This is a genomic window from Bacillus sp. 11B20, from assembly GCF_056098985.1.
This window is the reverse complement of record NZ_JBLZWZ010000007.1, coordinates 921,409-973,288: the sequence shown is the minus strand read 5'-3', so window position 1 is coordinate 973,288 and position 51,880 is coordinate 921,409. Positions and strand designations below refer to the sequence as shown.

The following is a 51,880-nucleotide window of genomic DNA, read 5'->3' as shown; positions in this document are numbered from 1 at the left end:
AGCGCCAGTAGGACCGGTTGATCCAGTAGAACCTGTGGCACCAGTAGGACCAGTATCTCCAGTGCTACCCGTAGCACCGGCAGGTCCGGTAGCTCCAGTAATACCAGTGGCACCGGTAGGACCAGTAGCTCCGGTAATACCAGTGGCACCGGTAGGACCCGTATCTCCAGTGCTACCCGTAGCACCAGTAGGTCCGGTAGCTCCAGTGATACCAGTAGCGCCGGTAGGTCCGGTAGCTCCAGTGCTACCCGTAGCGCCAGTAGGACCGGTTGATCCAGTAGAACCTGTGGCACCAGTAGGACCAGTATCTCCAGTGCTACCCGTAGCACCGGCAGGTCCGGTAGCTCCAGTAATACCAGTGGCACCGGTAGGACCAGTATCTCCAGTGCTACCTGTTACGCCAGTAGGACCCGTTGGTCCAGTAATACCTGTTGCGCCGGTAGGTCCGGTTGATCCAGTAGGACCAGTATCTCCGGTGATGCCCGTAGCGCCAGTAGGACCAGTCGCGCCAGTAATACCCGTAGCACCTGCAGGTCCAGTTTCACCTGGTGCTGCTAAAAGTGTGTAATCTGGCGACGTATCTGGCGTACCTGAAGGTGGTGAAGAATTCACAAGATAAGTACCCCCACCATAAGTGACCACTTGCCCTACTGAATATGTTGGTGCCGTTACAGGATCATAGGATTCAACACCACTTAATCCGATCCCAGTAGGACCCGTAGGCCCAGTTTCTCCAGAAGCAGCCAAAAGGGTATAGTCGGGGGAGAGTCCAGGTATTCCTGATGGAGCGTCAACATTGGCAATGTAAGTACTGCCATCAAACGTGACCACTTGCCCTGCATCGTAATCTTGTGATTGTGAGGGATTAAAAGGAATAGCGCCGGTTAACCCGCCAGCTGGTCCAGTAGGTCCGGTTGGTCCGGGGGGACCTGCTGGGCCTGCCGGGCCTCTTGGTCCAGCTCTTTGATTTGGTTTTGATTGCTTTATTCCTTTTGCAATGTAGCAGGGGTGATTCCCTTGAGATATATTTTGTTTTATATATTCTTGTTTAATGAATGGACAGTCTCTTTTTCGAGGACGGTCATGACGTGATCTTTTGTAATGAGGCTGTTCATGGTATTTACCGCAAAAGGGACATTTGTGTTCGAATTGATTGTACAAATTGCCCATCTCCTAGAATTGATATTTCATTCTATGTGCAAATTTTTAAATTGGAAGTAAAACCTAAAAAATCATCATTTCGAAAATCATCGAATCAAATTATTTAAATCTTTCATGGATTTATGTTATGGTGTTGAAAGTATAAAATAGTATGATATTTGACAGAAATGGGGACATCATTTATGAGTCAATCAGTTTTACAGGGCAAAGCCTATTCCGTTTTAAATTTATCCTCTGTGACAGAAGGAGGCACCATTAAAGAATCTTTTGATCGTAGCATGGATTTAGCAAAAAAGGCGGAGAAGTGGGGCTATCATAGATACTGGCTGGCAGAACACCATAACATGGAAGGGGTTGCGAGCTCTGCAACGTCCGTTTTAATTGGATATATTGCGGGAGGAACAGAAAAAATTCGAGTAGGATCTGGTGGGATTATGCTGCCAAATCACTCTTCACTTGTCATAGCCGAACAATTTGGCACACTTGAGACATTGTATCCGGGGAGAATTGATTTAGGTCTTGGCCGAGCACCAGGGACGGATCAGTTAACAGCAAGAGCGCTTAGACGTAATCTTCATAACGGAGAAGATTTCCCTGAGCAGCTTGAAGAACTGATGCAATATTTCAAGCCGACCGGTCAGGTTAAAAAACATGTAAGAGCTGTTCCAGGAGAAGGCCTGGACATTCCAATTTGGCTCCTTGGTTCAAGTGGTTTTAGCGCCAGACTTGCAGGAGAACTTGGATTGCCATTTGCCTTTGCTGCACATTTCTCACCTAAAAATACAATTCCCGCGTTAGAATTGTACAGACAGTCATTTAGACCTTCTGATGTGTTAAAAGAGCCTTATGCCATGGTTGGTGTGACGGTTTTTGCTGCAGATCAAACTGAGCGTGCTGAATATTTGGCAACCTCTCATTATCAGCGGTTTTTAAGTCTCATTCGCAATACACCAGGAAAACTGAAAGCGCCTGTCGACAGCATGGACGGTCTTTGGAGTCCATATGAAAAGGCGATGGTGGATGAACAATTAAGCTCGACTATCATTGGGGATAAAGAAAAGGTGAAAACAGAATTAGAAGCCTTTATTGAAGCTACTCAAGCAGATGAAGTGATGATTAATTCGGATATGTTTGACCATCAGGAAAGAATGCGTTCGTATGAAATCATCGGAGAGATCTTTCAAGAGGCGCAAGAAAAATAAACAAAAAAAGAACTGCACAGCGCAGTTCTTTTTTATTTATGCTTTTGTAAAAATGCGAAATGGTTGTCCAATTGGCAGAACAATACGGCCAAAATGTGTATTTAGCACAACAGCTGCAGAACCATAAAATGAAAGCAGGGAAATGATCAATTCTGCAATACCAGCCATGGTATGAGTGACATCGTACATCACACCAAAAGTGCTAAGGGAAAGACCAATGAATAAGAAATCAATAAAGACGAAAATCAAAAATAACACTTTATGTGTTTCCATTGCACCAATCGTCATAAACAAGCTGAAAATCAAATAACCAATAAACGCAAAGCCTAGCTGTTTTGGATCTGCTGCTCCCGCAAGCGTTTTCCCAAAAACGCCGGCTTGAATGAGCCAAGTCGTTCCAACGCCCATCCAGAAAAGACCGAATGCGCCAAAAGCAGTGGCTCCAAAAATATTATGATGCTTTGAATCTTGTATGGACGCGATCAACTGCGCGATTCCTCCAAGGAAGATAGCCCAAGGTAAAATAAGGGAAGTGCCATCTGTGATTCCTAGTTTTTGTGAGGACGCAACGAGCGTCACCATTGCTAAACCAAACAAACCAAGTGGTGTTGGGTCTGCAATTGATAATCGAATTGCTTGAACATTCTGTTTTTCCATAATGACCTCCTACAATTTGCACTTACAAAAGATACTCGAATTCGATAGAAACGTCAAGCTCTTTTTTAGTAGACACTTGCATCGTCTTCCAAATAAATCTATATTTAATACATATCAAATGTGATAGAAAAAGAGGGATAATATGAGTAAAGGCTTATCTGGGAAAACGATTGCCATTTGTGGAACGAGAAAAACAGAAGAAATGCGTACACTTGTCGAAAAACAAGGAGGACAAGCCGTCATTCGCTCTCTTCAAGGAACCGTATTTTTAGCCAAAGAGGAATTAAAGCCAGGTATAGAAACCTTTGTGAAACAAGGGGCCGACTGGGTGATCTTGACGACAGGCATCGGTACAGATACATTGATTGAGAGTGCAGAAGAGCTGCAGCTTGGTAAAGAATTTATGAACATTCTATCAAATGCCCATATTGCTTCAAGAGGGTACAAAACCTTTGCTGCGTTGAAAAAACGCGGAATTCAGCCAGAGGTCTCTGATGAAGACGGAACGGTTCGTGACTTGATTTCAAAGCTTGAAAACAAGGAATTTCAAGGAAAACGCGTGATGGTGCAGCTTCATGGTGAAAATGCACCAGCTCTCATTCAGTTTTTACATGACAAGGGGGCAGATGTTTTGCCGCTTTTACCATATCAGCACACACCACCTGAACCAGAGGCTGCTGAAACGCTTCTGCAAGAAATGAAAGATGGACAAGTTCATGCCGTCTGTTTTACAACCGCTGTCCAGGTTCACGCCTTTTTCAAACTGGCCGCAGAATGGGGCAGAAAAGAAGAATTGCAAGCATTATTCGAGCAGGACGTTCTGGCAGTAGCTGTCGGGAAAGTCACTGCTGAAGCTTTAAAAGAAGAGGGAATAGACCGAATTCTTGCCCCATCACTTGAGAGAATGGGTGCAATGATAATAGAGTTATCCCGATATATGGAAAAACAATCAGCACACTCATAAAAAAACGCCTTTCACCAGATCAGTGAAAGGCGTTTTTGTTAGATTGTCCGTTTTCGATTCGTCCGAATTTTTTTGAGTACAAAGTAGAGAACAATCAGGATGATAGCAATGACCATAATAGGGGTTGTATAAGTATGAGCAACACTTTGAATATGATCCCATTTTGTCCCGAGCTGCATGCCAAGATAGATAAATAAGATGGACCAAGGAATGGCAGCTAATCCTGTCAAGAAAACAAATTTCAAAAAAGGCATCTTAGCAATACCCGCTGGAATCGAGATGGCATGGCGGACAACAGGGATAAAGCGTGCGGTAAACACTACACCGGTTCCATACCGGTCAAACCAGCGCTCTGCAGTCGCGATATGATGTTCATGGATGAATAAATACTTTCCATACTTTGTTAAAAAAGGTCTTCCGCCGTACAGACCGATCCAGTAAATAAAACACTGGGCGAGCGTACCACCGATGACGCCGGCAATAACAGCTCCAACAAAACCAATTGTGCCTGTTGACACCATATATCCGCCATAGGCAAGTACAATTTCACTCGGAATGATTTCAATCATCAGCCCTAGTGCTACACCTACATAACCAAGGCTTGTCAGCCAGGTTAAAATTTCATTAAAAAAGGTTCCCATTCATTTCACTCTGCCTTTAAATACGAATTTTCTTCAAGCATCCTTATAAGAGCCTATGCTTGTTTTGCTTTTCTCATGAGTATGCTTTCTATATATGCCAGCATGGCTTGCGGCTCATAGAGTCACCACTGAACCTGGCTTTTTCACCAAATCTATGTTGGCAAGCTCTCATCTAGCAGATTTTATCATACCATATTTGCCGGCATCTAGACGATCTACTTGCTATATGAAGAATGGCCACCAGAAAAGAGAATAGGCTGCATCCGTTTTTTCAGCAGATCATGATATAATTTGATAGATGAAACGAACGGGTGGTGCACAAGCATGTATTTAACAATCGCAGAAACAGCTGAATACTTGGAAGTATCAGAAGCGTATATTGAAAAATTGATCCAGCAAAAAAAGATCCGTTACGTATTTGACGGGGAATCTTATCTTATTTATCAAGGGCAGTTTCAAACGCATTTAAAGCAGCTCGAACAATATAAAGAGCTCGTCCAAGAGATCTTAAATGAACCGATTCCGGAAGACCCCGATGTAAAGGATGAAGATTAGAATATCTTTTCAATTGATTTAACATGGCTCAATGGCCGTGGGTGATAGATAGAATAATCTCTATTTGAAAGAAGCAGAATGACCATTCATTGGCAGTAAGGCTGGCAGCCGTCAGCTACCCAACCTGGGAGAGAATGAAATCTTGGCTAAACAAAGGAAGACCTTTCAGCTTAATTGCACTAGATACAATGGCAACCTGTGCAAAAGGGAATAGACCTGCTCTAGTGGAACAATATTCACCTAAAATCCTTAAAACTGATAAAAATGAAGTAGAAAAGTTTTTAAATGAATATTATCAAAAAGATCATGTTCCACGAGTGAAAATGAAAGTGTGCAAAATCTTGGAGAACAAGCAAGACATATTTGAATAAGCCTTTTTATTGGCTGACTCCCGTTTGAACAATTTTCATGTGGCATTTAACTTGTACATCTGCATCAGGATAAATGTTCTTCCATTTTTCTGGTGTCACTGCTTTGTCTTTTGATCTATACCTAAGGCCCAGCCCAAGAGGATCTATGTTTTGCTTTTTAAAGGATTGAACAAGGTCTTGTCCTTGCTGAGCGACACGTTTTTCTACTTCTTTTTCAACATGGTCCAATATAGAAGGTTTATCAATTTTTTTGGACTTCATGAATTCTTTTAATTCGCCTTTCAGCTTGATATCAATCATGATATGAGGCTTCTTTGTTAGGTTTTTCGTTGGTTTGATTCGGTAAGACACATGAGATTTGATATTTTCAATGACGACATGGGTCTTTGCTTGATCTGCCAATTGAAACTCATAGATGCCATTTTTATGATTTTCAATCATCGCTTTAAATGTGAACGTGTCTTTTCCAGGTATATGACTGACCATTTTTTCATGATCAAACAAAGCGACTCCTGTGATCTTGATGCCACTGTTTGTTTTCTTGATGTAAGGGAGGTATGCATCGACCCCTTTTGCCAGCATCTGATTCATAAAAATATGCTGATTGGTGACAGGTTCATTGCCATTTCGCATATTTTGGGTGAGCAGATCAGAGAGATATACACCTATATTTAAGTTCGTTTGATTCATTTTTGTGTATAATAACTCTTCCACTTCTCCGCCTACAATGGCAAACACTTGGCGTGAACCAATGATAGGATCACGATAAATATAATTCATTAAATCAATCATGCCGACTTCTTTTGCTAACTTTTCACTGACTAAAATAACGAGCACCTGGCCCATGACGACTGGAAAAGGCGATTTTTCTGATACAAGAAATTGAATATTGCTAATGGTGTTTGACCTTGCACTTAATATTTGATAACTTCCTTGCTCTTGACTTTTAAAGACAGGGAAGACAAAGAAGCCCTTCATTTCTCCATCTTCCAATAAATCAAATCCTGCCGCCTGAGAGATATTTAATTCATCTAAAAGGCGGGGCTCTGCACAGCTGGTTAACAAAAGACTACACAACATGAGGCCCGTAAGTATATAACGTTTCATGCTCGTTTTTTCCCCCTCCTTTTTTTCAGCATCAGTCCAATGACCATACAGATAATCAATCCATAGATCAGAATGAATCCGCTAAATTCCACCCATTGATTAAAGGTTTCAAAAGAAGTTGCACTGGCAAAAAACGAAAACATGATCAGAATGAGGATGCTGAGCCCGATGAACGTGACGCGCTGGTTCGTATGAAGCATTTTTTTTGCCATTCGGCTCGCTGCCCATAATGGAATCGTGATATTAGGAATGATCAGAAGTAGCCAAAGAGACACTTCAATAAATTCAAAGCGCTGGATAAACGGAAGCTTCACAATGCTCGTTAACGTTAGCGTCGGCCATTTTGTTAATTTGAGCTGAGCACTTGAGTAATACGCTATAGAGACGAGAAAAGTGAGCAAGTTTAAGCATGTCGTAAATAATACCCCCATGTGAGCAAATTTTTGAGATGTCTGAGCTTGTTTAATAAAGGGATAATAGACAAGCAGGGTGCCAAAACCAAACATGGATAAGGATGCATCTTTGACTCCCACAAGCATTTGCGAAAATGTATGATCAAACATTGGGAACATGAAACGAAGGTGACTATACTTCATGGCATAAAAACAGATAAACGTCATCCAATACGTCAGTACAACACTAAAAAATGCCCATCCAGCAATGGTTCTAAAGCCACCAGTATGTATGTAATACACAAGCAGCAGCAGTACAGACGCAAACAAAAGACCAGGAATTTCTTTAAACAGCCATACATGGATCACATCCATGTAATGGATAAGGACGGTCAGCGACAAAGAAGCAAAATATAAGATATAAAGAATGTTGAATAATTGCCCAATCCATTTGCCAAATACATATTGCGTGATTTCACCAAATTCATCCGAAGGTGCCTTTTTAAACATCAAGTACATGAGAAAGATCATCACATTGACGTTCATGCCAGAAATCAAAATAGCGATCCATCCATCATTATTGATAGAACGAACAAGGTTTGTTTGAAAGTTTAAAATGCTGACACCGACTTGATTGGCATTGACGAGAAAAAACACAAAATAAGGAGATACTTGAAATTTCTCTTTGACAGAAGAAGAACTCATGCCTTCACTTCCTTATTCATAAAAATCATTTTTCCCCTTACGGCCTTGCTTTGGCTTAGAGCGATGGATGGTTTCATTTTGCGGTCGTAAATTTTCCGGCCTTTTGTTCAAAAAACGGAGCTGAGGACGAATCAGACTGCCCTTTAAATCAGCAAGGCGCATTGGAAAAATAGGCTCTAAATATGGGCGGCCAATTGAAGTTAATTTCATTAAATGGGTGAGCAGAAAAGATCCCATCACAGCAATGCCTAATGCGCCCCAAACCTGTGCTGCGAGTAAAAAAGGGAATCTCAGCAGCCGAATGGTACTGCCCATTTTGTAAATAGGCGTGACAAATGAGGCGAGAGCAGACAGGGCAACAATAATGAGTAAAATATTGCTCGTTAAACCTGCTGCTACAGCCGCCTGTCCAATGACAATCCCTCCAACAATCCCGAGCGTCTGCCCGACTTTAGCTGGGAGCCTTGACCCTGCTTCTCTTAGTAATTCAATCGAAGTCTCTAAAAATAGTGCCTCAATGATCGGAGGAAATGGAACAAGATAGCGCGAGGATACAATGGTTTCTAATAAATCCTTTGGAATCAGCTCATAATGAAAGGTTAAAACGGCGACATATAAAGGTGTCGCAAAAATGGAAAATATCACGGCAAATATGCGTAACAGCCTAAAGCAAGAAGCCGCAATCCACGACATATTGTAGTCTTCCATAGTGGAAAAATACTCAAGTAAAATAGTTGGGGCAAGCAAGACATGAGGCGAGCCATCCACTAATATGGCAATTTTCCCTTCTGATAAACCTGAAGACACACGGTCGGGTCTTTCTGTATTCAAAAACAATGGAAAAATCGTATTTGACACATCATAAAGCATTTGAGCGAGGTAATTCGCATCTAAAATCTGATCATAATCAACGTCCTCAATTCGCTGCAGAACCGTTTCGATGTTTTCTGGGTTAGCGATTTCTTCAATATATAACACGGCTACTTTTGTTTGAGAGAGCGTACCAACCGTCTTTTCCTCAACTTTCAGGTTAGGCGTCGGCAGCCGCCGCCTGACCAAATTTAAATTGGTATCTAAAACCTCCACAAATGCTTCCTGTGCACTGATAATGCCAAATTCAATCTCAGGCGGACCAACTTGTCTGCCTTTCTTTTCTTCAATCGGCAAAAGAAGCGTTTTGCCCCAGTCTGTCTCAAGTCTAATAGCAATGCTACCCCGGTGAAGGGCTTCTTCCACTTTTTGAAGATCGTTCGTGATGACAGCCTGCTCAATGGGAATTTGTTCTTTCAGCTCTTCAAGAGTAGGTGTCAGGTGCATTTGTTTGAGAGAGGGGAGAATTTGTTCATGTAGAAGATGTCCATTAATTAAAGATCGAAAAAAGGAAATCCTATATAGAAAATCTCCATTTCGAGACAGCTCATTTGTAAAATCAGCAGAACGTGACAATGCTTCAAATACTGAATTTGGGTCCTTTTGTTGTTTGTTTTTTTTCAGCATTTGAACCAGCTCCTTCGGCAATTTTCCTCTATTATCCAACCAATTGTCTAAAGATATGCATAAAAAAAGCGTTCAGCTTGATGGGCTGGACGCTTTTTTTCCATATTGAACGGCTTCTAATAATAAATCAGCTAGATGGACAGCATGCATGGTCGGCGAGTGCTCCGCGCGTTTGATGCCTGCTGCCATTTGCAGCTGACAGCCTGGATTAGACGTAACAATGGCAGCAGCCTTTGTTTCCCTTGCTTCTGTCATTTTATGATCTAAAATTTGCATGGACATCTTTGGCTGCAAGATGTTGTAAATGCCAGCTGAGCCGCAGCACCGGCCCGAATCCTTCATTTCATTAAATGATACGCCTTGAATGGCCTTCATCAGCACCCTTGGCGCATGCTGTACACCCATTCCGTTCCGCAAATGACAGGAATCTTGATAGGTGATGGCTTGCTCTGGCAAAGCAAGCGGCATGCGGCGGTGAAATTCCAGCTCCACTAGAATGTCTGATATATCGGTGATTTTCTTTGAGAAGACTTCACTTCGTTTTTGAAAGTCCGGATCATCGTGAAGCAAATGATCGTAATCACTTAAAAAAGCACCACAACCGCCCGCATTCATGACTATGGCATCTGCATCTATCTTTTCAAATGCTTCAATATTCCGCTTTGCTAGCTGTTTCGCTTGCTCTTTTTCTCCGCTATGACCATGAAGCGCTCCGCAGCACGTCTGAATAGGAGGGACGATGACGTCACAGCCTGCCAGCTGCAAAAGCTGGATAGTCGCTTCGTTTGTACTGGAAAAAACGGTGTCCATTAAACAGCCAGTAAAAAAGGCGACACGCTTACTTGCTGGGCCGGCGGCTTTGTATTCCGTCAAACGGTTTTTCTGTTGACGCGGCACCTTTGGAAGCGCCTGTTCCATCAGGCGTAAGTGCGGTGGAAGCACCTTCAGCATACCAGTTTTGCGGGCGGCTGTTTGCAGACCAGATGTTTGATAAAATCGAAGAAGTCCTGCCGCTTGCCGCATTCGGCTTTGTGAAGGAAAGAGTCCTTTGAATACTGCACGTCTCACAAGTTTGACAGGGATGGATTGTTTTTTGTGCTGCTGAATGATGTCTCTTGCATCCTCAAGTAACCGGCCATATTTGACGCCGGAAGGGCAGACCGGTTCACATGCACGGCAGCCAAGACAAAGATTCAATGAATGCTCGACATCTTCATCTGGCTCAATGACGCCGTCTCTTACCGCCTTCATTAAAGCAATTCGGCCGCGGGGAGAGTGTGTTTCTTGTTGACCAGATTCAATATAAGTTGGGCAGGAGGGAAGGCAGAAGCCGCAGCGCATGCAATTGAGCAGCTCTTTTTCGTCCATTTGCTGCTGAAATGATTGCTGAATCTCTGTTTGTTTAGAGGAGCTCATGAGACCACCACCCGCTTTCTTGCGGCTTTACCAAACACTTTATCAGGGTTCATCATATTTTCTGGGTCTAGCGCTTGTTTGATCGCTTTCATTGCTGCAATGCCTTCTTTTTTGACCTTTAGTTCCAAGTAAGGGGCTTTCATAAGACCCACACCATGTTCACCCGTAATGGTGCCGCCAAGTGAGACGGCTTTTTCAAAAATGGCCTGAAAGGCTTCCTCCACCCGTTTCATTTCTTCTTCATTTCTTGCATCTGCTGCACAAGTAGGGTGCAAATTGCCATCACCTGCATGACCAAATGTGCAGATTTTCACTTTGTACTCCTTCGCAATATCTTCGATCGCCCGCACCATGCTGGCAATTTCAGACCGGGGGACTGTGGCATCTTCTAAAATGGTCGTTGGGCTTAACCGGGCGAGGGCAGATAAAGCGGATCGTCTCGCTGTTAAAAGGGCATTTGCCTCTTCTTCAGAATGAGCGATATTCACTTCTTTTGCACCGTGCTGCTTACACACTTTTGCGATGCTCTGCATATCACGGGTAACCGCCTCAGGATGGCCGTCCTGTTCGATTAACAGCACCGCTTGAACGTCCGTCGGCAAACCGATTTTTGCAAAGTCTTCAACAACTTCCAGGGTCGGCTGATCCATAAATTCTAATGTGGCGGGGATGATACGCTCTGCAATAATCGCCGACACTGAAGCGGCTGCTTCCTCTAGGCTTTCATATAAGCAAAGCATTGTTTGTTTTGTTTCTGGAAGCGGCAAAAGCTTCAGCGTGGCTTCAGTAACAATCCCGAGCGTTCCTTCTGAACCTACGAACAAACGAGTCATATCATACCCGGCCACGTCCTTTGCAAGTTTGCCGCCTGTTTTAATGATGTCACCGTTTGGCAGAACCACTTCAAGTCCAAGTACATAATCTCTTGTCACGCCATATTTTAAGCCCCGGAGACCACCTGAATTTTCATTAATATTTCCGCCTAATGTAGAGATTTTCATAGAGCTTGGATCAGGTGGATAGAAGAGCCCTTTTGCCTCTACTTTGCGAATGAGTTCCTGTGTGATCAAACCAGGCTGCACCGTTGCTGTCAGGTTTTCTTCATCTATTTCTATTAATTGGTTCATTCTTGTAAACAGCAGCACAAGTCCGCCTTGTGTAGGACATGTACCTGCACAAAGATTCGTTCCTGATCCTCTTGGCACGATCGGTATATGATATGAGGCGCAGAGCCGGACAATTTGCTGGATTTCCTCAGCCGTATGCGGGCTTACGATGACATCTGGCATCTGCTGAAAATTTGGTGTTGCATCATAAGAGTAGGCAAGCCGATCGGCTTTACTGTCCTGTACGTAAGGCGCACCAACAATCTTTTTCAATTGATTTAAAAATTCAGAATTTAACATACGCATTCAACTCCTACTGATTAGACGTATCGTTTCTTTCAGTATAAAAAAAGAATCGCCTCATGCCTATGGACGATTCTACAAAATATCGGGCTGTTCGCTTCGTTTTTTTGGATCATGATCTAAAAGCATGAAGGCTAAATAAAAAAGCATTGCATCTTGCATGCGCTTTGGATCAAGTGTCGTTAAATCTTGGATTCGTTTTAGCCTGTAATGTAGTGTATTGATATGAACATGCATTGCTTCTGCGGTATATTTCAATGAGCAATCTGATGTCATGAGTACCCGCAATGTTTTCACTAATTCAGGATAGGGGAGAAGAGGGGCGATCGTTCGATCAAGAAACACTTCCTTTGTTTCCTGACTCACTTCCTCCATAAAAAGTTCAAGCGTTAAATCTTCATCAAATACAATCGGCGTATCAGCATGTGCCATTTTTAATGCACGAAAGGCTTGTTGAAAGGATTGCTTCATCAAATGAGCAGCTGCTGGTTTTCCCGCCCCAATCAAAACCCCTGGCGTGCTCTGCGCCGTAAGGGAGGCATGGATGTGAAATAGGCGCTGCTGCAGTGTTTTACGATCATCTGCTGTTGTTTGCAGCATAAGCAAAAAGCGGGCATGCCCCCAGCGGACGATGATCTCCTGACTAGTGAGATTCAGCGCTTCCTTTAATTCTTTGTATTGATTTTGTTTCATAAACGATTCATCCTGACAATCGATCAGGACAACCGCACGCTCCTTGTTGATATCAAGCTGAAGCCGCGATGCTTTTTCAGCGAGATCAATCGCTGTCTCTGGCAGATGGAGCCAGTCGAATACAAACGCTTCGAGCTGACGTTCATCCGTTTCGGTTTCTTGAAAAAATTCATGTTCATGAATGAGCAGCTCGGTCATTTTTCTTAATATTTCGCCAAAAGGAGACACATGTACAGGATCTCCTGTCATCCCAATGACTCCGATGACCTCCTGCTTAAAATAAATAGGCAGATTGATGCCAGCTTTGACGCCTTTCATGTGGTGCTGGTCATCCTTTGTGAGAATTCGTTTCTGTCCTTCAAAAGATGTCAGATAAGCTCCTTCATGAAATTGTCCAATGCGCGCTGGATCTGTTGCTGCAATGATGGTGCCGTTCGTTTGTGCGATGATGATTTCCTCAGTCAGCACCTTTTTCACTTCGTCTACGATCTTTTCTGCCAGTGTCATTGTGAGCAAAATGTACCCCTCCGAGATGTTTCTTTTGACACTATCATACCATCATATGCTAGGACATATCTTTCTTTTCCTGAGTTATGCTAAAATAATAAACGCACATGAAGGAGAAGAAAGGAGACATAGCTATGTCACTGCAAAATCGCTTACAAGATTTACTGAAAGAAGGACAAGCGCTGACAGACTTCGAATATGATGAAGCGGCGAGCCGCAATTGGCCTTTAGAAGGGGCGAGAATAAAAGAAGAAGCGCGCTTTGGCGATGTATATATAGAGCGTGTAGACAAGGAATCTGAGGACATGATTCAAACAGAAGACGCCTCATTTCTAAACACGCCGCTTACATATGTGAAAAAACATCAAAAAGAATTTATTTATATCGAATCAAAGTGGTTTGATGTCGTGAAAGTTGATGGCTTGGCCATTGAATGGGACGAAGTGTTTCAAACGTATACCGTGTTATTCGGTTTCAAACGTCCTAAGAAAGACACGAATATTTTAAAGGACTTGCTATCGCCATTAAATGGTGCTCAGCTTCAATTTAATGGACAAGATGGCTTATTTGATGTGAATTTACAGCTTCTTGAGCTTGAGGACATCCACGAAGATATGGCTTTCATTGACGTTATCTCGGCTGTGTACCGATTTTTATTCCGTATGGTCATGCAGCTTGAAATCAATGAATCAAAAAACGGCTCAAATTCCTGAGCCGTTTTTTTTGATCTATTCATTTGATGAAGGCGTGACAAACCGCACATCATGCTCTTTTCCATATTGAAGATAATGTTCATGTGGCTCCTGATTGGTCACGACGACATCAATTTCGTGCAAATCACAAAACGTGGTCAAGGCGTAATGATCGAATTTGCTATCATCCACTAATAAAAACGTTTTGGCACTTTTTTGAACGAGCGTCTTTTTAATATCGGTTTCAAGCGGGGACGAATTCGTGACGCCGTGATCAATGGATAAACCAGTTGACGCGATAAAGGCTTTATTCACATTGTAAGCTTTTAAGCGCTCTACACTTTGATAGCCTACGAAAGAATTTGTTTTCCTTTCAAGCATCCCGCCAGTAGAAAAGATGGTGAGATTTTCATAAGGCATCGCTTGTGTAATGAAATCCACATTATTGGTCACAATGGTCACCTGTTTCTCTGTCAAATAGGGGAGCATCTCAAGCGTTGTCGTACCAGAATCAATAAAAATCATATCCCCGTTTTCCACAAAAGCAGCAGCCGTCTGACCGATCAATTGCTTTTTACTGAGCTGACGGATCTTTCGCTCTTTATACACCACTAACGTTGAGTGGTTCACAGCCACTCCGCCATACACTTTTTTGAGCACGCCAGACTCGACCAATGCCTGTACATCTCGGCGTATCGTGTTTTTTGAGACACCAAAATGCGCCACAAGCTCATCAAGTGAAGCAGATTCCCGGTCAAACACATACTCTTTAATTTGCTGAATCCGTTTTGTTTTTATCATGCTTCATATCTCCAATCAATCCGAATGTCCTTTTTCCATTATACCAATAAATTCTCTTACATGGATTAGGTCAATTGATTCTCTTTTCTCCTTTGATATAAAAGCGTATGATAGAAAAAAGAACGAAACCAGAAAGGACTTTCACTTCTATGAATCAATCAAACAACCCATTTTCAAAGCTTGCGAATTTTAGAGAAGTAGGGGGACTTCAAACAACAGAGGGGATGGTGATCAAAGAGGGAATGATTTATCGATCCGCAGACTTATCTCGATTGACGAAACAAGACATCGAGATATTCTCAACACTCGGGATTCAAACTGTTTGCGACCTCCGTACAACCTCAGAACGTAAATCACATCCACCAAAGATCAAGGAACACGACAAAATCGTCCATATTCCGATGCAGCCTGACAGTAAGATGCCGAGTAAATGGACCATGTTTCGTATGCTGGTAACAGAAGGGAAGTCTCTCTCATTTACACCGATCATGAAAGATTTATATCAAAGCATGCTCACCGAGCGTAAAGAAGAGATTCGGCAGCTGTTCACACTGCTTTCAGATCAAAGCCATTATCCGCTGATGCTTCACTGCACGAGTGGCAAGGACCGTACAGGTTTTTTATCTGCCCTGATTCAGTTAACAGCAGGTGTACCGCTGACTGTCGTTTTAAGTGAATACATGCGGTCCAATGAAGGCGTGCAAATGCTTGTCAGAAGGCAGGAACGATTTGTCCGATTGATGAGTTTATACCGGGTATCAAAAGAACAAATTCAGCCGCTTGTCGGTGTGCAGCAAGATTATCTTGAAGATGTGCTGCACGAAATGCTGGAGACATACGGGAGTGCAGAGCGGTATTTAATTGAAGCCTGCAAAGTCCCTGAAGCTCAGCTCAATGAAATGAAAAACATTCTGCTTACACCATCTGCTGGCATTCCATCACAAAAAGCGGAATAAACTGAATATGAGGTGATGCAAAACATGCTGAAAAAGATCAGTATGACAGTTCTAACACTGATGTTAATGTTTGTATTCTTATTGATTCCTTCTAGCAGTCTAGCAGCTCGTCCAGTGCCAAAAGGGAAGCTTGAGAGCACTAGAGAGATGCGCGCGGTATGGATTGCATCGGTTTATAACTTAGATTGGCCCTCAAAGAAAGGGCTGCCCGTAGCAGAGCAGAAAAAAGAGTTCATTCGTTTGTTAGACGAGATCAAAGCGATGAATATGAATGCCGTCATTATGCAAATTAAACCAACAGCAGATGCCTTTTATCCTTCAGCATACGGACCGTGGTCAGAGTATTTGACTGGAACGCAAGGGAAAGATCCTGGGTATGATCCGCTTGAGTTTATGATAGAAGAAGCTCATAAACGCGGCCTTGAATTTCATGCTTGGTTTAATCCTTACCGAATCACGATGAATCATACTGATCTCAGCCGTTTATCAGCTGATCACCCTGCAAGACAACATCCTGAATGGACCATTGCCTACGGTAATCAGCTTTATTACAACCCTGGCATCCCTGAGGTTCAGGACTTCATTGCCCTCGGCATAGAAGAGGTTGTGAAAAACTACGATATTGATGCAGTGCATATGGATGATTATTTTTACCCGAATAAAATAGCCGGTGTGCCGTTTCCAGATCAAGAAACGTATGAAACATATGGGAAAAAAGCTTTTACACATATAGAAGATTGGCGAAGAGATAATGTGAATCAGCTGGTGAAACAAATCAATGACACCATTAAGAAAGAAAAGCCGTATGTGAAATTTGGTATTAGTCCATTCGGGGTTTGGCGCAACATAAAAGATGACCCGACTGGTTCAAACACCACTGCAGGAATGACCAACTACGATGATTTGTATGCTGATACAAGAGAGTGGATTCAGCAGCACGATATTGATTATGTCACTCCGCAAATTTACTGGAGCATCGGTTTTCAAGCTGCCGCTTATGACGTGCTGACGAAATGGTGGTCAAATGAGGTGAAAGGGGAGCCGGTTCACCTGTATATTGGTCAGGCGGCGTATAAAATTAATCAAAACAGTGATCCTGCTTGGTCTGACCCGGAAGAATATTTTAGGCAGATTGAGCTGAACAGGCAGTCACAGCTCGTGCAGGGAAGCATGCATTTCAGCTTAAAGGATCTCAATCGCAACCCTTTGAATGTAAAGGATCGATTGATAGAAGAGTCATACCGCAAACCAGCTCTCATTCCAGAAATGCCTTGGCTTCATCAGAAAGCGCCTAAAAAACCAATCATTCAATCTGTGAAAAAGACAGCGGATGGTGCGGCTTTGCAAATCAAAAATGATCCACATTCTACCGTATCCTATTATGCAGTCTATCGATTGACAAATAAAGGAACATATGAATTGCTGCAAACAGTTAGAAAAGAAAAAGGCGCCATCACAACGATTAAAGACCTACCAATCAATCAAAAGACGATTGATACTTATAAGATTACGGCTCTTAATCGCCTTCATCACGAAAGCAAGCCTTCTACAAAAATAGTGAAATAACGGAAAAGCATGAATGAGGATTTTCTTCGTTCATGCTTTTTTTCTATTATTCTTGTTTTAATTTTCTGAATTCAATCAAGCTTGGCATGAAGCCGCTGCTTGATTAATAAATATGATAGAAAAGAGCCAAAGGGGGAAACAAGATGGATTTTGAATTAACGAAAGAACAACAAATGATCCGCCAGATGGTCAAAGATTTTGCCAAAGCAGAAATTGCACCACACGCTCAAACGATTGATGAACAGGCCGTATTCCCAGCCAAAACGTTTCAAAAAATGGGGGAGCTCGGCTTTATGGGCATCCCCTTTCCAGAGAAATACGGAGGCTCAGGAGGAGATACGATATCGTATGCACTCGCTGTAGAAGAAATCGGAAAACAGTGTGCCAGTACAGGTCTTAGCTATGCCGCAGCCGTATCCTTAGGCGCAAGCCCGCTTTATTACTTCGGTACAGAGGACCAAAAGATGGACCACCTTGTCCCGCTGGCTTCTGGGACAGCACTTGGTTCCTTCGGTTTAACAGAACCAAACGCAGGATCAGATGCAAAAGGGACGAAAACAAAAGCAGTCAAAGACGGACAAGAATATGTCATCAACGGGGAGAAGTGCTGGATCACAAACGCCAATTTTGCCAGAACCATTATTGTCACCGCTGTCACGGATCATGATGAACACGGCCGCCCGATCATCTCCGCCTTCATTGTGGAGAAAGGGCAAAAAGGGCTGTCCATTACAAATCCATATGACAAAATGGGCGTGCGTGGGTCAGATACAGCAGAAATCATTTTAGACGGTGTACGTGTACCAGCCCAGAATATTTTAGGAGACCCAGCGAAAGGCTTTAAGCAATTTTTATATACATTAGACGGAGGACGTATTTCAATTGCTGCGTTATCAGTTGGCATTGCACAAGCTGCACTCGATGCTTCGCTCTCGCATGCAAAGGAAAGAAAGCAATTTGGGCAAACCCTTTCTTCCTTCCAAGCCATTCAGTTTAAGCTGGCAGATATGGCGATGCAAATAGAACTCGCGAGACAAATGGTTTGGAAAGCCGCTTGGCTGAAAGATCACGGCAAGCCGTTTACAAAAGAAGCTGCTTATGCCAAACTTTTCGCTTCTGAAATGGCGACAAAAGCAAGTCTTGATGCTGTCCAAATTCATGGAGGAACAGGCTATATGAAAGAATGTGGTGTAGAACGGCTAGTGAGAGATGCAAAGCTCATGGAAATTGGAGAAGGGACCTCTGAAATTCAGCGTCTAGTCATCGCAAGACAACTGTTAGCGTAATCCGATAATGAAAACGCTTACTATCAATGGAGGAGGAAAGCCATCATGTCGATTCATCCGCAGACAATCTGCTCCCTTTTAAAAGAGAAAAGGGAGCAGCATCCAGCACATGAAGCCATTGTGTATCCAGAACGTTCATTACGTTATTCATATGAAGCGTTTTATCGAGAAGTCAAGGAAACAGGAAAAGGTCTTATGGCATTAGGGGTTCAAAAAGGGGATCATATCGCCATCATGGCGCCTAATGTACCTGAATGGCTCATGCTGCAATTCGCCTGCGCGTCGATTGGAGCCGTTCTTGTCACTGTAAATACGAATTTTCAAGCACAGGAACTCGCCTATTTACTCAAGCATTCTGATAGCAGCATGCTGTTTATCGTAGACGGCTTTAAAGAGACATCCTATGTCAAAATGCTGGAAGAACTCATACCAGAGCTTCAAAACGCTCATCAAGGCGAGATCACCTCCTCATCTTTTCCTTATTTAAAAAGTGTCGTCTATATTGGCGAGCACACGCCAAAAGGCATGCGCAGCTGGAACAGTATTCAAGCTGCTGCTAAAAGAACTGAGGATCACGAGTGGGAGAAACGAATGGATGAGCTTGCGCCAGATGACGTCATTAATATGCAATATACTTCAGGCACAACCGGCTATCCAAAAGGAGTCATGCTCAGCCATACAAACATCGTCTGCAATGCCAGCCAAATCGCAGATTGTATGAAGCTCACCCAAAAGGATCGAATGTGTATCCCCGTTCCTTTCTTTCATTGCTTTGGATCCGTTCTTGGCGTGCTTGCTTGCCTCACAAAAGGAGGAACGATTATTCCGGTTGAATCCTTCCACCCAGAGCGAGTCCTTCAAACCGTGGAAAAAGAGAAGTGCACCGTACTTCACGGCGTCCCGACAATGTTCATTGCAGAGCTCGACCATCCGAATTTTCACCAATACGATCTGTCCACATTACGAACGGGCATTATGGCAGGATCTCTTTGTCCATCCCATGTGATGAAAGCTGTCATTGAACAAATGGGACTGAAGGAGCTCACAATTGCCTACGGACAGACTGAAAGCTCTCCTGTCATTACCCAAACAAGAACGGATGATTCATTTGAAAGACGGGTTCAAACCGTCGGCCGGGCGCTTCCTCACATCGAAGTGAAAATCACCGTTCCAGGCACGCCGGAGGAAGTACCAAGAGGAGAACAAGGCGAGCTGTGTACAAGAGGCTATCATGTGATGAAAGGCTACTATAAAAATGAAGAAGCCACAAATGAAGTGATTGATGAGGACGGCTGGCTTCATACGGGAGATTTAGCAGAGATGGATGAGGACGGCTATGTGAAAATCACAGGACGGCTGAAAGATATGATCATTAGAGGCGGGGAGAATGTATACCCAAAAGAGATTGAGGACGTTCTTTATACTCATCCGGACATTCTTGATGCACAGGTTGTTGGTATACCTGACGAGACATATGGAGAAGAAGCCGCCGCATTCATTCGGCTTAAGCAAGGTAGAGCGGTGACGATTGAGACACTCACCAGCTATTGTCAGTCGCAAATGGCGCGCTACAAAATCCCTAAATATTTTTTCATCACTGATGAGTATCCGATGACCGCATCAGGGAAGATTCAAAAATTTCGTCTGAAAAAACAGGCGCTTGATCTAATAAAGGAGTGAAGGCAGCGATGTTTCAAAAAGTACTGATTGCCAATCGAGGCGAAATTGCTAGGCGAATTATTCGAACATGTAAAAGGCTCGGGATCCACACCGTTGCCGTTTATTCAGAAGCAGATCAACATGCCCTTCATGTGCAAGAAGCAGACAGCGCCTATCTGATTGGAGGCGCGAAAGTATCTGAAAGTTATTTAAACATGGAAGCCATCATTAGGGTAGCCAAGCAGACAAATACAGATGCTATTCACCCAGGATATGGCCTCTTATCAGAAAATGCGGCCTTTGCAGAACGCTGCCGCAGCGAAGGTATTGCCTTTATTGGACCATCTGCACAAGTCATTCAGCGAATGGGGAATAAAATTGAAGCAAGAAAAACGATGGCTCAAGCAGGTATCCCCATTGTACCAGGCGTTTCAGCTCCGCTGCATGATGCAGAAGAAGGAGTGAGTCAAGCGCAGTCACTCGGTTATCCGATCATGCTCAAGGCATCAAGCGGGGGCGGCGGAATTGGTATGCAGCTCGTGCAAAATGACGATGAGCTGTACAGGGCTTTTGAAGGGAATCAAAAAAGAGCACAAAGCTTTTTCAACGATGGGACGCTGTATATGGAAAAGGTCATTGAAAACGCGCGGCACATTGAAATTCAAGTTCTCTTTGATTCCTTCGGCCATGGGGTTCACTTATTTGAGCGCGACTGTTCACTCCAAAGAAGACATCAAAAAATCATTGAAGAAGCACCAGCCGCCTGTCTCGATGAACCGGTGAGACGTCAGATGGGGGAGATGGCCGTCAAAGCAGCCAAAGCGATTGGGTATGAAAATGCAGGGACGATTGAATGCTTAGTCGATCAGCATCAACAATTTTATTTCCTAGAAATGAACACAAGATTACAAGTAGAGCACCCTGTCACAGAAGAAATTACAGGTATTGACCTTGTTGAGGAGCAGCTGAAAATCGCTGCATGTGAGCCGCTTTCCTTTAATCAGGAGGATATTCATCAAATCGGGCATGCCATCGAGGTTAGAATTTATGCGGAAGATCCCGTCACCTTTTATCCTTCACCAGGAACGATCACTCAGCTTTCTACGCCTGAAGCTCCGTATATCCGTCATGAGTCAAGTGTGACAAAGGGAAGCATTATAACCCCTTTTTACGATCCAATGATTGCGAAAATGATCGTTTACGGTGATACACGAAAACTTGCAATAGAACGATTAAAAGGGGCATTACAAGCATATGAAATAGAAGGGATCAAAACCAACTTACCGCTTTTAAGGGAAATGGCCGGATCTTCTGCTTTCTTACAAGGCAGCATCACAACCGATTTTCTCATGAAAAAAAGGGAGGGAAACCGTTCATGAAAACTGTCACGATTCAAATGGCCGGAAACTTGTGGAAGCTTCTTGTGAAACAAGGCGATGAAGTGCAAAAAGGACAGGAGGTTGCCATCTTAGAATCAATGAAAATGGAAATTCCGATCGTTGCTGAAGAGGCCGGGATCATCCGCAAAGTGCATAAAGCAGAGGGGGAATTTGTCGATGAAGGAGAGGTTCTTTTAGAACTAACAGAATAGGAGGGAGCCAGATGGCATTACCAAAGAGTGTGCTTATCAGGGAGGTCGGCCCGCGGGACGGACTGCAAAATGAATCAGTCTGGCTGGACACAAGCGAGAAGCGAACGTGGATAGATCTGCTCGCAGCAGCCCAGCTCCCTTATATTGAAGTCACATCATTTGTTCATCCTAAATGGGTTCCAGCCTTAAAAGATGCCAAAGAACTCACCCAATCCTTAAACAAAAAAGACGACACCACCTATGCAGCACTCATTCCCAATGAAAAAGGCTTAGCTCACTTTTTTGAAGCCAATCTTGACACAGGCGCTATGTTTATCTCTTCGAGTGAAACACATAACAAGAAAAATATGAATCAATCCATTCACGAAACACTTCCTGTCATCAAACAAATGACAGCTGATTTAAAAGCAGCAGGAAAACACACACGCGCGTATATTTCCACCGTGTTTGGCTGCCCGTATGAAAAACAAGTGCCAATGGATCAAGTCCTGCGGTTAACGGATATTTTGCTTTCTTATGGCATTGATGAAATATCGCTCGGTGACACCATCGGTGAAGCCCATCCGCTACAAGTAGAAAGGCGCTTAGACATTTTACTTGAACGTTTTCCTGCTGATAAAATCGCTTTTCATTTTCATGATACAAAGGGGATGGCTCTTGCCAATATTTATACGGCATTAAAAGCCGGAATCACGATATTTGACTCCTCCAGCGGGGGGCTTGGCGGATGTCCCTATGCACCTGGCTCCAGCGGAAACGTGGCGACAGAAGATGTGGTGCATATGCTTCAAAAACTAGGAATTGAGACAAATATTCACCTTCCTGCATTAATTCAAGCGGCAGAATGGATTGAAGCAAAAGTAGATCGAACCCTGCCTAGTCACTGTTTACGCGCTTTTCACTCTCAGACTACTTCATAAAGGATGAATAACATGACATCATTGGTCCATTTTTCAATACAAGATGAACAGATCGGCATCATGACCTTAAACAGGCCAGAACAAGCGAATTCCCTATCCTCTACAATGCTCGAGGAGGTCAATCAAATCATTAAAGAAATCAAACACGATGAAAGCATCCGCTGTCTGCTCATTACAGGAGCCGGTTCAAAAGTCTTTTGCGCTGGTGCAGATTTAAAAGAACGACGATTGATGACAGAAACAGAAGCAAAAGGCGCTGTTCGTTTAATTCAGCAAACCTTTATCGAGATTGAATCCATTCCTGTACCTGTCATTGCAGTGATGAACGGACACGCACTTGGCGGAGGACTTGAGCTCGCGCTCGCTTGTGATCTCCGCATCGCACGAGCCGGAGCCAGACTCGGCCTGCCAGAAACAGGACTAGCTATCATACCAGGAGCCGGAGGGACGCAGCGGCTTCCGCGTCTCATTGGACTCGGTAAAGCAAAAGAACTTATTTTCACCGGCGCATCATTACAAGCAGAAGAAGCCATTCAAATCGGGCTGATTGAGCATATTTCTGTAGCAGATTCCCTTATGAACGATGCCATCTCTCTTGCAAAACAAATCATCAAAAATGGTCCGCTTGCCTTAAAAGAAGCGAAACAAGCGATTCAATCAAGCCTTGATCACGATTTGCATACAGGTCTAAAGAAGGAATACGAAGCCTATCTACGGCTCATTGATACAGAAGATCGAACGGAAGGTCTTCAAGCCTTCCAAGAAAAACGCACGCCTCAATACAGAGGCAGGTAGCAAGAAAGGGGAATGGGTATGATTGAAGAATATGAAAAGAAAAAACAGCAGATTCTGAAAGGCGGGGCCGAGCGATACCATCAAAAAAACAAAGAAAAAGGAAAATTATTCGTCCGTGACCGCCTCCAGTTGTTATTAGATGAGGATTCTTTCATTGAGGATGCCATGTTTGCCGAGTGTCAAGATGAACATTTACCAGCAGATGGTGTTGTCACAGGGACGGGGCGGATGAATGGGCAGACGGTTTGCGTCATGGCAAATGATTCTACCGTCAAAGCAGGATCATGGGGCGTCAAAACGGTAGAAAAAATCATTAGAATCCAAGAAACAGTCGAAAAACTCAACTGTCCGATGCTGTATTTAGTCGACTCTGCGGGTGCTAGAATCACCGATCAAATCGCCATGTTTCCAGGCAGAAGAGGTGCAGGCCGCATTTTTTATAACCAGGTAAAGCTGTCTGGACGTATTCCGCAAATTTGTTTACTATTTGGTCCTTCTGCAGCCGGAGGTGCTTACATTCCTGCTTTTTGTGACATCGTCGTCATGGTCGAAGGGAATGCCTCAATGTATTTAGGCTCACCGCGAATGGCCGAAATGGTGATTGGAGAGAAAGTATCACTTGAAGAAATGGGCGGGGCGAAAATGCATTGCAGCATTTCTGGGTGCGGCGATATTTTAGCAAAAACAGAAGAAGAAGCCATTCAAATCGCTCGCACCTATTTAACTTACATGCCTGCCAATTATACAGAAAAACCAAAACGGGCAGCCGCAAAAGCACCTAAACCATCAGAGATTACCATTCAAGATCTCATCCCTAAAGGGCAGAATACCCCTTTTGATATGTATCAGCTTATTGATTTACTCATTGATGAAGGCTCATTTTTTGAAATCAAAAAGCTATTTGCCGCAGAGCTGATCACAGGATTTGGCCGTATGAATGGTCAGCCTGTCGGTCTTATTGCCAACCAGCCGAGGGTAAAAGGCGGCGTATTATTCCATGACTCGGCCGACAAAGCCGCCAAGTTTATTCAGCTATGTGACGCCTTTCATATTCCGCTCCTTTTTCTTGCGGATATACCGGGGTTTATGATCGGAACAAAAGTGGAACAAGCAGGCATTATTAGGCATGGGGCGAAAATGATCTCCGCCATGTCAGAGGCAACCGTTCCGAAAATATCCGTCATTGTTCGTAAAGCATATGGTGCAGGTTTATATGCAATGGCAGGACCAGCCTTTGAACCGGACTGCTGTCTCGCACTTCCATCAGCACAAATTGCTGTCATGGGGCCAGAAGCCGCTGTAAATGCTGTCTATGCGAATAAAATTGCCGAACTGCCTGTAGAAGAGAGGGCGGCATTTATACAAGAAAAACGCAAGGAATACCAGGAAGATATGAATATATATGAGCTTGCCTCAGAAATGATTGTCGATGGTGTCATCCCATTTGACCATTTGCGAGATGAGCTTTGTCATAGATTACAAGCCTATACCTCAAAAGAGATGACATTTACAAGACGAAAACACCCGGTTTATCCGGTCTAAAGGGGGCGGCCTCATGATGAACCAAAAACCAGCGTGGATCCCCGAAGAGCAGATGATGAAACAAACACGTCTTTACAAATGGATGCATTCACTTGGTTTTTCTACTTACGATGCGTTCTATCAAGCTAGTATCGAGCGTACCGATTGGTTTTGGAGAGAAGCTGAAAAGGTGGTCGGCATCGTGTGGAAGGAGCCGTATGAAACCGCATTAGGCCATGATTCATTCATGTGGCCCAATTGGTTTAAAGGCGGCCGGCTCAACGTGGTCGAAACGGCTGTTGACAAATGGGCAGAGAATGAAGAAACCCAGCATCAACCAGCCGTGATTTGGAGAAATGAAGCGGGAGAAGAAAGAAGATGGACGTTTCTCGAACTTCAGGAAAAGGTCAATCGTCTCGCTGCTGGTTTTTTGAAGAAGGGAATTCAAAAAGGGGATGTGGCGGTCATTTATATGCCGATGCTTCCGGAAACGGCTGCCGTCATGCTTGCCTTTGCAAAGATTGGTGTCATCTTTAGCCCAGTTTTTTCTGGCTATGGAATCGAGCCTCTTGCCGTACGTATTCGTGCATCGGGGGCAAGCATTGTCGTCACAGGCTCAACCGTGACGCGCCGGGGAAAAACGATCAACATGCGGGAATGTGCGGCAGAAGCAATCGACAAAACCAAGACCGTCAAAACAGTCATTGTACACGCTTCCTCTCCTACTGGATATAAAGAGGATATCAAGCTAAACGATTTGTTAAAAGAAGAACCAATGAGTGAAACGAGTTATCTTTCAAATCAAGATCCTCTTATGATCTTATACACGTCTGGAACAACCGGTACACCAAAAGGGGCTGTTCATACCCACGCAGGCTTTCCTGTAAAAGCGGCTTTTGATGCTGGTCTTTGTATGGATGTTGCAAAAGGAGACCGCTTGTTTTGGCTCACAGACATGGGATGGATGATGGGGCCATTTCTCGTCTTTGGCGGCTTGATCAATGGAGCTGCAATTGTTTTATATGACGGCGCCCCCGATTATCCAGATGAACAGCACCTTTGGTCATTCATCCACGAGCAAAAAGTCACCCATTTTGGACTTTCACCAACTTTTGTTCGATCTGCAATGCAGCAAAACCTTGCAGACATTGAGCTGCCGCATGTCAAAGCCATCATTTCTACAGGTGAACCTTGGAATGAAGCACCATGGCAATGGCTTTTTGACACAATTGGTCAAAAGCATATTCCGATCTTAAATTACTCAGGGGGAACAGAGGTTTCTGGCGGTATTGTAGGAAGTACGCTGCTTCGTCCAATCAAACCGATCCTTTTTAATGCGGCAATCTTAGGAATGGCGGCAGATGTTTTTAATGAGGCAGGACAGAGCGTGATGAATGAGGTAGGGGAGCTTGTTGTGAAAAAGCCATGGGTCGGTATGACATGTGGATTTTGGAAAGATCCAGAGCGATATGAAGACACATATTTCAAACGATTTGATGGGGTGTGGACACACGGTGATTGGGTGATGCAATCAGAGGATGGCGCCTTCCATATCACGGGCAGATCGGATGATGTCATTAATACAGCAGGAAAACGTGTCGGTCCAGCTGAAATTGAATCCATTCTTGTCGGGCATCCAGCCGTACATGAGGCTGCTGTGATTGGAGTCAAGGATGAGGTGAAGGGAGAAGCACTTGTTTGTTTCGTCGTAGCCAGATTACAGTCTTTCGAAGAAGCAGCACTCATTTCAGAGCTTAAAACTCATGTTGGTTCATATGCGGGGAAAGCGCTCACTCCAAAGGAAATTCATCTCATTTCAGCTTTACCGAAAACAAGAAACGGAAAAATCGTCCGTCGTTTATTAAAAGGCGCGTATGAGCAGCAGCCTTCACCAGATCTATCTTCTTTAGATAATCCGAATGTCTACAAATGCATTTTCGAATACTTGAAAAGGAAACAAAGTATATAAAAAAAGACAGGAGAGATCCCTGTCTTTTTTATTGCACATGAAAATTCGTGCCATCTGTTGTTGCTTTTACAATTCCTGCCCGAATCACAAAATCACCGAAATGTTCATCCTCTTCACGTTCTTTTGCATAGCGGGGGAGAAGAGAGCCAAGCTCGTTTAAAATGTCTTCTTCTCCAACATTTTCTCGGTACAGTTTACTTAATCTGCTGCCATCGAAAGCAGCGCCTAGATACATATTGTATTTGCCAGGTGATTTCCCGATAAAGCCAATTTCACCTAGTGCATGACGGGCGCATCCATTTGGACATCCAGTCATACGAATCGTGATTTCTTTATCACTTAAGCCGTTTTCTTCGACAATCTCTTCAATTTTGTCAATTAAGCGCGGGAGGTAGCGTTCTGCTTCTGCCATCGCTAAACCACATGTTGGAAGAGAAACACAAGCCATTGAACTGCGGCGCAGTGCCGAGTGCTGCTGGCCAGCTGATAAACCGAACTCCTGAATGAGCTGCTCGATTTGTTTCTTTTTATGCGTTGTGACATTTCCAATCATTAAATTTTGATTCGCTGTTAAGCGGAAGTCACCTGTATGAATCTTTGCGATTTCACGGATGCCTGTCATCAGCGGGTAGTCATCGTAATCCGTGATGCGGCCGCCTTCTACAAACATCGTATAATGCCATCTGCCATTGATGCCTTTTACCCAGCCATAGCGGTCACCGTTATGATCAAAGTGGTAATCTCTTGCGTCTAAAAGGGTAAACCCTAGGCGGCGTTCAAGCTCTTCTTTTACATTCTCAAGACCGAGACGGTCCACTGTATATTTAAAGCGGGCATTTTTTCTCACCGAACGGTTTCCGTAGTCACGTTGAATAGTGATCACTTGTTTGGCAATCTCTACAACTTGTTCCGGTGTACAAAAGCCAATCACTTTTGCAAGCTGAGGATAGGTCGCTGTATCACCATGCGTCATGCCCATTCCGCCGCCAATCGCGACATTAAAGCCGACTAATTGATCATTTTCAATAATCGCAATGAAGCCTAAATCCTGCGAAAAGACATCTATATCGTTAGCAGGAGGGACCGCCACACCAATCTTGAATTTTCTTGGCAGATAAAGCGGACCATACATCGGCTCAACCTCTGTATCAGGCGTAGCCGCTACTTTTTCCTCATCAAGCCAAATTTCATGATATGCTCTTGTTTGCGGAAGCAGGTCATCACTTAATTTTTTGGCGAGCTCGTATACGTCATGGTGTACTTCTGATTGATAGGGATTTGACGTACACATGACATTACGGTTCACATCGCCGCAAGCAGCGATTGTATCAAGCATAGTAGAGTGGATGTCTTGAATGGTCTTTTTCATGTTCCATTTTAAAATACCGTGAAGCTGAAAGGTTTCACGAGTTGTCAGCTTTAACGTACCGTTTCCATATTTATGAGCAAGCTCATCCATGACAAGCCACTGCTTGGATGTAGCAATTCCGCCAGGCAGGCGGACGCGCAGCATAAATTGATAGGCAGGCTCAAGCTTTTGTTTTTGCCGTTCATTTCTCAGGTCACGATCATCCTGTAAATAACTGCCATGATGCTTCATCAGGCGGTTATCATCATCAGGAATACCCGCTGAAATCGGATCAAGCATCACTTCTTTTAATGTACCCCGTAAATAATCACTTTTTTCTTTGATTTCCTCTACGTCGCTCGGAGGTCCATCCGGCGCTGTTAATGCTGTCTTCACCATGTAAGTAAAAGCTCCTTTCTCTCAAGCATTCAATCAATATACGTCACGCTGATAGCGTTTTTGCTGCTGCAAGTTGGCTAGATAGCTTTCTGCTTTCTCTTTGCTCATCGCACCTTCTTCTTGGATGATTGATAGAAGGGTATCATGAACATCATGCGCCATATGTTTTTCATCTCCGCAGACATATACATAGGCACCTTGTTCCAGCCATTCGAATAATTCTTTACTTTGTTTCTTCATTTGGTGCTGGACATATACTTTTTCCTCTGAATCTCTTGAAAAAGCCACATCCATTTTCGTTAACACACCATCTTTTAACCACTTTTGCCATTCGGTTTGATATAAGAAATCCGTCACAAAGTGCTGATCACCGAAGAACAACCATGACTTTCCATCTGCACCAACTTCCTCACGCTCCTGCATAAATGAACGGAAAGGGGCGATACCTGTGCCTGGTCCCACCATAATGATCGGTGCATCATGGTTTTCAGGAAGCTTAAAGTTTTGATTGTGCTGGATATAAACAGGTAGCTTATCACCTGGCTCTAAGCGCTCCGCACATAAGATTGAGCAGACACCTTGACGTTCTCTTCCGTGAGCATCATATCTCACAGCACCGATCGTCAAATGAACTTCTTCTTCATTTGCTTTAAGGCTGCTTGCAATGGAATAAAGGCGTGCAGGAATTTTTCTTAAAATCGCAGCGAAGTCTGCCGCTGTTCCTTCAAAAGGACCGAAATCACGAGCAGCATCTACTAAATCTCTTCCTGCTATATACGCTTTTAATTTTTCTTCGCTTCCTTCTTCTAAAAGGGCCTGCAAGGCTTCGCTTTTTGTAAAGGACGCCATCTTTTGAAGAAGAGGTTTTGTTAATACGGTAATCTCAAAATGAGAGGTGAGTGCTTCTTTTAAAGGAAGCGTGCCGCCGTTTTTATGAACGGTGACGGTTTCCTCTGCATTCCATCCGCATGTTGTGATCAGTTCATCAACAAGCGCAGGATCATTTGTTGGATAAATACCAAGGCTGTCACCTGGCTCATAAACAAGTCCTGATCCTTCAAGAGAAAGCTCCAAATGACGGGTTTCTTTGTTAGAGCCGCGGCCATTTAGGTTGAGATTTTCAAGCACTTCAGCATAAAAAGGATTTGTTCTTGAGTATTCAGATGCAGCGGTTTGAGTGTTTACTCCTGCTGATTCCTGCTGGGTTGCTGCGGCTCCGCCTTCACTAAGTGAAGATGCCACCCCTTGAAGCCATTCAGAAAACGGCTCATCATAATCAAGGTCACAGTCCACTCGATCGAAAAGACGCGTTCCGCCAAGCTCTTTTAAACGCTCATCAAATTCTTTACCTGTTTGACAGAAGAATTCGTAAGAGCTGTCACCAAGTGAAAGGACAGAAAAGCTTAAATGATCAAGCTTTGGTGCACGTCTGCCGTGAACATATTCATGGAAAGAAAGGGCATTATCAGGCGGATCTCCCTCACCATGTGTGCTGACAATGATCAGTAAATTGTTTATTTTTTTCAGACTATTTGGTTTAAAATCTGACATAGAAGAGAGCGTCACTTGAAAACCTTTCTCTTCAAGATGCTGCGCTGTCTTTTTTGCTAACCCTTCAGAATTGCCTGTTTGCGAGCCATAAAGCACGGTCACATCTTTGCTGACAGGCTGCGCTGGTGCTGCAGCAGAAGGAGAAGGGGTTTGGGCAGTATTTTCTAATCCGGTTAAAGCTGCCTGTGCTGATAAATAACCGGTAAGCCAAATTTTTTGCTGATCTGTTAAAGTCGGAAGCAGCTGATTAAGCAGTTCTGCCTGCTGCTGACTAAACGGACTGTTCAATACATGAAGTTGCAACGATATCCACCTCACAAGGAATATAAACATAGATTAATTCGATAGGAATTATATATATAGGTTCAATTTGAACTTTACCGAAAGTTTGCCATTAAGTAAAATATATAATATTGATTGTCATGATTAAGATTTCTAATACCTTTGCAAGGTGAAGGAACTTGAAGATGAATCGCTTATCTGTATAAAGCACCTTAAGAAAAATGGGGCCGTTTTGAATGAAGAAGCAATCGTAAGGAATTGAAAAGGGGTGTATGAAAATTGATGCAGCTAAAATTTAAAAACAGAAAATGTTTTCGGCTTGTCTTCTTGATTGTTCTCATTTTATTAGCAGCGTGCAATTCTCCAAAGGGCAATATAAAGGATTCATACAATAAGAATAAAACAACAGCATCTTTTTCAAAAAAAGGCGTACTGCTAAGTAAAGGGGAAACAAATTTACTTCTTATAAATAATAGAACGCCTCTAAAAAGCGATGATTCATTGAATACACAACTATTTATTGATAAGTATAAAGACGATCTCATCATAATCGACTTAACGAAAGTAGATTCTAAAAAGCTGTCACAGGGTCAAACGATTGAGGTTTGGTTCGATGAGTTACAAGAATCGGCTCCTCCTAAAGCAACGGTCAAAAAATATCACATCATGATGGATAAGTAGGGGAGCAGGGGCAGATTCTTTCTATCATGAAAAAGGAGAAAAACCCTAAGGTTTTTCTCCTTTTTCAAATTATGCTGTTGGAAGTCCCATCACAGCTTTCACTTCTAAATATTCCTCGATTCCGAAGTCTCCCCATTCTCTTCCGATACCAGATTGCTTAAAGCCGCCAAACGGGGCAAAGTAATCTGTTTCGGCATTGTTAATGGTAATTTGACCGGCACGAATATGTTCAGCTACATATTTTAATGTTTTTTCATCTTTTCCAACCACATATCCAGCAAGACCGTACACTGTATCATTGGCAATCTCAAGGGCATGATCCAGGTCTTGATATGTGATCACACTCATGACGGGTCCGAATATTTCCTCTTGCGCAATGGTCATATCATTTTTCACATTTGTGAAAATAGTATGCTTGGCAAAATATCCTTTGTCTAGTCCGTCCGGCTTCCCAGTTCCCCCAGCAAGCAGATTGGCACCTTCTTGAATTCCTTTTTCAATATAAGACTGCACGGTATCCCACTGCTTTTTGGAGACAAGCGGGCCAGTGGCGTGATCTTCTCGCGGATCACCAACTGTAAACTTCGGCAGGGCATTCAGCAGCGCTTTTTCAAATGCGTCTTTCATTGATTCAGGAATCAGCACACGTGTAGCTGCGGAACATACTTGACCTGTATTCATCGCAATATGATGAACGGCTGTTTCGGCTGCCTCATCCACATCTGCATCATCTAAGACGATAAGAGGGGATTTACCGCCGAGCTCAAGAGCCACTTTCTTAATATTGTCTGCAGCGTTCTCCATTATTTTAGAGCCGACAGCACCTGATCCAGTAAATGAAACAAAGTCAATATCAGGGTGTGAGCTAATGCCGTCACCAATGACGTCACCAGTTCCGTTAACTAGGTTGAAGACTCCTTTTGGTACGCCTGCTTCATCAATGATGTCTGCAAGAATCATTGCGGCAAAAGGTGTAATTTCCGCAGGCTTTAAGACAACTGGTGAACCTGCTGCAATGGCACCTGCGATTTTAAGTGATGTTTGATTCGTTGGGAAATTCCAAGGTGTAATCAATCCGCTGACACCAATCGCTTCTTTTATAATGGTATGCCCGCCGCGGTCCTCAGTAAATGTATAAGATTTAAGTGCTTCCGCTGCTTTAGAAAAATGTTCATGTCCCATTTTGTAATGAACCTCTTCTGATACTTTCAGCGGTGCACCGAGCTCTTGTGTCATGATCTCAATCAGTTCATCCTTACGTTTTTCGTAGCCGCGCACAATGTTTTCCAGCATCTTTACGCGTTCATTTCGAGATGTTTTTGAGAAAGAAGGGAAGGCGGCACGAGCAGCTTTGACTGCCTTATCTAAATCTTCTTTTGTACCTAAACTAATGGTGCCAATGACTTCCTCTGTAGCAGGATTGATAACCTCTGTCGTTTCGTTTCCTGTTGATGCGATCCATTCTCCGTTAATAAAATGTTTCTCTTGATTTCTCATTCTAACATGTCTCCTTTTTATATGTGATTCCATTCAATATTCTGTTTTCAGGTGATATAAAACTCTACCCACTGTGAAAAATCTAAAACGATGAAACTGTAAAAGAAAAGTTTCTGATATAATACGCAAAGTGGGACATATGTCCTTTTCAACATCAGGGCATCTATCATTTAATGGAACTAGACTGAAAAAAGAAGGAGCATTTGAACGAATGAAAGGTGTTATTTTCGCTTTATTAGGAGGCGCTTGTATTACACTGCAAGGCGTAGCAAACGCAAGAATCAGCCAGGATATCGGGACATGGCAGGCGGCAACCATCACGCAGCTGACCGGTTTTGTTATCGCACTTATCATTTTACTAATCGTACGTGACGGACACGTTCGAGAATATCGAAAGGTGCAGCCGCTTTATTTAGTAGGCGGCGCATTTGCAGCCATTATTATTTTTAATGAAGTCACTGCGATTCAAATGATCGGTGTCACACTGACCATCGCTGCTTTACTCATTGCACAGCTGGCATTTACCTTTGCAATCGATGCAAAAGGATGGTTTGGTGTACAGAAGAAGAAAATGAAATGGCCGCATTATGCAGGAATTCTATTGATGATCGCGGGTGTAATCATTTTAAAGCTATAAAGGAGGGCGTCAGATGGAAGAGATTCATGATGAATGTCTATTTTCTTCTTATCTCAAGGCACATCAATTAGAAAACGTCTTTCATCAGAAACTCATATCACATGTCAGCTTATGGCGCTATGAGCAAGGTGAGCTGATTTGTTCAAAGGGAGATCAGAGGGAGCACTTGTACTTGTTAGTAAAAGGGAAATTAAAGATTTTCACCACCACAAAGGAAGGGAAGACCTTTATTCTTTGTTTTAAACATCCTCTTGAAGCCATTGGAGATATTGAATACGTTCAGCAGACAGATATGGTCAATACAGTGGAGGCTGTCACAGAAGTACATATGCTAAGGATTTCTCATCAAGCACTCATGCGATATGCAAAGGATGACCCCCGCATATTAACCTTTTTATTAAAAGGGATTACAAACAAATTTTATACGAAATCAAACGATTTGAGCTTCCACCTTTTATATCCTGTAGAGGTCAGGCTCGCAAGCTACTTATTGTCTGTATTAACAGGTGATAACAGCGCGAGCGCACTTCGTCTTACTGATGCGGCGAGCTTAATTGGTACAAGCTATCGTCATATTAACCGGGTGATTCAGCAATTCTGTGAAAAAGGGCTGATAGAGAGGCAAAGGGGCGAGATTACGATTCTTGACCGGAAAGGGCTCTTAGAAATAGCAGAGCACAACATTTATGAATAGAAGAAATGAAGGGATTCAGACATGATCATAGGAATAGGATTAGCCATCGCGGCTGGCGCACTCGTCAGCTTACAAACCATTTTTAACAGTAAGGTCAATGAGCAGACAGGCTCTTGGTCAACAACCACTCTCGTTCTAGGTATGGGCTTTATTGCTTCACTTTTGATGGGTCTTTTGCTAGAAGGAACCGGCATGTTTCAATTAAGACATATGGAAGCGTGGTACTGGATTAGCGGAGCCATTGGAGTAGGGGTGGTCATCTGCCTCGTTCAAGCAATCAAACGTCTTGGTCCGACTTATGGAATCTCAATTGTCCTGATTTCACAGCTTGGCTGCGCGCTTTTGTTCGATTCGCTTGGCTGGCTTGGGTTAGAGAAAGTGGAATTTTCGCCCGCAAAACTATTAGGTGTCATTGTGATTATTGCAGGAATCTTGGTGTTTAAATTGACCAAATTGGAACCAGCAGAAGAAGAGCAATCAGAAGAAAAAGGGCTGCCACAAGAGTAGCTGCCCTTTAGATCAACCGCCGCCATAAAACGGTTATCGCGGATAAACCATTTAAAAGGAGCCTTTTCATCAAAGGCTTTTTTTTCTGCCCATAGCCGTCCGCTTTATAGGCTGCTTTGTCCTTCGCGACGAGAATACTATAGGCGATTTTACGTTCGATTGCCTGAGTAAGTGATAGCGCAAACGGGGCACTATCAATGACCAAAATCGACTCTGTATTTAAAAAACTAGACCTCGCATCTAAATTATATGTTCCAATAATACTTAAATAATCATCAATGACCATCGATTTCGCATGAATGGAATACGGACCTTCATATTCGTACAAATGAACGCCTGTTTTCATCAGTTCCTTTTTCGTGCTTAAGTAGCCTGCAAAAGCTAAAGGATTTGGCGTGGCTGTCAGAGAATTCGTGACAACTGTTGTTTGAATCTCGCTAGCTAATGGAGTGAGGCCTTCCTTCATGGGTCGTGTCGGGATAATATAAGGTGTCTGTATGAGCACAGATCGCTTTGCCCGGTGAGCAAGATCGTTTAATTTTTTCAGTACAAGAGGACGCTTATTGAAGCGCTCCACTGGATTTGTAAAGAATGCAATCTGTTTTACTGAGGTGGTATCTGCTGCCCAATTAAAGGACGACATCACAAAAGGTTCTTTCGTACGCACTGCCTCCTGATAGGACCTAAGCAGTTTCTTTCTTAGTTTTAAGCCATTTTTTGCTTTTTGCTTGGAGAACACGGCTTTTGTTTTTTTCGTAAAGTTATGATTCCATAAATAAACGAAATATTGCTCCATTTCATCTAATACTTTTCCTTTTTTGTCGTTATAAAGCAGCACATCGCGGTCAAATGCAAAGTCTTTCGGCGGCTGATCTGCAAAGTATTTATCACCGATATTTCTTCCGCCCATGACAGCTACTCGGCCATCTGCCAGCAGCAGCTTATCATGAAGGCGGTTATGCCACGTCCATGGCTTAAATAACCGAAAGGGCTCATAAAAACGAATGGCCATGTTCGGATGATTTGCCACGGCATACCGTAAATGCTTCAGCGGTCCACGCAAACTGTGGCAAATGCCGTCTAAAAGCAGCTGAACCTTTACCCCTCGATCAGCTGCTTCAATTAAAGCACCTAGTACCCATTCGGCTGTTTTTCCCTTTTGAATGGAATAATAACTAAGACGGATCATCCTCTTTGCCTCACGAATCATTTGAATTCTGGCCTGGCCAGACTCAAATCCATCGTCAAGAAGCATCACTTGATTTGTGCCCTGATCGTCTCCTGAGATGGAAGAGGCTTTATAGATACAATGTTCTTTGCATGTTTTTTGAATCGGTAAATAAAACAAAACAAATGCGGTCAAAAAGACATAAACGACATAGAGAAGGATCAGATAAAACAAAAGATGAAGCATACGGATCAGCTCCTTTCACATAGACACAACTTTTCCTTAGTTTATGTCAAAAATAAAATTTCACTCATTTTCGCCTTTCACCTAAATACATGACAAAAGAATCATCTTGTTTTTATTGGGTATTTAATTATAGTATGAAATGAGTAAGGGGGAATCGAATTGAACGAATCATTATTTAACATCCCAAGCGATGTATATCAAACGTTAAGTGAAACAGAACGTTATTTACTCAATTATATTCACCAGCATTTAGAGGATATCTCCACCTTATCCATTGTCACTTTAAGCGAAAGAGCCAATGTATCGACAGCCACAATTGTCAGACTGATGAAAAAAATTGGTTATAATGGCTATACATCCTTTAAATATCGATTGAAACAAGAAAAGAAAATGACAGATGCAAGCGACCAGCTCAAAAATATTGATGAAGACATCAAACTAGCGATTCGGAAAAATGAAGAAGAGGTTTTAAAGACGATCCAGCTGCAAAGTATTGGACAAATTGAAGATGCCGTTCAAAAAATACATAATGCAGACAAAATTTATATTTTCGGCAGAGGCTTCTCAGAGATGATCGCCAAAGAGATGACCATCAAGTTACAGCTCATCGGGAAAACATGTGAAGTACACGACGATCCGAATATCATTCGGCTGAAATCGCGAGACATTGAAAAAAGTGAGCTTGCCATCTTTGTTTCATTAAATGGCGAAACGTCTGAGCTCGTTGAAGCGTGTCAAAATCTCAGCATGAAGCAAGTGACAACTATTACAGTCACGACAAGAATAGATTCTACATTAAGCAAAATATCAGATATGACACTAGTCGGATATAAAGGGGAACAATCTTTCTTCCCAGATTATGAAGTCAGATCCCGCCTGTCTCTCCATGTCATTGCCCGCATTTTACTCGATGCCTATGTGATCCGAATGAAATAACCAATAAGAAAGCCTTCGAGACTTTGATCTGGAAGGCTTTTTCTCATGAAAACCTTTACACATTCTGAAAACATTTTCACTGAATCGTATGAGATACTTTCTTTAGAGAAAAGAAAGAAGGTGAAACCAATTGATTTATACCTGCACCTTAAATCCTGCTATTGACCTATATATTGCATTAAAAGAAATGCGGGCAAATGCAGTCAACCGTACGGAAGATGAAGATTATCAGCCGAATGGAAAAGGCGTGAACGTGTCGATTATGCTAAAGAAATATGGCTTCACCAGCACTGCATTAGGGTTTATCGCTGGGTTTTCAGGCTCTTATATTGAACAATCCTTAAAGGATCTCTCTATTCAGACCGATTTTATCTCGGTTGAGGGAATTACACGCATTAATGTTTTTATTAATACGACAGAAGAATACAAGCTCGTGAACCAGGGCCCTGCGATTGAAGAAAAAGCGCTTCACGCCTTTCGTGAGAAAATTGCAGCTATCCCGCAGGGGGGCATCCTCATCATGTCAGGCAGTTTGCCAAAGGGCGTTCCTGCCAGCATTTTTTCAGAAGTAGCAGCTATTTGCCATCAACAAAGCGTCAAGTTCATTTTAGACACAAGCTCTGCAGCGGTTCTTGAGACGCTTCAATACAAGCCGTACTTATTAAAACCGAATGAAGAAGAAATGGCTGCTTTTTTCGGCAAAACACATCCTCTGTCAGAAAAAGAACTCATTCAATCAGGAGAAAAGCTTATTGAGATGGGTGCAGAGCAAGTGCTTATTTCCCGCGGGGGAGAAGGGGCTTTGTTCATTACGAAAAACGCCGTCTTAAAAGGAAACGCACCGACAGGCATTGTAGTAAACACAGCTTGTTCAGGAGATGCGATGCTTGCAGCTTTTCTTAGTAAACAGCTTGAAGGACATTCACCTGAAGAATGCTTACGCTACAGCATTGCAACAGGAGCCTCTACCGCATTTTCGAAAGGCTTAAGTGATTTACATGACATTGATTCATTGATTGAGCAAGTACACATACAGAAAATATAAGGGGGAATACACATGAGCCGTAAAAAAATTGTCGCTGCAACCGGCTGTCCAACAGGCATTGCACACACATTTATGGCAGCTGAAGCATTAAAAATCGCTGCTGAGCAACTAGGGGTCGACATCAAAGTCGAAACGCATGGTCAAGTAGGAATTGAAAACGCTTTAACTGATCAAGACATTATGGAAGCAGATGGAGTCATTGTGGCAGCCGACAAAGATGTGCATACAGACCGTTTTCACGGCAAGCCACTGATTGAAGTGCCTGTAGCCAAAGGCATTCGCACGCCGACTGAGCTGATTCAGAGCATTATCAATGGAGATGCTCCCGTTCATCAAGTGAAAGGAAGAGCTTCTGGAACAGAGAAACCATCTGCTCCTTCATCCTCTCAACAAAAGTCGGCAAATAAATGGATACACACTATTTATAAGCACTTAATGAACGGTGTATCACACATGCTGCCATTTGTTGTTGGAGGCGGGGTCTTAATAGCTATTTCCTTCCTATTCGGAATCTACTCTGCTGATCCTCAGCACGAAACGTATCATCCGTTTGCCGCCTATTTGAAAAGCATTGGCGGACTTGGCTTCAGCTTAATGGTACCAATTTTAGCAGCATTTATCGCTGATTCGATCGCAAGACGCCCAGGGATGGTCGTCGGTTTTATAGGAGGGCTCCTTGCAAATGATGGAGGTGCTGGCTTCTTAGGCGGTATTATCGCAGGTTTTGCAGCAGGATATATCATTTTATTGCTTCAATTCTTGCTTCAAAAATTACCAGCATCACTTGATGGATTAAAATCGATCTTCATCTATCCTGTCATCGGTATTTTCTTAATTGGGGCTGTCATGACCCCGCTATTGGTTCCCATCACAGGGTTAAATAATTCCTTAATGGATTTTCTCTCATCTGTACAATCCACAAATCCGCTGCTTTTAGGCTTAATTGTGGGAGCAATGTGTGGATTTGATATGGGCGGACCATTTAACAAAGCAGCCTATGTTACAGGAACGGCTTTACTTGCACAAGGCAACCTTTACTTTATGGCAGGTGTGTCTGCAGCATGTATCACACCACCACTTATCATTGCGATTGCTACAACCATTTTCCGAAAACATTTCACGCCACAAGAACGAAATGCTGGGGCAATCAACTATATTCTGGGGGCGACACATATTACAGAAGGAGCCATCCCATTTGCGGCAAAAAACCCAGTCGTTGTCCTGCCAATTATCATGTTTGGTTCCGCCATCTCTGCTATATTGACATATTTGTTTGGCGTGCAGGTTCCAGCTCCGCATGGTGGATTCCTTGTCCTTCCAGTTGTCACAGGTGCATTCCAATGGGTGCTTTCCATACTAATCGGATCAATTGTAGGTGCGATTCTATACGGACTTTACCGTAAAAAAATAGACAAACCCGCAGTTTAAGAGGGAGGAAGAGAAATAATGGAACATATCTATATGAATCTTCACGAAACAGCTTCTTCACAGGCTGGCGTGTTCGCAGCCATTGCTGACATTGCCTACAAAGCAGGTATTTGCACCTCACCAGAGGAAGTCAAAAAAGGCTTAGCGGAAAGAGAAGCTCTGAGTACAACCGGTTTTCAAGATGGATTTGCCATTCCGCATACACAAACAGAAGCCATCACGAAACCAGCACTTGTGATCGTCCGCACGGAAACAGGCATTGAATGGGACGCTTTTGATGGGAAGCCTTGCTTTTTCTTCTTATCCTTATTGATTCCTAAAAGTGAAGCAGGTACGACTCATTTAAAGGCTCTTTCTGCCCTTTCACGAGGCTTAATGGATGAAACGAAACGTCAAAAACTGCTGGAAACAAGAACAAATGAAGACATGCTGGCTGTATTAGAAACGGATATTTTAACGAGAGAGGATGTTTGATCATGCCTTTACTTTCAACAACACCAATGCTTGAGGCTGCGAAAAAAGAAAAATACGGAATTGTGGCATTCAATGTACACTCCTTTGACAGTATCTATTGGGTACTCGAAACGGCAGCAGAATTAAAGTCACCTGTGATATTGCAAACAACGGTTGGAACGGTTCAATCTCTTGGAGCAAAAGCGATTGCAGATACAGTGAAGGCGGCGGCTGATCAATATCAAATCCCAATTGGTCTTCACCTCGATCATTGCACAGACTTTGATGTGATTCTCACCTGTATCAGGGCCGGATATACATCCGTTATGATCGATGCATCTATGCACTCATATGAAGAAAATGTTCGCCGTACAAAAGAAGTTGTGGACCTCGCATTAAAAGTAGGGGTGAACGTTGAAGCAGAATTAGGCAAGGTAGGTGGTGTCGAAGATGATATCGTCGTTGATGAAAAGGATGCTGAAAAAGCCGTTCCATCAGAATGCCGCCAATTTGTAGAAGAAACTGGGGTGCCCACTTTAGCACCTGCGATTGGTACTGCCCATGGCATTTATAAAGGGGTGCCGGATATAGACTTTGCCCGCATTGAACAAATTGCGGACCTGGTCGATGTACCACTTGTTCTCCACGGTGGTTCTGCTGTACCGGATGAGGATGTGAAGCGATGCGTTGCACTTGGTATGGCAAAGGTGAATGTCTCAACTGAATTGAAAAATGCATACTCCGAGGCCATACGTGATCATTTCTCAAATGAACCTGAAAGCTTAGATCCGCGTATGTATTTACAAAAAGCAAAACAAGCAGCAAAAGACATGGTCCAATCGAAAATACGAATCGTTGGCAGTGAGGGCAAAGCCCATCCGCTATATCAATAATGTAAAAAAGCAGAGCTGCAATTGCTCTGCTTTTTTACATTATTCGTTTTCTTTCATTTCATTTGATGTACGTACTCGTGCATTTCCCATAAATATGACTGTAATCGCCGCAAGTGCAATCGGGAATAAAGCAAGCAAAAATACATACGTAATACTTTGTGACATTGCATCGATGACTTTATTTAAAATATCAGTCGGAATTTGTGAGCGGGCACCTTCTTGGAAAATAGCCTGTGGATCGCCTATTTGAGAAGGGGCTCCTTTCATTCCACTAAAGGCATCAGCTAAACGATTTGTCAGCACATTGGTTTGAATTGTCCCGAAAATCGTGACACCGAGTGTCATCCCAAGTGATCTCATAAAAGAATTGGTCGAGTTTGCACTGCCTCGGTAGCGCGGCTCAAGATCATTCATTGAAGCTGACGGCAGAAGGGAGAAGCTGAACCCTACCCCAAAGCCTGATATCATCATAAAGAGTGTGAGCCACAGTCTTGCTGTATCTGGTGACATATTGGCAAGCAACAGCATCCCAGCGAAAAATGAAATGACAGAGATGGTCATAAGACGTCTGAAAGGCACTTTCGTCTGCATCGTTCCGCCAATCATACTGCCAATGACTGATCCAATCATCATCGGTGTTAAAATAAACCCTGCACTTGTCGCAGATTCACCGTACACCGCCTGCACGAAAATAGGAATAAAGACAGCAAGAATAATGAATGTCCCACCATATAAAAACGCCAAAATTTGAGATGTCGCAAATAATCGATTTTTAAACATCCAAAATGAGATAATCGGTTCCTCAGCTTTACGCTCAACAATAAAGAAGATCGTACCGAACACAAGAAACACAGCAAAAAGTGTGAGGATTTGCACCGAATCCCAAGCATAAGATTTACCGCCAAGCTCAAGGGCGAACATTAAGCTGACAACCGCAACGACAAGCGTAATAGCACCTGACCAGTCGATTTTCTGCTTACGATGTTCAAGCGATTCCTGATAGTATCTGGCGATCAAGAAGACACTGACAATACCGATTGGCACGTTAATATAAAAAACCCAATGCCAGCCGATCGAATCCGTAATAATAGCACCTAAGAGCGGTCCGAGTACACTTGATAAACCAAAGACTGCGCCAAACATACCAGACATTTTTCCGCGCTTTTCAGGGGGGAAGATGTCAAAGATAATCGTAAATGCGATCGGAAGAAGTGCACCGCCTCCAAGCCCTTGAATGGCTCGGTAAATAATGAGCTGATCCATCGTTTGTGCGATACCGCACAGCGCTGATCCAATTAAAAAGAAAATAAGTCCAAACAGAAAAAAACGCTTTCGACCATACATATCAGAAAGCTTTCCGTAAATCGGCATTCCAGCCATTACTGCCACCATATAAGAAGCCGTCACCCAAGCAAATTTATCAAAACTGCCCAAATCTGCTACGATACTTCCCATCGCTGTTGCAACAATGGTATTGTCCATCGCTGCCATAAAAATCCCTAACAGCAAACCGATGACAACAAAGCGAGTGGATGCCTTGCCTTTATCCACATGATTCATTTCATTTACCTCCTGCTTACGTTCTCTCATTATTTTTGCTATGATCAACTTAACCATAAAGTAAGAGAACATTTATCTTGATGATCAAGATAAATTGATTTTAAAGGGAGGAGAACAAGTTGTCAATAAAGAACGAGGCTGAAGACAGAGCAACCCAGATCATCCATACAATGAGGCGCCTCGCCACACGAACCGTTTTATTCCACCAAGCGGCCGCCCAATCACTAGGCCTTTTTCCAACAGATCTCAAATCAGCTGATTTATTAAATGAACTCGGCCCCCTTACAGCAGGAGAACTAAGTGAAAAAACAGGTCTTAGCTCTGGTGCAGTCACAGCTCTCATTGACCGGCTTGAAAAAGCGGGCTACGCCAAAAGAGCAAAGGACCCAAAAGACAAACGAAGAGTTATCATCGTTCCATTAACGGCAGGGAAATCACAGGTGAAAGAACTCTTTCGATCCTTATCAACATCAACGAAGGAACTCACAAATGAATACAAACCAGAAGAATTAGACTTAATTATTCAATTTATAACTGAAGCAGCAGATATCATGGAGCAAGAACTTCAATTGCTTAAGTCTAAATCGTAAAAAGTACACTAATGCGGGTGTGCTTTTTCTAAGTGCATTCCTAATTCATGTAGGGATTGCCTCGACTAGTGACATCTTCCTTACCATAAAAGTGCTCTATAACTCTTTTTTATAATGGAGTAGCTCAAAAAAATGTTCTATTTAAAAGATTGTTCTAAAAACTACATTATAATTGTTATGACAAAAGTGGAGCTAATGAATTCTATAGTTTGCTTTTCAATTGAAACAATGTTCATTTACATAATCAGTATTGTTTTTGTATCTTAATGCCTATTTAATGATAAACTTTGTATTGGTAAAATTGGCCTTGTCAAAGAATGGGAGGGAGTGAATTCTTCTGGGCAAGATACTTGATGCAAAAGCACTAACAAGTGCCATGGACACAAGGGCAAAACACTATCAGGAACTCCGTGAACAAATGGTAGATTTAAAAAAGGCATTACAAGGTGTTGCTAACCTCGGTGATGATTTTACTGGGAAAGGTGCCGATAACATTAAAAGCTTTTATAAAGAGCTCTCCGGAAATGTAGACATGTTTATCAGCTTCATTGATAAGCAAAAAGCCTTTCATGACGGTGTTTCTGGGACACTTGATGATACGAGCTTTGGCGGCGATACCTTTGTAGAGGAACACTTTTTAGACAACGCAGTACATATGGGCATCAAGAATGCCAAAAGCATTGTAAAGGATCAAAAAAAGGCACTCAAAACGATTTTTCAAGACATTGATGATCTCATTTCTCTAGAAGTATTTGATAGTCAAACCTTTGATGAAAAAATAGAAGATGCGGAAGATGAACGAAAAAAGACAGTCAAAGATTTAAGAGAGCTTGATCAAAATTTAAAAGATGAATATGCTTTGTCAGAGACAGAGCAGCAAGCTACAATGGCATTGTACGCTGAAATGATGAATGCGACAAATGATGGAAAAGCGATTTCGCCTATGAATTTTGACAAGAAAGCGTATCACAATAGCGAAATCTACAAGGCAAAAAGCGATATTGAAAAGCAAACTTCTGAATATCTGAAAATCAAAAAAGAACAAGAAGAAGCCCGAGAGATTGCAAAGGAACAAGAAGCCCTCGCCAACCGTCCTTGGTATGAAAAAGCGCTCGATTACGGTGGAAATATCGTCAATGAACTGACTGGTGTGAACGATGCAAAACGTGCCGCAACAGGTGTTGATCCGATCACAGGCGAGGAACTCACCGCAGGTCAGCGAGTCGCGGCAGGAGGCATGGCAGCAGCCGGTTACATCCCAATCGTTGGCTGGACAGGACGCATTTTTAAAGGCGGAAAGGCGGTCTATAAAACCACCCAAGCCACATCGGCCGCAGTCAGAGCAGTCGACATCTACAAGACATCACAAAAATCCTTTGACGCCCTGAAAACATCTCAAAAAGGTTTATATGGCCTCACCGCCACCAACGGTTTCAGCGAAGCAATCACAGGCCGAGATATGTTTGGAAATAAGATCTCGAAAGAACAGCAGGAAGCAAGTATGAATGCGGCGCTTGGAATGCTTTTGCCGTTTGGGGCGAAAGGGTTTCATGGTAAAATGGGGGTTAAGGGTACGGGTGAAATTGGTTGGAATATGTCAAAAGGCGGAGGGAAAATAAATGGAAGAATGTATTCTCACCATGCTTTGGAAAGAATGGCACCTGATACTCCTGAAGTAAAAGCTACTTTAACAAGTAGAGCAATTAAAAAAGCTGAAGAATTAGGATTTAAACCACAAACAAAAGAATTTAGTGATTTCATCAAAAAATATGTTGATCCAAGAAATATTCCACCTTCAGTTATTGAAGACGCTATAATGAATACGAAAAAGATACCTGGTAATAGAAGTGGAACGTTTGTTCATGAAACTCGGGATGTCAAAGTAATTATAAATGAAGCAGGCGATGTTATCACAGTTATACCAAAATAATTAATAAAAGGATGAATACGAATGTTTATCAAGTATGATGAATATGATCTATTAGAACTTTTTCAAAGTGAGCCGGTGAGTATAACAGGCAATATAGATGATGGAGAATTAATTTATACTTACAAAGATGACCAAAATTTCAAGGTGATTTTAACTTTAGATGTATATAAGCAAACGAGTAGTCTAAGTATTACATTTAATGATTCTATAGTATTTACAGGTGATTTTAATAATGTAACAAGTATAAAAAAAGATGACAAAGCTATGGTAATGAACGTGGGCGAAGAAGAGAGGCTAAAAGTTAAATTTTATAAACAAGTTGGAGTGGAGTTACTTTAAAATAGCCTTATTGTATTAGAAAGAAATATAAAACAAATATGATATTCTCTCAGATAAATCAGTAGGTGAAGTAGTTGATACTTCTAAATATAATGTTATTGTTATCATACCTTGACTGGCTATATGCCTTTCAAGGTTTTTGTGTTTATTGGCCTTCATACCGATAAAATGGGGATCTTTTTTCCTGAGTGGGTCATCGTATGATAGAGACAAGCAAAACTAGGCACTCACAGCTTTTATGGTGAGTGTTTTTTAATGAGGGATACTTCACCTCATTTTCTTTGAATATAGATCTGAAAAAAGTATAGATGTTAAACAGTGAAATAGCAGACTAATCGCTTTGACGGCGAACTTCTTCATAAGAAAATAAGGTTGGTACAATAAACAGAAAAACATCCTCTAATAATGCATAGAGAATGCTGCTCTGTTTAGAAGGTGGAAATTATTTTAATTTATTTGTTCAATCAGTTTCACAAATTCGAGTGAAGAAAGGGTTTCTCAACTCAATATTCCCCTTTAATTTTAAAAAATGACCCACGAATCGTTCCAGCTAGTTTAGACTTCTGCCTAGCAAATTTAAATTTTCCTTCTAATTCCTTTGGTACGTCCATCCCTTCAGAAAGCTTAAAACCAACAGCGCGTTTTTTCGGGTCATCCACTGTATAAAGGACGTTAATTGCAAGACCATCCTCATAAAAGACGTAGGTCCATTTGATATTTTCCACTTGAAAACTTGCCGTTTCTAAAGGTTTGGCTGCAAACTCTAGTTCACGTTCTTCTTTTAACACTCGGTTCACATAATCAAGGGTCTCCTGACTTTCGCTGGCAGGTAATACTGTAAATTCATGCTTATATTTGTTCATAAAGTAACGAGCCTCATTCGCTCGTAAGCCAGCAAGTGCTTCTGCTACAGGTGAAGACTCTAAACCAATCGTAGACACATGTTTAAAATCAACGATATAAGCCATTTCTATCCCTCCATATCCTTCTTATTTCCGTACAACAGGAATCCGCATCTCACCAAGTAATAAGTCGTTTCGCTGTCCCATTTCTACCACTGCATTTGGTCCACCAACATAGGCGAAATTCTTTGCTTCAGGCAAGACTTGACCAAATGCAATGCCAGTAAGCGTTTGATGCAATTCATCAGCGGTTTTAGCTTCCCCTTTAACGATTAGATATTCCCCTTTAGGAAATTGAATCACTCTGTCCGCTTCTGGTAACGATTCCTCTGTCATGACCCCGACATAATGCATCAGCTTATTATTTACCGCTTCGTTTACGATAAAAATATAGTCATTTGTGGCAATGGCTTTTAAGGTGTCAAGCTGACCTTCTTGGTTGACTGCTTGCCAAAAGTCTGCTTTTTCCTTCGTTATGCCGGAATAGTCTGTGTAATGACTCTTAAGTTCAGTTCCAATACCTAACACGTGAAAGCTGTCTTTTTCTTCTAGTATATACTCTGCCATATTCAACACTTCCTTTTGGTGAATTGATCAAATGTTTTTTTCACTTGATAAATATATAATAGGCTTAAACCATGTCAAAAAATGATACTGTTTAGGAGGACCAGATGAAAAAAGTTGAACGGATTAATACCATCATGCGGTATATTAACAACCGCTCCAACTTTACAATTACTGAAATCATGAGAGAATTTCATATCTCTCGTTCGACAGCAATTAGAGACATCAGAGAAATTGAAGCTATGGGGATGCCACTTGTCGCAGAAGTAGGAAGGGACGGAGGATATTTATTCTGTCCTGCCAACTGTCCGTTTTACCGATAATGAGATTAAAGCTCTTTTTATTGCCTTTATGGCCACGAGAAACCAACAACTCCCTTATTTAAAGAGTCGCCAGTCTTTAGCTGAAAAATTACTAGGACTCATCTCTGAAACCCAGCAAGATGACCTTGTTCTGTTAAATCGCCTCATGCTATTTGAAGGGGCCAACCCGAATAATCCTGATCTGCTTGATTTGTCCGATCTCCCTCACCCCATGTTAGAAAAATTAATCCAATTGCTTATTTTGGATCGATATTTACTGATTACCATGAGAGAGGAGAAAGTGATCAAGTCCTATCCCATTTACCTTTTGAACCTTTATCGTGAAAAAAGCCTGTGGTTGATTGAAGGCTTTGATGTAAAGGAAGAGAAGAAACGGATTTTGCCTGTCGACAATCTCACAGATGTAAAACCATACTCTACAAAAAATAGATTTAGCAGGAAAAAGATATTAGAAAAACTAAGTAAGCAGGAGGAGGTAATCAACCTTGTCCTTGAACTTGGTCCAAAGGCAATTGCACAGTTCAAAAAATACCATCCTTTCAAAATGTCAATTTCTTATACGAATCCTTACCAAACTACAGCCATTTTAAAGACTTTTATCAATGTTAATTATTCAGAAGAAATAACCGAAATAACAAATTGGCTATTTTTCCTAGGTGAGGATATCAAGGTCAGGGAAATGCCTGTAGAAATCTTGGAAAGTTTACAAGAAAGACTACTACTATATTGTCCATAATCAATGCTGGTTAGACCTCGTATTAGATACATGAAGCTGAGTCGTATTTCGAACAAATCTCAATGAACCACCAATCTTACTTCCATCTTCTGTAGATCTCAGCTGCGGAAGAAAACGGTTAAAGATTTAATAAAACTCGATCAAAATTTAAAAGGTGAATATTCTTTGTTAGAGACAGAGCAGCAAACTACAATGGCATTGTAAGCCGAAATGATGAATGCGACAAATGATGGAACAGCGATTCCTATGAATTTTGACAAGAAGGCAGTTAAATACATTTTAGATAAAGGGGTTAATTTTATTGATTTCTTATGATGAAGAACTAATAAAGGATTTGGAATTAAAAGACCTTCTTAAAAGTGTCAAAGTACATAAAAATCCCGAAATTTATTTAGATTTAATAGAACAAAAATTTGATTTTGCTGGTTCAAAAATAGATTGGTTACAAACCAATAAACATTATAGTAAGAGCTCAAATAATGAATCGTTACTTCCTGATGCTCTTCTATTTATAACTGAATTAAAAGGCAAATATTTAGATAATCACTTACAAGTAATTTACATAGGGGATAACCTTACAGAGTTTGGGTATCAGTTTGAATTAAAACAATTAGAAGAGCTACTAGTCTATTTTTTAAATATCCCTCAGCACCACTACTTTATATCATTAAAAGGTGATTGGTGTATTTGTATTTCATTTGAAAACGATTTGGATTTCGGATTTAGTTTAAACAAAAAATAATTTTAAACGTCACGTATAGGAAAAATAAAAGATGATAAGAAGTGAAAAAACCTTGACTGGCTTTATATCATTCAAGGTTTTTTGTGTTTATTGGTCCTCAAACACTTAAAAAAAGACAAAGGACTCTTTGCCTGAAAGCACACTCAAATTGTGTGTTTTTCTTATGAAAAGAACACACAATCGCTGCACAGCACGTGCTGAAGACATTTGGACTTCTTTGATGCATGTGAGTTGATTAGACTTATAAGCAAAGAGAAGAAAGGAGGAATTCCAACTGTACTTAACCAAAAGGGGCACGACTTTACTATCTATGCTGCTTCACACGACATCTTATCTATCAATAGAAGATTTACAGAATCGGATGAAAGTCTCGACTCGAACCGTTTACGCTGAAATCAAGCGAATGAACAGCTGGCTGGAAACTCATCAGCTTAGTGGTGTGCAGCGAAAAGGTCAACTTGGCTATTATTTAAATCCTCTGGAAAAAGAAATCATTATTCAAAAAGCTGACGCCATTCTTGTTGGTCACGATTATGAACCATGTAAAAAGGAACGAAGGGCCATCTTGCTTTTATCCATAGCATGCAGCGAGCATTGCCTAAGAATTGATGATTTTATGAAGATGACAAAGGTGAGCCGAAATACATTGCTTGAGGATATGAAACAGCTAAAAGAGGCGCTTTCAAAGCAGGAGATCACACTCCGCTATCAGGCAGCAAGCGGCTATGTGATTTCAGGAGACGAAAGGTCCATTCGATTGGCACTCAAACCTTATATACATTTCATTCGCACAATGATAAAAAACGAAAAAACGTTTCCGTCATTTTGGTTAAAGGGACCTATTTCGTCCAAACGGGTACACCATCTCCTCCAGCAGTCAGAACAAGAACTTAAGCTTGAATTTGCAGATGAGATGCTGGATCAGCTCTCTTTGGATCTCTTTTTCTACTTCAAGCGGATGAAGCTAGGGCATGCTGTACACATTTCAAACGAAGAAAAGCGAACATTGCAGGAAACAGAGGAATGCTTGGCGGCTATTCGTTTCATGGCGCAGATTCAAAAAGAGGCCAGTCTCATTGTTCATGATGATGAGATCTATTTTCTTAGCACCCTATGGCTCAGTGCAAAAAAGCAAAAACTTCCATCAATTAAAAAACCAGAAGAACATCTCATTCGCACCATCGCCAGACAAATGATATTTGACTTTCAGCGATATGCTTGTATTTCCTTTCAAGAACCAAAAGCATTGGAGCAAAACTTAACCATGCATTTAATTCCAGCTTATTACAGGCTCATCTATCACATTGGTATAATCAACGAACTGACGGAGTCTATAAAAAAAGCACAGCCAGAAGTATTTGAAATCACTCAAAAAGTTGCCTGCCATTTAGAAAAGGCGGCCTGTTCAAAGTTGAGTGACCATGAAGTTGCATATCTCGCCATGCATTTTGGCAGCTGGATGAGAAGAGAAGGAATTTCATCAATTGTTAAGCGTTCTGTATACATTGTCTGCGGAGAAGGAATCGGCACAAGTAACATGCTGAAAACTCAGCTCCTCGAATTAATCGGCTACATCGAAGTACGCGGGCTGTTATCAAAGCGTGCATATGAAGAATTAGCAGCCGTTAATGCAGATTTCGTTGTGTCCACAACACCTATTACGTTTAAAGGAAAACCAGTTCATCTCGTTCATCCTATTTTAACTGCCTATGAGAAAAAAACATTACTTCAATACGGGAAAGGCTTAGAAACGATGGTTGACGAGCAGCATGTAAACGCTTTATTCAACATCATTCAACAGCATACCATCGTACAAAATAAACAAGCACTGCTTCGTGACATTCAGGAGCTGCTTCATCCCACATATGTATCCTATCAGAAAGGGTGGAACCCAGTGTTAAACGATTTATTAACAGAACAAACCATTAAGCTCCACCAAACAGCAGACACATGGCAAGAGGCGATTACAAAAGCGGCGCAGCCTTTACTTGACCAAAATGCCATTGAAACAAGTTATGTAGAAGCCATGATTCAGTCTGTTCATCAAAATGGTCCTTATATTGTGATTGCACCACAAGTGGCCATTCCACATGCAAGGCCCGAGGATGGCGTGAACAAATTGAGCATGACACTCATGTCATTCAAACAGCCCATTTCGTTTTCAAAGGATGGCAAAAAGCAGGTGAGGCTCGTCATTGTGTTAGCCGCTATTGACAGCATGAGCCACTTGAAAGCACTCAAACAGCTGACCATGCTGTTAAGTGAAGAGAAACGGACGAAACAATTGATTGAAGCAGAAGATTTAGCATCGGTTCAAGAATTAATTGATCAATTTTCACAAGTATAAAGGGGGAAAAAGAGAATGAAAAAAATTCTAGTTGTATGTGGAAACGGGTTAGGAAGCAGCTTTATTGTAGAAATGAATGTCAAAAAAGCATTAGAAGAATTAGGTCTTATAGCTGAAGTGGATCATACCGATCTCAGTACAAGTAAAAATGAACAAGCAGATCTTTATATCGGCGCAGCTGATATTATTGACCAGCTGAATGACGGCACAAGAAATGTGGCTGGCTTAAATAATTTGTTAGACCAGAAAGCCATTAAGGACGTCCTTCGTCAACACATTTAAGTCATGAAAAAGGGGGATTCACATCATGATAGAACTGATCATGAACGATATATTGGGCACACCTGCCATTCTCATCGGTTTATTTGCTCTAGCCGGTTTACTTTTGCAGAAAAAATCAGCCGCAGATACTGTGTCAGGCACCTTGAAAACAACCATGGGCTTTTTAATATTAGGGGCGGGCGCTACAGTCGTCTCTGATTCACTCGGGGTTTTTCGAAAGATGTTTGAAGCAGCCTTTCACATTCAAGGGGTTGTGCCAAATACAGATGCTATGGCCGCCATTGCTCAAAAAGAATTCGGTACACAGACAGCACTCATTATGATTTTTGGCATGCTGGTCAATTTGTTACTTGCAAGATTCACACCCTTTAAATACGTCTTTTTGACTGGGCATCATACGTTGTATATGGCGGCTATGCTCGCCGTCGTTCTCTCAACAGCCGGTATGCACGGGTGGCTGCTCATCTCAACTGGTTCAATGATATTAGGGGCAGCTATGGTCATTGCACCCGCAATCCTTCAGCCGTTTACGAGGAAAGTCACCGGAAGCAATGATCTCGCGCTCGGACACTTCAGTACTTTCGGTTATTTTACTGCGGGAATGATCGGCAAATGGGTTGGTTCTCCTGAAAAATCAACGGAAACCATTCAAGTGCCTAAATCACTCGGTTTTCTAAGAGATACATCTGTTGCCATTTCGATTACGATGGCTTTGCTGTTCTTTGCGATTGCACCGTTTGCAGGAATTCCTTTTATAGAACAAATTA

48 protein-coding genes and 2 pseudogenes (1 of these 50 cut by a window edge) are annotated in these 51,880 nt (G+C 42.3%); 33 read left to right on the top strand and 17 right to left on the bottom strand.

The window, feature by feature from the left end:
* Positions 1 to 1,170: collagen-like domain-containing protein (locus ACN6NB_RS09170; RefSeq protein WP_474253323.1), on the bottom strand; the 1,170-nt coding region annotated here is incomplete at its 3' end.
* Positions 1,171 to 1,343: 173 nt separating this feature from the next.
* On the opposite strand from ACN6NB_RS09170, the gene ACN6NB_RS09165 reads away from it, so the two are divergent.
* Positions 1,344 to 2,363 (top strand): LLM class flavin-dependent oxidoreductase, encoded by a 1,020-nt coding sequence (locus ACN6NB_RS09165; protein WP_058838608.1) that lies wholly within the window; start codon positions 1,344 to 1,346, stop codon positions 2,361 to 2,363.
* A 36-nt stretch (positions 2,364 to 2,399) separates the two neighbouring features.
* Here the strand turns inward: ACN6NB_RS09165 and ACN6NB_RS09160 are convergent, their stop codons facing one another.
* The gene (locus ACN6NB_RS09160) at positions 2,400 to 3,020 is read right to left on the bottom strand and encodes an acetate uptake transporter (RefSeq protein WP_024425703.1); all 621 of its coding nucleotides are present in this window, start codon (positions 3,018 to 3,020) and stop codon (positions 2,400 to 2,402) included.
* 142 nt (positions 3,021 to 3,162) lie between these two features.
* Between ACN6NB_RS09160 and ACN6NB_RS09155 the strand changes: the two genes are divergently transcribed.
* Positions 3,163 to 3,984, top strand: coding sequence for a uroporphyrinogen-III synthase (locus ACN6NB_RS09155; protein ID WP_064498564.1), 822 nt, complete (start codon positions 3,163 to 3,165; stop codon positions 3,982 to 3,984).
* Positions 3,985 to 4,022: 38 nt separating this feature from the next.
* Here ACN6NB_RS09155 and uptA read toward each other — a convergent pair whose 3' ends face one another.
* The gene (gene uptA / locus ACN6NB_RS09150) at positions 4,023 to 4,625 is read right to left on the bottom strand and encodes an undecaprenyl phosphate transporter UptA (RefSeq protein WP_064498563.1); all 603 of its coding nucleotides are present in this window, start codon (positions 4,623 to 4,625) and stop codon (positions 4,023 to 4,025) included.
* A 324-nt stretch (positions 4,626 to 4,949) separates the two neighbouring features.
* On the opposite strand from uptA, the gene ACN6NB_RS09145 reads away from it, so the two are divergent.
* Positions 4,950 to 5,180: an excisionase family DNA-binding protein gene (locus tag ACN6NB_RS09145; protein WP_039179160.1), complete on the top strand. Its 231-nt coding sequence runs from the start codon at positions 4,950 to 4,952 to the stop codon at positions 5,178 to 5,180.
* Between the two features lie 89 nt (positions 5,181 to 5,269).
* Entirely contained in the window at positions 5,270 to 5,551 is a 282-nt protein-coding gene (locus ACN6NB_RS09140) for a hypothetical protein (protein WP_228279896.1), read from the top strand.
* 6 nt (positions 5,552 to 5,557) lie between these two features.
* Here the strand turns inward: ACN6NB_RS09140 and ACN6NB_RS09135 are convergent, their stop codons facing one another.
* The 6 genes from ACN6NB_RS09135 to ACN6NB_RS09110 all read right to left on the bottom strand — a co-directional run bounded on the left by ACN6NB_RS09135 (position 5,558) and on the right by ACN6NB_RS09110 (position 13,286).
* On the bottom strand, positions 5,558 to 6,658 hold the full coding sequence (locus ACN6NB_RS09135; protein WP_058838609.1) for a Ger(x)C family spore germination protein: 1,101 nt from the start codon (positions 6,656 to 6,658) through the stop codon (positions 5,558 to 5,560).
* Positions 6,655 to 7,755, bottom strand: coding sequence for a GerAB/ArcD/ProY family transporter (locus tag ACN6NB_RS09130; protein WP_144495914.1), 1,101 nt, complete (start codon positions 7,753 to 7,755; stop codon positions 6,655 to 6,657). Before ACN6NB_RS09130 ends, ACN6NB_RS09135 begins: the two co-directional genes overlap by 4 nt.
* A 12-nt stretch (positions 7,756 to 7,767) precedes the next feature.
* Positions 7,768 to 9,252: a spore germination protein gene (locus ACN6NB_RS09125; RefSeq protein WP_059377401.1), complete on the bottom strand. Its 1,485-nt coding sequence runs from the start codon at positions 9,250 to 9,252 to the stop codon at positions 7,768 to 7,770.
* A 72-nt stretch (positions 9,253 to 9,324) separates the two neighbouring features.
* Complete coding sequence (locus ACN6NB_RS09120) at positions 9,325 to 10,668, bottom strand: (Fe-S)-binding protein (RefSeq protein ID WP_327842517.1); 1,344 nt, start codon at positions 10,666 to 10,668, stop codon at positions 9,325 to 9,327.
* Positions 10,665 to 12,074: a glycolate oxidase subunit GlcD gene (gene glcD / locus ACN6NB_RS09115; protein WP_327842516.1), complete on the bottom strand. Its 1,410-nt coding sequence runs from the start codon at positions 12,072 to 12,074 to the stop codon at positions 10,665 to 10,667. The genes ACN6NB_RS09120 and glcD overlap by 4 nt, the downstream gene beginning before the upstream one ends.
* Positions 12,075 to 12,152: 78 nt before the next feature.
* Positions 12,153 to 13,286, bottom strand: coding sequence for a CdaR family transcriptional regulator (locus tag ACN6NB_RS09110; RefSeq protein ID WP_039179144.1), 1,134 nt, complete (start codon positions 13,284 to 13,286; stop codon positions 12,153 to 12,155).
* A 125-nt stretch (positions 13,287 to 13,411) separates the two neighbouring features.
* Here ACN6NB_RS09110 and ACN6NB_RS09105 point away from each other — a divergent pair, with 125 nt between their 5' ends.
* Positions 13,412 to 13,990 carry a hypothetical protein gene (locus ACN6NB_RS09105; RefSeq protein WP_039179141.1) on the top strand — a complete coding sequence of 193 codons (579 nt, stop codon included), beginning with the start codon at positions 13,412 to 13,414 and terminating at the stop codon, positions 13,988 to 13,990.
* Between the two features lie 15 nt (positions 13,991 to 14,005).
* Here ACN6NB_RS09105 and ACN6NB_RS09100 read toward each other — a convergent pair whose 3' ends face one another.
* A complete protein-coding gene (locus ACN6NB_RS09100; RefSeq protein ID WP_144464604.1) occupies positions 14,006 to 14,770 on the bottom strand; it encodes a DeoR/GlpR family DNA-binding transcription regulator in 765 nt (254 codons plus the stop codon).
* 149 nt (positions 14,771 to 14,919) lie between these two features.
* Between ACN6NB_RS09100 and ACN6NB_RS09095 the strand changes: the two genes are divergently transcribed.
* From ACN6NB_RS09095 to ACN6NB_RS09050, 10 genes are all read left to right on the top strand, one after another.
* Positions 14,920 to 15,726, top strand: coding sequence for a tyrosine-protein phosphatase (locus ACN6NB_RS09095; protein WP_341040568.1), 807 nt, complete (start codon positions 14,920 to 14,922; stop codon positions 15,724 to 15,726).
* A 24-nt stretch (positions 15,727 to 15,750) separates the two neighbouring features.
* On the top strand, positions 15,751 to 17,292 hold the full coding sequence (locus ACN6NB_RS09090) for a glycoside hydrolase family 10-like protein (protein ID WP_338595063.1): 1,542 nt from the start codon (positions 15,751 to 15,753) through the stop codon (positions 17,290 to 17,292).
* A gap of 143 nt (positions 17,293 to 17,435) precedes the next feature.
* Positions 17,436 to 18,578 carry an acyl-CoA dehydrogenase family protein gene (locus ACN6NB_RS09085; RefSeq protein WP_064498554.1) on the top strand — a complete coding sequence of 381 codons (1,143 nt, stop codon included), beginning with the start codon at positions 17,436 to 17,438 and terminating at the stop codon, positions 18,576 to 18,578.
* 45 nt (positions 18,579 to 18,623) lie between these two features.
* The gene (locus ACN6NB_RS09080; protein ID WP_338595060.1) at positions 18,624 to 20,258 is read left to right on the top strand and encodes an AMP-binding protein; all 1,635 of its coding nucleotides are present in this window, start codon (positions 18,624 to 18,626) and stop codon (positions 20,256 to 20,258) included.
* Positions 20,259 to 20,266: 8 nt separating this feature from the next.
* The gene (locus ACN6NB_RS09075; protein WP_059377385.1) at positions 20,267 to 21,616 is read left to right on the top strand and encodes an acetyl-CoA carboxylase biotin carboxylase subunit; all 1,350 of its coding nucleotides are present in this window, start codon (positions 20,267 to 20,269) and stop codon (positions 21,614 to 21,616) included.
* On the top strand, positions 21,613 to 21,828 hold the full coding sequence (locus ACN6NB_RS09070) for an acetyl-CoA carboxylase biotin carboxyl carrier protein subunit (RefSeq protein ID WP_039179120.1): 216 nt from the start codon (positions 21,613 to 21,615) through the stop codon (positions 21,826 to 21,828). Before ACN6NB_RS09075 ends, ACN6NB_RS09070 begins: the two co-directional genes overlap by 4 nt.
* A gap of 11 nt (positions 21,829 to 21,839) precedes the next feature.
* Positions 21,840 to 22,748: a hydroxymethylglutaryl-CoA lyase gene (locus tag ACN6NB_RS09065; protein WP_474253322.1), complete on the top strand. Its 909-nt coding sequence runs from the start codon at positions 21,840 to 21,842 to the stop codon at positions 22,746 to 22,748.
* A 12-nt stretch (positions 22,749 to 22,760) separates the two neighbouring features.
* Entirely contained in the window at positions 22,761 to 23,543 is a 783-nt protein-coding gene (locus ACN6NB_RS09060) for an enoyl-CoA hydratase (protein ID WP_106025083.1), read from the top strand.
* An 18-nt stretch (positions 23,544 to 23,561) separates the two neighbouring features.
* The gene (locus ACN6NB_RS09055) at positions 23,562 to 25,085 is read left to right on the top strand and encodes an acyl-CoA carboxylase subunit beta (RefSeq protein WP_106025084.1); all 1,524 of its coding nucleotides are present in this window, start codon (positions 23,562 to 23,564) and stop codon (positions 25,083 to 25,085) included.
* A 13-nt stretch (positions 25,086 to 25,098) separates the two neighbouring features.
* A complete protein-coding gene (locus ACN6NB_RS09050) occupies positions 25,099 to 27,033 on the top strand; it encodes an AMP-binding protein (protein WP_144491286.1) in 1,935 nt (644 codons plus the stop codon).
* Between the two features lie 28 nt (positions 27,034 to 27,061).
* Here the strand turns inward: ACN6NB_RS09050 and cysI are convergent, their stop codons facing one another.
* Entirely contained in the window at positions 27,062 to 28,780 is a 1,719-nt protein-coding gene (gene cysI / locus ACN6NB_RS09045; RefSeq protein ID WP_059377376.1) for an assimilatory sulfite reductase (NADPH) hemoprotein subunit, read from the bottom strand.
* Positions 28,781 to 28,813: 33 nt separating this feature from the next.
* Positions 28,814 to 30,634 carry an assimilatory sulfite reductase (NADPH) flavoprotein subunit gene (locus ACN6NB_RS09040; protein ID WP_144491285.1) on the bottom strand — a complete coding sequence of 607 codons (1,821 nt, stop codon included), beginning with the start codon at positions 30,632 to 30,634 and terminating at the stop codon, positions 28,814 to 28,816.
* A gap of 261 nt (positions 30,635 to 30,895) precedes the next feature.
* On the opposite strand from ACN6NB_RS09040, the gene ACN6NB_RS09035 reads away from it, so the two are divergent.
* A complete protein-coding gene (locus ACN6NB_RS09035) occupies positions 30,896 to 31,294 on the top strand; it encodes a YobA family protein (RefSeq protein ID WP_260982312.1) in 399 nt (132 codons plus the stop codon).
* Between the two features lie 69 nt (positions 31,295 to 31,363).
* On the opposite strand, the gene ACN6NB_RS09030 is transcribed toward ACN6NB_RS09035, so the two are convergent.
* Positions 31,364 to 32,791 (bottom strand): aldehyde dehydrogenase family protein, encoded by a 1,428-nt coding sequence (locus ACN6NB_RS09030; protein WP_144491283.1) that lies wholly within the window; start codon positions 32,789 to 32,791, stop codon positions 31,364 to 31,366.
* A gap of 211 nt (positions 32,792 to 33,002) precedes the next feature.
* Here ACN6NB_RS09030 and ACN6NB_RS09025 point away from each other — a divergent pair, with 211 nt between their 5' ends.
* The 3 genes from ACN6NB_RS09025 to ACN6NB_RS09015 are packed head-to-tail and all read left to right on the top strand — an operon-like array spanning position 33,003 to position 34,629.
* A complete protein-coding gene (locus ACN6NB_RS09025) occupies positions 33,003 to 33,428 on the top strand; it encodes a DMT family transporter (protein WP_039183136.1) in 426 nt (141 codons plus the stop codon).
* A gap of 13 nt (positions 33,429 to 33,441) precedes the next feature.
* Entirely contained in the window at positions 33,442 to 34,122 is a 681-nt protein-coding gene (locus ACN6NB_RS09020; RefSeq protein ID WP_126681939.1) for a Crp/Fnr family transcriptional regulator, read from the top strand.
* A gap of 21 nt (positions 34,123 to 34,143) precedes the next feature.
* Positions 34,144 to 34,629, top strand: coding sequence for a DMT family transporter (locus ACN6NB_RS09015; protein WP_144491282.1), 486 nt, complete (start codon positions 34,144 to 34,146; stop codon positions 34,627 to 34,629).
* A gap of 7 nt (positions 34,630 to 34,636) precedes the next feature.
* On the opposite strand, the gene ACN6NB_RS09010 is transcribed toward ACN6NB_RS09015, so the two are convergent.
* Positions 34,637 to 36,043: a phospholipase D-like domain-containing protein gene (locus ACN6NB_RS09010; protein WP_144491281.1), complete on the bottom strand. Its 1,407-nt coding sequence runs from the start codon at positions 36,041 to 36,043 to the stop codon at positions 34,637 to 34,639.
* A 159-nt stretch (positions 36,044 to 36,202) separates the two neighbouring features.
* Between ACN6NB_RS09010 and ACN6NB_RS09005 the strand changes: the two genes are divergently transcribed.
* The 5 genes from ACN6NB_RS09005 to ACN6NB_RS08985 all read left to right on the top strand — a co-directional run bounded on the left by ACN6NB_RS09005 (position 36,203) and on the right by ACN6NB_RS08985 (position 40,798).
* Positions 36,203 to 36,979 (top strand): MurR/RpiR family transcriptional regulator, encoded by a 777-nt coding sequence (locus tag ACN6NB_RS09005; RefSeq protein WP_059377363.1) that lies wholly within the window; start codon positions 36,203 to 36,205, stop codon positions 36,977 to 36,979.
* Between the two features lie 130 nt (positions 36,980 to 37,109).
* Complete coding sequence (gene pfkB / locus ACN6NB_RS09000; protein WP_151284336.1) at positions 37,110 to 38,024, top strand: 1-phosphofructokinase; 915 nt, start codon at positions 37,110 to 37,112, stop codon at positions 38,022 to 38,024.
* A 12-nt stretch (positions 38,025 to 38,036) separates the two neighbouring features.
* Positions 38,037 to 39,452 (top strand): PTS fructose transporter subunit IIC, encoded by a 1,416-nt coding sequence (locus ACN6NB_RS08995; protein WP_039179080.1) that lies wholly within the window; start codon positions 38,037 to 38,039, stop codon positions 39,450 to 39,452.
* Between the two features lie 15 nt (positions 39,453 to 39,467).
* A complete protein-coding gene (locus ACN6NB_RS08990; protein WP_039179076.1) occupies positions 39,468 to 39,926 on the top strand; it encodes a PTS sugar transporter subunit IIA in 459 nt (152 codons plus the stop codon).
* Between the two features lie 2 nt (positions 39,927 to 39,928).
* Positions 39,929 to 40,798 carry a class II fructose-bisphosphate aldolase gene (locus ACN6NB_RS08985; protein ID WP_047203423.1) on the top strand — a complete coding sequence of 290 codons (870 nt, stop codon included), beginning with the start codon at positions 39,929 to 39,931 and terminating at the stop codon, positions 40,796 to 40,798.
* Positions 40,799 to 40,837: 39 nt separating this feature from the next.
* Here the strand turns inward: ACN6NB_RS08985 and ACN6NB_RS08980 are convergent, their stop codons facing one another.
* Complete coding sequence (locus tag ACN6NB_RS08980; RefSeq protein WP_059377354.1) at positions 40,838 to 42,358, bottom strand: MDR family MFS transporter; 1,521 nt, start codon at positions 42,356 to 42,358, stop codon at positions 40,838 to 40,840.
* A 170-nt stretch (positions 42,359 to 42,528) separates the two neighbouring features.
* On the opposite strand from ACN6NB_RS08980, the gene ACN6NB_RS08975 reads away from it, so the two are divergent.
* The 3 genes from ACN6NB_RS08975 (at position 42,529) to ACN6NB_RS08965 (ending at position 45,217) form a co-directional block, all read left to right on the top strand.
* A complete protein-coding gene (locus ACN6NB_RS08975; protein WP_059377412.1) occupies positions 42,529 to 42,948 on the top strand; it encodes a MarR family winged helix-turn-helix transcriptional regulator in 420 nt (139 codons plus the stop codon).
* Positions 42,949 to 43,324: 376 nt separating this feature from the next.
* A complete protein-coding gene (locus ACN6NB_RS08970; protein WP_474253321.1) occupies positions 43,325 to 44,878 on the top strand; it encodes a ribonuclease YeeF family protein in 1,554 nt (517 codons plus the stop codon).
* 21 nt (positions 44,879 to 44,899) lie between these two features.
* The gene (locus ACN6NB_RS08965; protein ID WP_039179063.1) at positions 44,900 to 45,217 is read left to right on the top strand and encodes a hypothetical protein; all 318 of its coding nucleotides are present in this window, start codon (positions 44,900 to 44,902) and stop codon (positions 45,215 to 45,217) included.
* Positions 45,218 to 45,720: 503 nt separating this feature from the next.
* Here ACN6NB_RS08965 and ACN6NB_RS08960 read toward each other — a convergent pair.
* The gene (locus tag ACN6NB_RS08960) at positions 45,721 to 46,185 is read right to left on the bottom strand and encodes a phage tail protein (protein ID WP_474253320.1); all 465 of its coding nucleotides are present in this window, start codon (positions 46,183 to 46,185) and stop codon (positions 45,721 to 45,723) included.
* Positions 46,186 to 46,206: 21 nt separating this feature from the next.
* On the bottom strand, positions 46,207 to 46,686 hold the full coding sequence (locus tag ACN6NB_RS08955; protein ID WP_474253319.1) for a GyrI-like domain-containing protein: 480 nt from the start codon (positions 46,684 to 46,686) through the stop codon (positions 46,207 to 46,209).
* A 104-nt stretch (positions 46,687 to 46,790) separates the two neighbouring features.
* Here ACN6NB_RS08955 and ACN6NB_RS08950 point away from each other — a divergent pair.
* The 6 genes and pseudogenes from ACN6NB_RS08950 to ACN6NB_RS08925 form a co-directional block, all read left to right on the top strand.
* Positions 46,791 to 47,742 (top strand): annotated as a pseudogene (locus ACN6NB_RS08950) (helix-turn-helix transcriptional regulator).
* A gap of 105 nt (positions 47,743 to 47,847) precedes the next feature.
* Positions 47,848 to 48,009: pseudogene (locus ACN6NB_RS08945) on the top strand (T7SS effector LXG polymorphic toxin); the annotation flags it as partial.
* A gap of 34 nt (positions 48,010 to 48,043) precedes the next feature.
* A complete protein-coding gene (locus ACN6NB_RS08940; RefSeq protein WP_144494745.1) occupies positions 48,044 to 48,484 on the top strand; it encodes a rhs-associated protein in 441 nt (146 codons plus the stop codon).
* A gap of 274 nt (positions 48,485 to 48,758) precedes the next feature.
* Positions 48,759 to 50,831: a BglG family transcription antiterminator gene (locus ACN6NB_RS08935; protein ID WP_222117338.1), complete on the top strand. Its 2,073-nt coding sequence runs from the start codon at positions 48,759 to 48,761 to the stop codon at positions 50,829 to 50,831.
* A 15-nt stretch (positions 50,832 to 50,846) separates the two neighbouring features.
* On the top strand, positions 50,847 to 51,113 hold the full coding sequence (locus tag ACN6NB_RS08930; RefSeq protein WP_047203175.1) for a PTS sugar transporter subunit IIB: 267 nt from the start codon (positions 50,847 to 50,849) through the stop codon (positions 51,111 to 51,113).
* Between the two features lie 25 nt (positions 51,114 to 51,138).
* Positions 51,139 to 51,880, top strand: the 5' portion of a protein-coding gene (locus tag ACN6NB_RS08925; protein ID WP_039179039.1) for a PTS ascorbate transporter subunit IIC. 521 nt of this gene lie beyond the right edge of the window; the window shows 742 of its 1,263 coding nt (coding positions 1–742); the start codon lies at positions 51,139 to 51,141; its stop codon lies off the right edge, out of view.

Bases quoted from the DNA above. Each gene is read 5' to 3' on its own strand.
- ACN6NB_RS09165 (WP_058838608.1), top strand. From the start codon at position 1,344: ATGAGTCAATCAGTTTTACAGGGCAAAGCCTATTCCGTTTTAAATTTA.
- ACN6NB_RS09160 (WP_024425703.1), bottom strand. From the start codon at position 3,020: ATGGAAAAACAGAATGTTCAAGCAATTCGATTATCAATTGCAGACCCA.
- ACN6NB_RS09155 (WP_064498564.1), top strand. From the start codon at position 3,163: ATGAGTAAAGGCTTATCTGGGAAAACGATTGCCATTTGTGGAACGAGA.
- uptA (WP_064498563.1), bottom strand. From the start codon at position 4,625: ATGGGAACCTTTTTTAATGAAATTTTAACCTGGCTGACAAGCCTTGGT.
- ACN6NB_RS09145 (WP_039179160.1), top strand. From the start codon at position 4,950: ATGTATTTAACAATCGCAGAAACAGCTGAATACTTGGAAGTATCAGAA.
- ACN6NB_RS09135 (WP_058838609.1), bottom strand. From the start codon at position 6,658: ATGAAACGTTATATACTTACGGGCCTCATGTTGTGTAGTCTTTTGTTA.
- ACN6NB_RS09130 (WP_144495914.1), bottom strand. From the start codon at position 7,755: ATGAGTTCTTCTTCTGTCAAAGAGAAATTTCAAGTATCTCCTTATTTT.
- ACN6NB_RS09125 (WP_059377401.1), bottom strand. From the start codon at position 9,252: ATGCTGAAAAAAAACAAACAACAAAAGGACCCAAATTCAGTATTTGAA.
- ACN6NB_RS09120 (WP_327842517.1), bottom strand. From the start codon at position 10,668: ATGAGCTCCTCTAAACAAACAGAGATTCAGCAATCATTTCAGCAGCAA.
- glcD (WP_327842516.1), bottom strand. From the start codon at position 12,074: ATGTTAAATTCTGAATTTTTAAATCAATTGAAAAAGATTGTTGGTGCG.
- ACN6NB_RS09105 (WP_039179141.1), top strand. From the start codon at position 13,412: ATGTCACTGCAAAATCGCTTACAAGATTTACTGAAAGAAGGACAAGCG.
- ACN6NB_RS09100 (WP_144464604.1), bottom strand. From the start codon at position 14,770: ATGATAAAAACAAAACGGATTCAGCAAATTAAAGAGTATGTGTTTGAC.
- ACN6NB_RS09095 (WP_341040568.1), top strand. From the start codon at position 14,920: ATGAATCAATCAAACAACCCATTTTCAAAGCTTGCGAATTTTAGAGAA.
- ACN6NB_RS09090 (WP_338595063.1), top strand. From the start codon at position 15,751: ATGCTGAAAAAGATCAGTATGACAGTTCTAACACTGATGTTAATGTTT.
- ACN6NB_RS09085 (WP_064498554.1), top strand. From the start codon at position 17,436: ATGGATTTTGAATTAACGAAAGAACAACAAATGATCCGCCAGATGGTC.
- ACN6NB_RS09080 (WP_338595060.1), top strand. From the start codon at position 18,624: ATGTCGATTCATCCGCAGACAATCTGCTCCCTTTTAAAAGAGAAAAGG.
- ACN6NB_RS09075 (WP_059377385.1), top strand. From the start codon at position 20,267: ATGTTTCAAAAAGTACTGATTGCCAATCGAGGCGAAATTGCTAGGCGA.
- ACN6NB_RS09070 (WP_039179120.1), top strand. From the start codon at position 21,613: ATGAAAACTGTCACGATTCAAATGGCCGGAAACTTGTGGAAGCTTCTT.
- ACN6NB_RS09065 (WP_474253322.1), top strand. From the start codon at position 21,840: ATGGCATTACCAAAGAGTGTGCTTATCAGGGAGGTCGGCCCGCGGGAC.
- ACN6NB_RS09060 (WP_106025083.1), top strand. From the start codon at position 22,761: ATGACATCATTGGTCCATTTTTCAATACAAGATGAACAGATCGGCATC.
- ACN6NB_RS09055 (WP_106025084.1), top strand. From the start codon at position 23,562: ATGATTGAAGAATATGAAAAGAAAAAACAGCAGATTCTGAAAGGCGGG.
- ACN6NB_RS09050 (WP_144491286.1), top strand. From the start codon at position 25,099: ATGATGAACCAAAAACCAGCGTGGATCCCCGAAGAGCAGATGATGAAA.
- cysI (WP_059377376.1), bottom strand. From the start codon at position 28,780: ATGGTGAAGACAGCATTAACAGCGCCGGATGGACCTCCGAGCGACGTA.
- ACN6NB_RS09035 (WP_260982312.1), top strand. From the start codon at position 30,896: ATGCAGCTAAAATTTAAAAACAGAAAATGTTTTCGGCTTGTCTTCTTG.
- ACN6NB_RS09030 (WP_144491283.1), bottom strand. From the start codon at position 32,791: ATGAGAAATCAAGAGAAACATTTTATTAACGGAGAATGGATCGCATCA.
- ACN6NB_RS09025 (WP_039183136.1), top strand. From the start codon at position 33,003: ATGAAAGGTGTTATTTTCGCTTTATTAGGAGGCGCTTGTATTACACTG.
- ACN6NB_RS09020 (WP_126681939.1), top strand. From the start codon at position 33,442: ATGGAAGAGATTCATGATGAATGTCTATTTTCTTCTTATCTCAAGGCA.
- ACN6NB_RS09015 (WP_144491282.1), top strand. From the start codon at position 34,144: ATGATCATAGGAATAGGATTAGCCATCGCGGCTGGCGCACTCGTCAGC.
- ACN6NB_RS09010 (WP_144491281.1), bottom strand. From the start codon at position 36,043: ATGCTTCATCTTTTGTTTTATCTGATCCTTCTCTATGTCGTTTATGTC.
- ACN6NB_RS08995 (WP_039179080.1), top strand. From the start codon at position 38,037: ATGAGCCGTAAAAAAATTGTCGCTGCAACCGGCTGTCCAACAGGCATT.
- ACN6NB_RS08985 (WP_047203423.1), top strand. From the start codon at position 39,929: ATGCCTTTACTTTCAACAACACCAATGCTTGAGGCTGCGAAAAAAGAA.
- ACN6NB_RS08980 (WP_059377354.1), bottom strand. From the start codon at position 42,358: ATGAATCATGTGGATAAAGGCAAGGCATCCACTCGCTTTGTTGTCATC.
- ACN6NB_RS08975 (WP_059377412.1), top strand. From the start codon at position 42,529: ATGAGGCGCCTCGCCACACGAACCGTTTTATTCCACCAAGCGGCCGCC.
- ACN6NB_RS08970 (WP_474253321.1), top strand. From the start codon at position 43,325: ATGGACACAAGGGCAAAACACTATCAGGAACTCCGTGAACAAATGGTA.
- ACN6NB_RS08965 (WP_039179063.1), top strand. From the start codon at position 44,900: ATGTTTATCAAGTATGATGAATATGATCTATTAGAACTTTTTCAAAGT.
- ACN6NB_RS08960 (WP_474253320.1), bottom strand. From the start codon at position 46,185: ATGGCTTATATCGTTGATTTTAAACATGTGTCTACGATTGGTTTAGAG.
- ACN6NB_RS08955 (WP_474253319.1), bottom strand. From the start codon at position 46,686: ATGGCAGAGTATATACTAGAAGAAAAAGACAGCTTTCACGTGTTAGGT.
- ACN6NB_RS08930 (WP_047203175.1), top strand. From the start codon at position 50,847: ATGAAAAAAATTCTAGTTGTATGTGGAAACGGGTTAGGAAGCAGCTTT.